This window comes from Streptomyces sp. NPDC055140 (genome assembly GCF_053607285.1).
In genome coordinates, this window is record NZ_JBSGTG010000015.1 from 38,547 (window position 1) to 95,489 (window position 56,943).

The 56,943-nt window shown below is 70.9% G+C and carries 50 protein-coding genes, 1 tRNA gene and 1 pseudogene (1 of these 52 cut by a window edge); 33 read left to right on the plus strand and 19 right to left on the minus strand.

The window, feature by feature from the left end; genetic code table 11:
- Nucleotides 1-2,109 precede the first annotated feature (2,109 nt).
- Both ACWFR4_RS26380 and ACWFR4_RS26385 read left to right on the plus strand, forming a co-directional pair.
- A pseudogene (locus ACWFR4_RS26380) lies at nt 2,110-2,379 on the plus strand (hypothetical protein); the annotation flags it as partial.
- 78 nt (nt 2,380-2,457) lie between these two features.
- Nucleotides 2,458-2,691 carry a hypothetical protein gene (locus ACWFR4_RS26385; RefSeq protein WP_453654858.1) on the plus strand — a complete coding sequence of 78 codons (234 nt, stop codon included), beginning with the start codon at nt 2,458-2,460 and terminating at the stop codon, nt 2,689-2,691.
- Between the two features lie 35 nt (nt 2,692-2,726).
- Here ACWFR4_RS26385 and ACWFR4_RS26390 read toward each other — a convergent pair whose 3' ends face one another.
- The 3 genes from ACWFR4_RS26390 to ACWFR4_RS26400 all read right to left on the minus strand — a co-directional run bounded on the left by ACWFR4_RS26390 (nt 2,727) and on the right by ACWFR4_RS26400 (nt 6,151).
- Nucleotides 2,727-3,497, minus strand: a complete 771-nt coding sequence (locus ACWFR4_RS26390) for a DUF6227 family protein (protein ID WP_453469228.1) — start codon at nt 3,495-3,497, stop codon at nt 2,727-2,729.
- 134 nt (nt 3,498-3,631) lie between these two features.
- Nucleotides 3,632-4,915: a L,D-transpeptidase gene (locus ACWFR4_RS26395; RefSeq protein WP_453463793.1), complete on the minus strand. Its 1,284-nt coding sequence runs from the start codon at nt 4,913-4,915 to the stop codon at nt 3,632-3,634.
- A gap of 147 nt (nt 4,916-5,062) precedes the next feature.
- A complete protein-coding gene (locus tag ACWFR4_RS26400) occupies nt 5,063-6,151 on the minus strand; it encodes a P1 family peptidase (protein WP_453654860.1) in 1,089 nt (362 codons plus the stop codon).
- A gap of 262 nt (nt 6,152-6,413) precedes the next feature.
- Here ACWFR4_RS26400 and ACWFR4_RS26405 point away from each other — a divergent pair, with 262 nt between their 5' ends.
- Nucleotides 6,414-7,055 carry a hypothetical protein gene (locus tag ACWFR4_RS26405; RefSeq protein ID WP_453654862.1) on the plus strand — a complete coding sequence of 214 codons (642 nt, stop codon included), beginning with the start codon at nt 6,414-6,416 and terminating at the stop codon, nt 7,053-7,055.
- A gap of 349 nt (nt 7,056-7,404) precedes the next feature.
- Nucleotides 7,405-7,587, plus strand: a complete 183-nt coding sequence (locus ACWFR4_RS26410; RefSeq protein WP_116512499.1) for a hypothetical protein — start codon at nt 7,405-7,407, stop codon at nt 7,585-7,587.
- Between the two features lie 7 nt (nt 7,588-7,594).
- Here the strand turns inward: ACWFR4_RS26410 and mscL are convergent, their stop codons facing one another.
- The 6 genes from mscL to ACWFR4_RS26440 all read right to left on the minus strand — a co-directional run bounded on the left by mscL (nt 7,595) and on the right by ACWFR4_RS26440 (nt 13,684).
- Nucleotides 7,595-8,053 carry a large conductance mechanosensitive channel protein MscL gene (gene mscL / locus ACWFR4_RS26415; RefSeq protein WP_453655008.1) on the minus strand — a complete coding sequence of 153 codons (459 nt, stop codon included), beginning with the start codon at nt 8,051-8,053 and terminating at the stop codon, nt 7,595-7,597.
- Between the two features lie 150 nt (nt 8,054-8,203).
- Complete coding sequence (locus ACWFR4_RS26420; protein WP_453654864.1) at nt 8,204-8,779, minus strand: RcpC/CpaB family pilus assembly protein; 576 nt, start codon at nt 8,777-8,779, stop codon at nt 8,204-8,206.
- A 209-nt stretch (nt 8,780-8,988) separates the two neighbouring features.
- Nucleotides 8,989-9,864: an S-methyl-5'-thioadenosine phosphorylase gene (locus ACWFR4_RS26425; RefSeq protein WP_453463808.1), complete on the minus strand. Its 876-nt coding sequence runs from the start codon at nt 9,862-9,864 to the stop codon at nt 8,989-8,991.
- 93 nt (nt 9,865-9,957) lie between these two features.
- Nucleotides 9,958-10,302 carry an FmdB family zinc ribbon protein gene (locus ACWFR4_RS26430; RefSeq protein ID WP_453463811.1) on the minus strand — a complete coding sequence of 115 codons (345 nt, stop codon included), beginning with the start codon at nt 10,300-10,302 and terminating at the stop codon, nt 9,958-9,960.
- A 197-nt stretch (nt 10,303-10,499) separates the two neighbouring features.
- Nucleotides 10,500-11,792, minus strand: coding sequence for an MFS transporter (locus ACWFR4_RS26435; protein ID WP_453654866.1), 1,293 nt, complete (start codon nt 11,790-11,792; stop codon nt 10,500-10,502).
- Nucleotides 11,793-12,163: 371 nt separating this feature from the next.
- A complete protein-coding gene (locus ACWFR4_RS26440; RefSeq protein WP_453463847.1) occupies nt 12,164-13,684 on the minus strand; it encodes a potassium/proton antiporter in 1,521 nt (506 codons plus the stop codon).
- Between the two features lie 268 nt (nt 13,685-13,952).
- On the opposite strand from ACWFR4_RS26440, the gene ACWFR4_RS26445 reads away from it, so the two are divergent.
- On the plus strand, nt 13,953-16,775 hold the full coding sequence (locus tag ACWFR4_RS26445) for a penicillin acylase family protein (RefSeq protein WP_453463817.1): 2,823 nt from the start codon (nt 13,953-13,955) through the stop codon (nt 16,773-16,775).
- A gap of 74 nt (nt 16,776-16,849) precedes the next feature.
- Here the strand turns inward: ACWFR4_RS26445 and ACWFR4_RS26450 are convergent, their stop codons facing one another.
- On the minus strand, nt 16,850-17,452 hold the full coding sequence (locus ACWFR4_RS26450) for a 5-formyltetrahydrofolate cyclo-ligase (RefSeq protein WP_453463820.1): 603 nt from the start codon (nt 17,450-17,452) through the stop codon (nt 16,850-16,852).
- Nucleotides 17,453-17,536: 84 nt separating this feature from the next.
- Here ACWFR4_RS26450 and galU point away from each other — a divergent pair, with 84 nt between their 5' ends.
- The 7 genes from galU to ACWFR4_RS26485 all read left to right on the plus strand — a co-directional run bounded on the left by galU (nt 17,537) and on the right by ACWFR4_RS26485 (nt 23,213).
- Nucleotides 17,537-18,439, plus strand: coding sequence for a UTP--glucose-1-phosphate uridylyltransferase GalU (gene galU / locus ACWFR4_RS26455; RefSeq protein WP_453463823.1), 903 nt, complete (start codon nt 17,537-17,539; stop codon nt 18,437-18,439).
- Nucleotides 18,440-18,443: 4 nt separating this feature from the next.
- The gene (glp, locus tag ACWFR4_RS26460; protein ID WP_453463825.1) at nt 18,444-19,793 is read left to right on the plus strand and encodes a molybdotransferase-like divisome protein Glp; all 1,350 of its coding nucleotides are present in this window, start codon (nt 18,444-18,446) and stop codon (nt 19,791-19,793) included.
- Nucleotides 19,794-19,878: 85 nt separating this feature from the next.
- The gene (gene moaC, locus ACWFR4_RS26465) at nt 19,879-20,373 is read left to right on the plus strand and encodes a cyclic pyranopterin monophosphate synthase MoaC (RefSeq protein WP_375995161.1); all 495 of its coding nucleotides are present in this window, start codon (nt 19,879-19,881) and stop codon (nt 20,371-20,373) included.
- Nucleotides 20,370-20,870: a MogA/MoaB family molybdenum cofactor biosynthesis protein gene (locus ACWFR4_RS26470; RefSeq protein ID WP_116512508.1), complete on the plus strand. Its 501-nt coding sequence runs from the start codon at nt 20,370-20,372 to the stop codon at nt 20,868-20,870. The genes moaC and ACWFR4_RS26470 overlap by 4 nt, the downstream gene beginning before the upstream one ends.
- On the plus strand, nt 20,867-21,538 hold the full coding sequence (locus ACWFR4_RS26475; protein WP_453655010.1) for a GNAT family N-acetyltransferase: 672 nt from the start codon (nt 20,867-20,869) through the stop codon (nt 21,536-21,538). Before ACWFR4_RS26470 ends, ACWFR4_RS26475 begins: the two co-directional genes overlap by 4 nt.
- 171 nt (nt 21,539-21,709) lie before the next feature.
- On the plus strand, nt 21,710-23,053 hold the full coding sequence (gene sepX, locus ACWFR4_RS26480; RefSeq protein ID WP_453654868.1) for a divisome protein SepX/GlpR: 1,344 nt from the start codon (nt 21,710-21,712) through the stop codon (nt 23,051-23,053).
- Between the two features lie 86 nt (nt 23,054-23,139).
- Nucleotides 23,140-23,213, plus strand: a tRNA-Ala gene (locus ACWFR4_RS26485).
- Nucleotides 23,214-23,308: 95 nt separating this feature from the next.
- On the opposite strand, the gene ACWFR4_RS26490 is transcribed toward ACWFR4_RS26485, so the two are convergent.
- The gene (locus ACWFR4_RS26490) at nt 23,309-23,806 is read right to left on the minus strand and encodes a GNAT family N-acetyltransferase (protein WP_453463830.1); all 498 of its coding nucleotides are present in this window, start codon (nt 23,804-23,806) and stop codon (nt 23,309-23,311) included.
- 46 nt (nt 23,807-23,852) lie between these two features.
- On the opposite strand from ACWFR4_RS26490, the gene ACWFR4_RS26495 reads away from it, so the two are divergent.
- Nucleotides 23,853-24,674, plus strand: a complete 822-nt coding sequence (locus ACWFR4_RS26495; RefSeq protein ID WP_453463853.1) for an exodeoxyribonuclease III — start codon at nt 23,853-23,855, stop codon at nt 24,672-24,674.
- Between the two features lie 214 nt (nt 24,675-24,888).
- Complete coding sequence (locus ACWFR4_RS26500) at nt 24,889-25,821, plus strand: DUF6528 family protein (protein WP_453463833.1); 933 nt, start codon at nt 24,889-24,891, stop codon at nt 25,819-25,821.
- 13 nt (nt 25,822-25,834) lie between these two features.
- Here ACWFR4_RS26500 and ACWFR4_RS26505 read toward each other — a convergent pair whose 3' ends face one another.
- A complete protein-coding gene (locus ACWFR4_RS26505; protein WP_372565725.1) occupies nt 25,835-26,461 on the minus strand; it encodes a MerR family transcriptional regulator in 627 nt (208 codons plus the stop codon).
- A 210-nt stretch (nt 26,462-26,671) separates the two neighbouring features.
- On the opposite strand from ACWFR4_RS26505, the gene ACWFR4_RS26510 reads away from it, so the two are divergent.
- The 4 genes from ACWFR4_RS26510 (at nt 26,672) to ACWFR4_RS26525 (ending at nt 30,395) form a co-directional block, all read left to right on the plus strand.
- Nucleotides 26,672-28,225 carry a flavin-containing monooxygenase gene (locus tag ACWFR4_RS26510; protein WP_453654870.1) on the plus strand — a complete coding sequence of 518 codons (1,554 nt, stop codon included), beginning with the start codon at nt 26,672-26,674 and terminating at the stop codon, nt 28,223-28,225.
- Nucleotides 28,222-29,175: an alpha/beta fold hydrolase gene (locus ACWFR4_RS26515; protein WP_453463839.1), complete on the plus strand. Its 954-nt coding sequence runs from the start codon at nt 28,222-28,224 to the stop codon at nt 29,173-29,175. The genes ACWFR4_RS26510 and ACWFR4_RS26515 overlap by 4 nt, the downstream gene beginning before the upstream one ends.
- Complete coding sequence (locus ACWFR4_RS26520) at nt 29,172-30,047, plus strand: SDR family oxidoreductase (RefSeq protein WP_266563232.1); 876 nt, start codon at nt 29,172-29,174, stop codon at nt 30,045-30,047. Before ACWFR4_RS26515 ends, ACWFR4_RS26520 begins: the two co-directional genes overlap by 4 nt.
- 135 nt (nt 30,048-30,182) lie before the next feature.
- A complete protein-coding gene (locus tag ACWFR4_RS26525; protein WP_453463841.1) occupies nt 30,183-30,395 on the plus strand; it encodes a hypothetical protein in 213 nt (70 codons plus the stop codon).
- Nucleotides 30,396-30,516: 121 nt separating this feature from the next.
- Here the strand turns inward: ACWFR4_RS26525 and ACWFR4_RS26530 are convergent, their stop codons facing one another.
- The gene (locus tag ACWFR4_RS26530; RefSeq protein ID WP_453654872.1) at nt 30,517-33,792 is read right to left on the minus strand and encodes a S41 family peptidase; all 3,276 of its coding nucleotides are present in this window, start codon (nt 33,790-33,792) and stop codon (nt 30,517-30,519) included.
- A 176-nt stretch (nt 33,793-33,968) separates the two neighbouring features.
- Between ACWFR4_RS26530 and ACWFR4_RS26535 the strand changes: the two genes are divergently transcribed.
- Complete coding sequence (locus ACWFR4_RS26535; protein ID WP_453654874.1) at nt 33,969-34,559, plus strand: TetR/AcrR family transcriptional regulator; 591 nt, start codon at nt 33,969-33,971, stop codon at nt 34,557-34,559.
- Nucleotides 34,560-34,664: 105 nt separating this feature from the next.
- A complete protein-coding gene (locus tag ACWFR4_RS26540) occupies nt 34,665-36,875 on the plus strand; it encodes an MMPL family transporter (protein WP_453654876.1) in 2,211 nt (736 codons plus the stop codon).
- A gap of 36 nt (nt 36,876-36,911) precedes the next feature.
- On the opposite strand, the gene ACWFR4_RS26545 is transcribed toward ACWFR4_RS26540, so the two are convergent.
- A complete protein-coding gene (locus ACWFR4_RS26545; RefSeq protein WP_453459343.1) occupies nt 36,912-37,241 on the minus strand; it encodes an SsgA family sporulation/cell division regulator in 330 nt (109 codons plus the stop codon).
- Between the two features lie 189 nt (nt 37,242-37,430).
- On the opposite strand from ACWFR4_RS26545, the gene ACWFR4_RS26550 reads away from it, so the two are divergent.
- The 5 genes from ACWFR4_RS26550 to ACWFR4_RS26570 are packed head-to-tail and all read left to right on the plus strand — an operon-like array spanning nt 37,431 to nt 42,033.
- Nucleotides 37,431-38,483, plus strand: a complete 1,053-nt coding sequence (locus ACWFR4_RS26550) for an energy-coupling factor ABC transporter permease (protein WP_453654878.1) — start codon at nt 37,431-37,433, stop codon at nt 38,481-38,483.
- 1 nt (nt 38,484) lies between these two features.
- Nucleotides 38,485-39,246 carry a cobalt ECF transporter T component CbiQ gene (gene cbiQ / locus ACWFR4_RS26555; protein WP_405480524.1) on the plus strand — a complete coding sequence of 254 codons (762 nt, stop codon included), beginning with the start codon at nt 38,485-38,487 and terminating at the stop codon, nt 39,244-39,246.
- Complete coding sequence (locus ACWFR4_RS26560) at nt 39,234-40,010, plus strand: energy-coupling factor ABC transporter ATP-binding protein (protein ID WP_227295220.1); 777 nt, start codon at nt 39,234-39,236, stop codon at nt 40,008-40,010. The genes cbiQ and ACWFR4_RS26560 overlap by 13 nt, the downstream gene beginning before the upstream one ends.
- Before the next feature lie 52 nt (nt 40,011-40,062).
- A complete protein-coding gene (locus ACWFR4_RS26565; protein ID WP_453654880.1) occupies nt 40,063-41,220 on the plus strand; it encodes a serine hydrolase domain-containing protein in 1,158 nt (385 codons plus the stop codon).
- A gap of 39 nt (nt 41,221-41,259) precedes the next feature.
- Complete coding sequence (locus ACWFR4_RS26570) at nt 41,260-42,033, plus strand: SDR family NAD(P)-dependent oxidoreductase (RefSeq protein ID WP_453654882.1); 774 nt, start codon at nt 41,260-41,262, stop codon at nt 42,031-42,033.
- Nucleotides 42,034-42,042: 9 nt separating this feature from the next.
- On the opposite strand, the gene ACWFR4_RS26575 is transcribed toward ACWFR4_RS26570, so the two are convergent.
- The 5 genes from ACWFR4_RS26575 to ACWFR4_RS26595 form a co-directional block, all read right to left on the minus strand.
- On the minus strand, nt 42,043-42,897 hold the full coding sequence (locus ACWFR4_RS26575) for a DMT family transporter (protein WP_355685647.1): 855 nt from the start codon (nt 42,895-42,897) through the stop codon (nt 42,043-42,045).
- Nucleotides 42,894-43,409, minus strand: a complete 516-nt coding sequence (locus ACWFR4_RS26580) for a YbaK/EbsC family protein (protein ID WP_453654885.1) — start codon at nt 43,407-43,409, stop codon at nt 42,894-42,896. The genes ACWFR4_RS26575 and ACWFR4_RS26580 overlap by 4 nt, the downstream gene beginning before the upstream one ends.
- 55 nt (nt 43,410-43,464) lie before the next feature.
- Nucleotides 43,465-45,129, minus strand: a complete 1,665-nt coding sequence (locus ACWFR4_RS26585) for a penicillin-binding transpeptidase domain-containing protein (protein ID WP_453654887.1) — start codon at nt 45,127-45,129, stop codon at nt 43,465-43,467.
- Nucleotides 45,130-45,221: 92 nt separating this feature from the next.
- Complete coding sequence (locus tag ACWFR4_RS26590) at nt 45,222-46,859, minus strand: penicillin-binding transpeptidase domain-containing protein (RefSeq protein WP_453654889.1); 1,638 nt, start codon at nt 46,857-46,859, stop codon at nt 45,222-45,224.
- 151 nt (nt 46,860-47,010) lie between these two features.
- Nucleotides 47,011-48,774 carry a dolichyl-phosphate-mannose--protein mannosyltransferase gene (locus ACWFR4_RS26595; RefSeq protein WP_453654891.1) on the minus strand — a complete coding sequence of 588 codons (1,764 nt, stop codon included), beginning with the start codon at nt 48,772-48,774 and terminating at the stop codon, nt 47,011-47,013.
- A gap of 110 nt (nt 48,775-48,884) precedes the next feature.
- Between ACWFR4_RS26595 and rsmI the strand changes: the two genes are divergently transcribed.
- From rsmI to ACWFR4_RS26635, 8 genes are all read left to right on the plus strand, one after another.
- Nucleotides 48,885-49,781: a 16S rRNA (cytidine(1402)-2'-O)-methyltransferase gene (gene rsmI / locus ACWFR4_RS26600; RefSeq protein WP_453654893.1), complete on the plus strand. Its 897-nt coding sequence runs from the start codon at nt 48,885-48,887 to the stop codon at nt 49,779-49,781.
- 194 nt (nt 49,782-49,975) lie between these two features.
- Complete coding sequence (locus tag ACWFR4_RS26605; RefSeq protein WP_453459315.1) at nt 49,976-50,407, plus strand: hypothetical protein; 432 nt, start codon at nt 49,976-49,978, stop codon at nt 50,405-50,407.
- 64 nt (nt 50,408-50,471) lie between these two features.
- Nucleotides 50,472-51,353 carry a TatD family hydrolase gene (locus tag ACWFR4_RS26610; RefSeq protein ID WP_453654895.1) on the plus strand — a complete coding sequence of 294 codons (882 nt, stop codon included), beginning with the start codon at nt 50,472-50,474 and terminating at the stop codon, nt 51,351-51,353.
- Between the two features lie 134 nt (nt 51,354-51,487).
- On the plus strand, nt 51,488-52,837 hold the full coding sequence (locus ACWFR4_RS26615; RefSeq protein WP_453654897.1) for a ubiquitin-like domain-containing protein: 1,350 nt from the start codon (nt 51,488-51,490) through the stop codon (nt 52,835-52,837).
- A 66-nt stretch (nt 52,838-52,903) separates the two neighbouring features.
- Nucleotides 52,904-53,767, plus strand: a complete 864-nt coding sequence (gene rsmA, locus ACWFR4_RS26620; RefSeq protein ID WP_453459306.1) for a 16S rRNA (adenine(1518)-N(6)/adenine(1519)-N(6))-dimethyltransferase RsmA — start codon at nt 52,904-52,906, stop codon at nt 53,765-53,767.
- Complete coding sequence (locus tag ACWFR4_RS26625; protein WP_453654899.1) at nt 53,764-54,663, plus strand: 4-(cytidine 5'-diphospho)-2-C-methyl-D-erythritol kinase; 900 nt, start codon at nt 53,764-53,766, stop codon at nt 54,661-54,663. The genes rsmA and ACWFR4_RS26625 overlap by 4 nt, the downstream gene beginning before the upstream one ends.
- 78 nt (nt 54,664-54,741) lie before the next feature.
- Nucleotides 54,742-55,005, plus strand: coding sequence for a hypothetical protein (locus tag ACWFR4_RS26630; RefSeq protein ID WP_375993740.1), 264 nt, complete (start codon nt 54,742-54,744; stop codon nt 55,003-55,005).
- A 782-nt stretch (nt 55,006-55,787) separates the two neighbouring features.
- Nucleotides 55,788-56,943: the 5' portion of an ABC-F family ATP-binding cassette domain-containing protein gene (locus ACWFR4_RS26635; protein ID WP_453654901.1), read on the plus strand. 665 nt of this gene lie beyond the right edge of the window; only the first 1,156 of its 1,821 coding nucleotides appear in the window; its start codon is at nt 55,788-55,790; the stop codon falls past the right edge of the window.

Sequence of the window (56,943 nt, forward strand, 5' to 3'; positions counted from 1 at the left end):
GGTGTTCGGGGTGTTGGCTCCGCCTCCGCCACCCGGTGTGTTGGGTGTGTTGGGGGTGTTCGGGGTGTTGGCTCCGCCTCCGCCACCCGGTGTGTTCGGGGTGTTGGGGGTGTTGGGAGTGTTGGCTCCGCCTCCGCCACCCGGTGTGTTCGGGGTGTTGGGGGTGTTGGGAGTGTTGACTCCGCCCCTGCCACCCGGGGTGTTCGGTGTGTTGGGCGTGTTCGGGGTGTTGACTCGGCCCCTGCCCGGTGTGTTGGGGGTGTTGGGGGTGTTGGGGGTGAACCTGTTCCTGCCACCCGGAGTGTTGGGGGTGTTCGGGGTGTTGGGGGTGAACCTGTTCCTGCCACCCGGGGTGTTGGGGGTATTCGGAGTGTTGGGGGTGAACCTGTTCCTGCCACCCGGGGTGTTCGGTGTGTTGGGCGTGTTCGGGGTGTTGACTCGGCCCCTGCCCGGTGTGTTGGGGGTGTTCGGGGTGTTGGGTGTGTTCACTGTGCCCCTGCCACCCGGTGTGTTGGGTGTGTTCGGGGTGTTGGGGGTGTTGGCTCCGCCTCCGCCACCCGGTGTGTTCGGGGTGTTGGGGGTGTTCGGGGTGTTGGCTCCGCCTCCGCCACCCGGTGTGTTCGGGGTGTTGGGGGTGTTCGGAGTGTTGGCTCCGCCTCCGCCACCCGGTGTGTTCGGGGTGTTGGGGGTGTTCGGAGTGTTGGCTCCGCCTCCGCCACCCGGTGTGTTCGGAGTGTTGGGGGTGTTGGGTGTGGGCACAACTGCAGTGCTCTGGGTCGTGGATACAGCCTCTGCGCTGGCTACGCCAACTGTTGCAGAGAGCAGCGCTGCGGCGCAGGAGGCTCCTGCGATGCGCGCGATCCTATTTCGAGCAGTGAACATGGGAGACCTCGCCCTCGGTTTCCAACCAGGTGAACCGTCCCACTGGGCGGCTGGCATTTCGCCTAAAAATGGAGTGCCCGAATATTCGCTTGGTGAATATTCGACGCTGAGAGGGTCACTGGGTTACCACTTCCCGGAGGAGTTGGCGAGGGTGTCGGATATTGATCTGGAGTGGGTGGCCGCGCCTTGCCAACGGCATGCACAACCACACTCTGCGGCAGCGGATTGTCCGCGCCAGCCGACGCTGCTGTTGTGGCGAGCAGCGCGATGACATACAAACCACCGACTGCATGCAGTACGTGCTCGCGAGCGCTGACCACGGCTTGAGGATCCTTCTGAGAACCGGTCCTCAAGTGGAGTGCCGCAGGGAAAGTGATTCTTCAATACGTGGAATCACACCCTCAGGGGCATTTCGCGCCAGGCGTTCGCTTGACTGCCACTCACATATGCAGCTTAGTCCAGAGGTTGCGGCTCGACCACTCGAGTGACTTTGCAGTGTGAATCCCGTACGACATCCGCTGCCTACTCGGTTGGATTTGTCGTGATAGAGGAATGCAGATGGCTTCATCCGCGGCCACCGCCACAGCGCTTTGGCCTTGCGAGAACAGGGATTTTCCCAGACGGGGGGAGCCGTGGCGATCCGTTGCCCGGCGCCTTCCCTGCTCATATCGGCCATGGCGCTGGCCATACATTCACACTAGCCCCGGCGCGACGTCTACGCAGCTTGCGGCATGCTCTGCCCTGTGTATGAGGGCAGTTCTGGCCGACGGGCACCGCAATGACAGCAGCAAGCGGCTACCCCTCCTCGATGCGATTCCGCGGGGCGGCGGCTTGTCTCATCCCGTGAAGTAGCCGATACGGAGGTCTGACTCCGCAGGTCGCGGCGACGGCCGGCCCGGTGCGTTGCCGAAGATGAGGCTCTGGCCTGCGAGAGAAGCTTGGGGAGCGCGTCCTGCGCCTGGCTTCCTCGCCCCATGTGTGGCACACAGACCGAGGTCCGGTTCTCTACGCCACTTCGAAGGGTGCGCCCCTCAAAACGTCTGGATGGCCGCTGGATATAAGCGCGCACAGGCTACCTATATTTCTTTGACCTCGCATTTTCGCGCCGTCCCGCACCCCTTTCGAGAGGTTTATTTGAATGGGCGTTGTCGTGTGGATCCAGGAACCTCAGAGGCGTAAAGGCTCTTGCTGGAGTTTTTCTGGGACCTCGTTCGGCCTCGTTCGACCTCGTTCATCACCGAGGGCGCGATCCCGTTCGCCGCGGCGGACCCGCTGCGCGTCATCCCCGCCTCGATGACGGGTGGCGCGGTCATCGGCGCCCTGTCGATGGCCTTCGGCTGCACCCTGCCCGCCCCGCACGGCGGCATCTTCGTGGTCCCGCTGATCGGCGACCCGTTCCTCTACCTCATCGCGAGTGCCAAGAAGGCTCATCGCGAGTGCCGAGAAGGCGCGATTGCCGAGAAGGAAGGGGAGCCGAAGATACCGGTCGCCGCCTGACAGTTCGGAACTGTCCGCGAATGCGAGATACGTCACGGTCCGGGGCCAAAGTCCCGGACCGTGGTGTTGACTGGGCCCATGCCTGAGCACCTGTCGTACTTCCAGCAGATAGGCGTGGCGTTCCTCGCGGCCGCCACCGTGGTGTGGGTGGTGGGTCTCGTCCGGCTGGTGCGCCATGTGGGCTGGGGTGCCGAGCAGCCCCTCGCCTCGCTGCCGGTCCAGGGCGGTCCGCCCGCCCAGGAGTCCGTGCCGCTGACGCCGGACGAGCACGACGCGTTCGCGGGCCTGGTACGACAGTTCGGCCGCCGTTAGTCGCCGGCCGCGGTTGGCGGCCGACGCTTGTGCAGCTAGCCGCAGCTGGGGCGGGAGCGGTCGGTGGCGCGGCACTGCATCGCCGCGCGGGCCTCGTCCTGTGTGGCGTACACCTCGCACATGTGACGGCCGTCCGGCGTCGCCGTGTGCTCGATCTCCCAGAGACTGATCTCGCTGCCGTCGTGCAGCAGGAACGCGTGCTCGTACAGCGTGAAGCCGAGGCGCGGGCGGCCGAACGCCTGCGTGATCTGGTGCGCGTACGCGGTGTGCAGGAGCCGGGCCGTGTCGGGTCCCGGGCGGTCCTCGTTCTCCGCGCGGCGCAGCAGGCGGCGGGCGTGGTCCGCCGAGTCGTCGGCCGCGTAACTGCGGCGCGGCTCGGGGATCGACGGGAGCTGGAGCGGGAGCGGGAGTTCGAAGTCGGGGGCGGCCTCGCGGGGCAGCGGGAGGCGGTCCGTCGCCAGGTGGAGGTCCTCCTCCGACGTGTACACCTCGTGCTGGGTCCCCCGCTCGGGCATCGTGTTGTGGACGAGCTCCCACAGGGTGAGCGCGCTGCCGTCCGCGAGCAGCCACGTGTGCCGGTACGTCTCGCGGTGCAGGCCCGCGCTGTGGTGTGCGGAGTGCAGCGAACTGTCGTACGCGAGCGCGCAGTCGAGGCGGGCGAGGGCCTCGTCGGGCAGCTCGAAGGAGTTCAGGGCCCGGCCCAGCAGGCGCCCGAGGTGCTCATCCGGCTTGTGCGTGCCGTCCGGCTGATGCGACTCGTGCGACTCGGGTGGCTCGTACGCTGTGGTGTCGTACGGAACGCTCAAGGCATCTCCCGGCGTTGCTACATGTCACCTTGTGGGTGCATACCGTAGCCCCTAGGTCGGACATCATGTCCTCGAAATCAGAAACGAACGGGCCGCGCGGGGAAGTTCCCGCGCGGCCCGTCCTTATGGGCGCGTCAGGCGCCGCTGCCCGCCGTCCACTGGCTCCACGACATGTTCCAGCCGTTGAGGCCGTTGTCGGGCGCGATGGTGGTGTCGGGGGAGTGCTTGACGGTCACCACGTCGCCGACGAGCGAGTTGTCGTAGAACCACTTGGCGATCGTCGCGCCGCCCGCGCCCTGGACGTCCGCGAGGCCGATGCAGCCGTGACTGGTGCCGGAGCGGCCGAAGGGCGGGTTGCCCTTCGGGTACCAGTAATTGCCGTGGATGAACGTGCCCGACGAGGACAGACGCATCGCGTGCGGGACATCGGGGATGTCGTACTCGCCGCCGAAGCCGACCGTCGACCCGTTCATCCGGGTCTGCACGAACTTCTCGGAGATCACCATCTGCCCGTTGTACGTGGTGTGCTGCGCGCTGCCGGCCGAGATCGGGATCGTCTTGATCGTCTTGCCGTCCCGCACGACCGTCATCGTCTGGGTGTTGACGTCGACCGTGGAGACCTGGGATCGGCCCACGGTGAAGCTGACCGTCTTGTTCTGGACGCCCGTCACGCCGTTCGCGCCCTGCACGCCGTCCAGGTCGATCTTCATCGTGACCTTGGAGCCGGCCTTCCAGTACTCCTCGGGGCGGAAGTCGAGCCGCTGCGCGCCGAACCAGTGGCCCACGATCTTCTGGCCGCTGCTGGAGGACACCGTGATGTGCGACTGCACGGCCTTCTTGTTCGTGATCGCCTTGTCGAACGTGAACGAGACCGGCATGCCGACGCCGACGGTGGTGCCGCCGTCCGGCGTGTACGTGCCGATGAAGCTGCCCGACGTGGTGACCGTCGTGAAGATCGAGTTGGCGGCGGCGGTACGACCGTCGGAATCCTTGGCGGTGGCCGAGATGCGGTACTTCGTCCCGCGCTCGAGCTGCTCCTTGGGCTTCCACACCGAGCCGTTGGCGGTGAGTGAGCCCGGCACGGTCTTCCCGCTGTCGGGCTCCGTCATCTTCACGTCGGTGAGCTTGCCGGACTTGACCTTCACGCCCGTCGCGTTGATGGACGCCCCCGTCGAACCGTCCTTGGCCGAGATCGTGATCTGCGCGGCGGACGAGCCCTTGCCCTTGGTGTCGCCGTTCTTGCCGTCGGCGTTCTCCGCGTTGGCGCTGCCGCCGCAGGCGGTGAGGGCGAGCGCGGTGACGGTGACCGCGGCCGTCGCCACCAGGACCCGCCGCGCGGTACGCCTGCGACCCTGCTCGGGCTGCCGGGGATGCTGCTGGTGCGCGGCTGTGTCCGGGGTTGTCACGAGATGCTCCATGATTAGTCAGTTACTCCAGTGTGTGTAGAGAGGGCGAACTGACCGGAAAGGTTCCTTCGGGAAGATGTGAACGGAGACACAGGCCACGCCAGGAACCGGGCCGGTCGGGCGCGTGGCGCGCCCCCCGAGTGGTGGGCGCCCCGTGCCTCAACTCCCGTACAGATCCCCGTACGAGAGGAACGTCCCACCCGGCCCCCGCACCGACTCCGCCGCGAGTACCGCCCGCACGATCGCCCGCGTCACCATGTCCGCGCCCGCCGCGAGGATGTCGTTCAGCGCGAGGGGGTTGGCCTCGTCGAGCGGGTGCGTGCCGGTCGCGACGGCGAACACGGTGTCCCCGTCGTTGAGGAGGTGCACGGGACGGACGGCGCGCGCGATGCCGTCGTGCGAGGTGCCCGCGAGCTTGTGCGCCTGGGAACGGGTGAGTACCGCGTCCGTGGCGACGACGGCGAGCGTGGTGTTCATCGGCGGCGCCTGTCCGGCGGCCTCCTCCTTGGCCCGCGCGATCCGCTCCTGCGCCGCCGCGTGCGCCTCCGGTGAGGGGTACGGATACGGGTGCGAGGGCGGGTGAGGTCCGCCGTCCCGCGCGTCGGTGGAGTCCGGGGCGAAGAACCGCCCGTAGAGCGCGCCCGTCGCCGGATCGACCGCGGAGCCCACCGCGTTGGCCACGACCAGCGCCGCGACCGTCACCCCCGAGTCGAGCACCGTGCTCGCCGTGCCCACGCCGCCCTTCAGCCCGCCGATCACCGCGCCCGTACCCGCGCCCACCGAGCCCTCCGCGACAGACGAGCCCGGCGCGGAAGCGGCCGCCGCCTCCACCGCCGCGCGGCCCGTCGCCGCGTCGGGCCTGGCCCGGAACTCCCCGCCGCGCCCCAGATCGAAGACGCACGCGGCGGGGACGACCGGCACCACCTCGCGCGGCCCGGCCCCCACCCGTACGCCCCGGCCCTGCTCCTCCAGCCACGCCATGACACCCGACGCGGCGTCCAGGCCGTAGGCGCTGCCACCCGTCAGGGTCACGGCGTCGATGCGCCGGACCACATTGCGCGGGTCGAGCGCGTCCGTCTCCTTCGTGCCCGGGCCGCCGCCGCGTACGTCCACAGCGGCGGTCATCCCGCCCTCGGGCGCGAGCACCACCGTCGTCCCGGTCAGCCAGCCGCCCTCGCCGGCGCGGGTGGCATGACCGACCCGCAGGCCGGCGACATCGGTCAGGGCATTGCGCGTGGGGGTCGTCATACGGCATGCGTATCACGTGAGTTGGGACCCGAGGCCGCCTCCGCGCACGCCCTGAGGGAGTGAATGTCACGCCCTCAGCGACGGTGAGCGCGGCCACGATGCCCGCCGCCGGCTCGCGCCGAACGGCAGGTGACGCACGGGGCTTTGGTCCGCCCAGATGGCGACCAACGCCTCTTGTCCCCTATATCCGGGACGCACCTATATCCGGGACGCACTGTGGAGGAGTAAGGAACTCCCACCTCCCTCCCACCAGGAAGTCGCCATGAGTCCTGCCCTCAAGGACGCCCCGCCCGTCGAACGGACGGCCGGCTCGTACGATCCCCAGCAGTACCGACCCGGCCGCACGATCATGGGCTGGGGGCCGGAGAACGATCTCTTCTGGAAGTCCGTGGGCCAGCGCGTCGCCGCCCGCAACCTGTGGATCGCCGTCCCGGCGCTGCTCGTCGCCTTCGTGGTGTGGCAGGTCTGGAGCGTCACCGCCACCAACCTCACGGACGTCGGCTTCGCCTACAGCACCCCGCAGCTGTTCTGGCTGACGGCCGTCCCCGGCCTCACCGGCGGCACGGCCCGGATCTGCTACACGTTCCTCGGCCCGTTCCTCGGCCCGTTCCTCGGCCCGCTGCTCGGCCCGCGCATCGGCCAGCGCCGCTTCACCGCGCTGTCGACCGTCGTCCTGATCGTCCCGCTGATCTGGCTCGGCTTCGCCGTGCAGGACACCGGCGCCCCGTATGCCGTCATGGTGGGCATCGTCGCGCTCTGCAGCATCGGCGGCGCCAACTTCGCCTCCTCCCTCGCCAACATCGGCTTCTTCTTCCCCAAGCGGGAGAAGGGCAACACCACCGGCATCAACGGCGGCCTCGGCAACCTCGGCGTCTCCGTCGTCCAGCTGGTCACCCCCGCGTGATCACCAGCTCGGTCCTCACGATCGGCTCCGCCCAGCACAAGGCCGACGGCACCCCCGCCCACGCCAACGCGCTCAAGCAGGGCGAGATGGAGTCCGCCTCGGTCACCGGCTTCACGTCCGCCATCGCGGCGTACGGCTTCTTCTTCTCCCGGCGATGTTCGCGAACTTCGCCGGGACCAGCTCCCTGTGGTGCTTCGTGGGCTTCTACGTCACGTGCATCGGCATCTGCTGGTGGTTCTACGCCCGCAAGGGCGCCGAATCCCCCAGCTGACCCCACGACCCGAGCGGCCCGCACCCCTGCACCCCGCACCCCGCTCCCGACGCCCCCGGACGGACGTACGCTGGGGGCATGAGCACCGCCCCTGACCCCGAACCGCGCGATCCGAAGAGCGCGCTGGTCTTCGATGATCCGCTGAGCACGCAGTCCTCGGACGACACGGACCGAGGGTGGGGCGAGCGGCCCACCGCCGGCGGCGACAGCGCCGCCGACCTGGCACGCTTCCTCGACGAGAAGCCACCCCACCACCTCTGAGCCGCGGCTACTGCTCGCTGTGCCCAGAGCCGCGCTGCGCCACCAGGGCGTCGCGGATTTCCTTCAGGACCTCCAGCTCGGACAGCTCCACGACCTCCGCGGCGCCTTCCTTCGCGGCATCCCGGGCCGCCTTCCTGGCGAGGTACTTGGCCATCGGCAGCACCATCAGGAAGTACACGACCGCGGCCGTGATCACGAACGTGAGAGTGGCGCTGAGCACCGAGCCCCACAGGATCTCGATGCCGTCGTCGCCCGGGCAGGTGCCCTTCAGGCACGACGTGTAGCCGTTCAGGTCCTTCGTGCCGAACGCGCCGACCAGCGGGTTGATGACGCCCTTCACGACGGAGTTCACGATGTTGGTGAACGCGGCTCCGATGACGACGGCGACCGCAAGGTCGATCACATTGCCGCGCATCAAGAAGGCCTTGAAGCCCTCCCACAGACTCGGCTTCTTCTTCTCGCTCACCAGAAGGCCTCTCTTCACTTGTGCAGGATGTGGAGCAAACAGCTCCGCAACCTACGACAGCGCCTGGCGGGCCTGTCCAATTCGCCAACTCGAACGAGGGACTTGACTTCGAAACCGTGCGGACCGGCCCGTCCGGGCACCCGAAATTGATCACCACAGGGCCACCGCCAGCCGCGAGGTGGCACCGGCCCCGGCGAGCCGCGCCGCCGTCTCTCGAGGCACGGACAGGACGACCAGAGCGCCGCCCTCCGCGGCAACTTCGCCGGCTGACTCCGCCGACTCCGCTGAATCCGGCACGGAACTGACCCGCGCCCCCGCCGCGACGACCCTGCCGCCCTGGCCCCCGGATCCCGGCCCATCACCGGCGCCGGCTCCCGCGCCCGCCGCCACGACGTCGACCCGGTCACCGGGCCGCAGCAGCCGCACCGCCGCCGCGTCCGCGATCCGCACCGGCGCGGACACCGTCACGACCGACCGCCGCACCCGCTCCCGCCCGGAGCCCGAGGACTCGGAGCCTGAGGAGCCCGCGCCGGAGGATCCGGAACCGGTGGACCCCGCCCCCGACGGCCCCGCGGCCACCAGCACCGCCGCCGTCAGAGCGAGCCCCGCAGCGACCGCCCGCCGCCGGTGCCGGCCCGCACGCCGTGACCGCCACCGCCCGCCGCGCACCCGCAGCGGCGCGAAATGAGGGACCTCGCACGTCGGGGGAGTGCTGAACGGGGACATGGGCGACCACCACCTGGATCGAGAGGCATCGGACAACATCGAAAAGCCTCGGAACGCGCAAGCTCGAAAGCTCGCCTCGCGCTCCACGATCCAGGCCCGCGCCGATTCCCGCTGAGCCCCGTGCACTACTCGCCGGTTGTGGACAACTCCCTCACCCGAAGGCAAAGTTCAGCACCGGTCAACACCGTTCAGCACCTTTCAGCGCGCGGCTACGGCAGCGCGATCCCCGGATCCATCCCCCCGAGCGCCCTCACACACAGGCAGTCCCGCTCGCCCTCCGCCGGCAGTCCCGCCACCGCGTCGAAGAGCACCGTCCGCAGCCGGTCCACATTGGCGGCGAAGACCTGGAGAACCTCGTCGTGCGACACGCCCTCGCCCGACGCGGCGCCCGCGTCGAGGTCGGTGACCAGGGTCAACGACGTGTAGCAGAGCTCGAGTTCACGCGCGAGCATCGCCTCGGGGTGACCGGTCATGCCGACCACCGACCAGCCCTGGGCGGCATGCCAGCGGGACTCGGCGCGGGTCGAGAACCGCGGCCCCTCGACCACGACGAGAGTCCCGCCGTCCACCGGCTCCCAGTCACGGCCGCGTGCCGCCTTCACGGCGACCCGGCGCCCGGCCGGGCAGTACGGGTCGGCGGGCGACACGTGCACCACGTTCGGCACGGCCCCGTCCGCCAGCGGCTCCCCGTCGAAGTACGACTGCGCACGGGCCTTCGTCCGGTCCACGAACTGGTCCGGCACCAGGAGTGTCCCCGGCCCGAACTCGGGCCGAAGGCCGCCCACGGCGCACGGGCCGAGGACCTGCCGGACGCCCACCGAGCGCAGGGCCCAGAGGTTGGCACGGTAGTTGATGCGGTGCGGCGGCAGATGGTGGCCGCGGCCGTGGCGGGGCAGAAAGGCGACCTTGCGGCCCGCGATCTCGCCGAGGAAGAGCGAGTCGCTCGGCGCTCCGTACGGGGTGTCGACCTGGACCTCGGTCACGTCGTCCAGGAACGAGTAGAAGCCGGAGCCGCCGATGACGCCGATCTCGGCCGTGACCCGTGTGTTCGCCGTGTTAGCCGTGCCCGGAACTGTATTCGCCATGCCCGGCACAGTATCTGTCCGGGAACGCCGAAAACCCTGTCGTCGGTGGACGACAGGGTTCCGTAAGAACTTGGCCGAAGCGGCCGAGCGGCCTTACGCGGCGGAAGAGCTCGAGGACGAGCTCGAAGAGGAAGACGAAGCGGAGGTCGAGGACGTCGACGTGGAGGACGACGACCCGGACGACTTGGAGTCCGAGGACGAAGACTTCGTGTCCGAGGCCGACTTCGCGGACGACGGCGCCGGCGAGCTGCTCGACGAGGAGCCGCGGCTGTCGTTGCGGTAGAAGCCCGATCCCTTGAAGACGATGCCGACCGCCGAGAACACCTTCTTGAGGCGTCCGTCGCAGCTGGGGCACACGGTCAGGGCGTCATCGGTGAACTTCTGCACCGCCTCGAGGCCCTCGCCGCATTCGGTGCACTGGTACTGGTACGTCGGCACTTGCTTCCTCCTGGCACTCTCACTCGATGAGTGCTAACGATCGTCCATGTTAACCCGTGCCGCCAGCAATTGGAGTAACGTGCGTCACTTGCCATCGGGCAAGCGGTCAGGGCTTGACCGTCACGAGGGCCTGTCAGCCCAAGTGAGAAGCCGCCTCGGCGGCGGAGTCACAGTGACGTATTCCGCGAAAACGTGCGTCACATCTCACCGATCGCGACAGGTTCGCGATGGGCCGCTCCGCGCGTGACCACCTTGGTCACGCGTGGCGGCACGAGGCGGGATCGCAGGGTCGCCAGGAGCAGCAGGGCGAGCACCGTGCCGCCCATCGGGACGAGGAATCCGGCGCCGTCCCAGAGGCGGTCCTCCAGCTGGCCGGCGACCGTGACGGCCGCTGCCTGGCCGAGCGCGACCGCGCCCGTGAGCCAGGTGAAGGCCTCGGTGCGGGCGGTCGGGGGGACCAGCTTCTCGACGAGCGTGTAGCCGGTGATCAGGGCCGGAGCGATGCACGTGCCCACCAGCAGGCCGACCCCGGCGAGCAGGAGCACGGACTGCGCGGCCCAGAGGCCGGAGGCGGTCACGGCGAGGGCGGTGTAGGCGAGCAGGAGGCGGCGCTGGGGCGCGATCTTCCAGGCGACGGCTCCGCAGACGATGCCGGAGAGCATGTTGCCCGCGGCGAACGTCCCGTACAGGACACCGTTCAGGCCGGGCTCGCCGATCGACTCGGTGAAGGCGGCCAGGGCGACCTGCATGCCGCCGAAGACGGAGCCGATGCCGAGGAACGCCACGATCAGGACGCGCACTCCGGGGACGCGCAGCGCGGAAACGTGCTCCACGCGTGCGTGGACGTCGCCGACGGATCGCGAGGGCCGAGGCTGCGTGCCGCGCTGCGCGGCGAACAGGAGGCCGCCCACGAGCGTCAGGGACGCCTCCATGACGAGACCGGCGGCGGGGTGCACGCCGGTGCACAGGGCGGTCGCGAACAGCGGGCCGAGGACGAACGTGAACTCGTCCGTGACCGACTCGAAGGCGGCGGCCGTGGTCATCAGAGGCGAGCCCTGGAGCTTGACGCCCCAGCGGGCCCGCACCATGGGTCCGATCTGCGGGGTGGAGGCGCCGGTCGGGACCGCCGCGACGAACAGGGCCCACAGGGGGGCGTCGCTGAGCGCGAGCAGCGTCAGCAGGAGCACGGACGCCGTGTGCAGCAGGACGCCGGGCATTAGGACGGCGCGCTGCCCGAAGCGGTCGGCGAGCTTGCCCGTGAAGGGGGCGAACAGCGCCATGGAGACGCCGGTGGTGGCGGAGACGGCGCCGGCGGTGCCGTACGAGCCGGTGGTGTGCTGCACGAGCAGGACCGTCGAGATGGTGAGCATCGCGAACGGCTGCCGGGCGGCGAAGCCGGGGAGCAGGAACGTCCAGGCGCCGCGGGTGCGCAGCAGCTGTCCGTATCCGGGGCGCTTGCCGGTGACCGTGGCCGTGTAATTCTCTGGCACGGCCCTTGCCTTTCTGCCGCCTGGTAGCGCTGACCCGGTGGGGTGCGCCGAGAGCCGTCCTCATGCGCCGGGAACCGAGTGATACCGGGGTCCGCGCCAGGAGGGCCTGGGCCATGCAGGGTATGCAAGGGAACCGCGGCCGCTTTGCGGTCGCGCCGGCTCTACATCAGGCAGAGTCGGTGGAACTTCAGGTGTGTACCGACCATGCTAACGGCCGGAGCGGCCGCTTTCTTCCGCGTAGCGGAACTTCATCCACCGGCAATCGACCCGCCATCCACTCGCCGGCTCCCGCAAGGAGCCCCAGCTTGCGCCGCGGCACCCCAGCTTCCGCCCCGGCGCCCCAGTTCCCGCCCGGCGTCCCCGCTCCCCGCCTACTGAGCCCGTCGTCCGCGCCCCGCGGACCCGTTCCCCGAGAGCCATCCGGCGAGCTTGCCGCCCTGTGCCACGGCCCGCAGCCGGGCCTCGGCCTCGTCCCGCACCTGGTCCGTCGCCACCACGAGCAGTTCGTCGCCGTGCCGCAGGACGGTCGTCGGCAGCGGCACGAAGGACTGCTTCTCGCGCACCACGAGCGTGACGGCGGCACCCGAGGGCATCCGCAGCTCGCTGACCTCGACGCCGTGCATCCGGGACTCCTCGGGGATCGACACGGACAGCAGATGTCCGCGCAGCCGCTCCAGGGGCGCCGATTCGATGCCGAGGTCGGCGGCGGACGCGGAGTCGCTTCCGAGCCGCAGCTTCCGGGCGAGCCAGGGCAGCGTCGGTCCCTGGATGAGCGTGTAGACGACGACGAGGACGAAGACGATGTTGAAGATCCGGGTGCTGTCCTCGACGCCGTTCACCATCGGGATGGTCGCCAGGATGATCGGCACCGCGCCGCGCAGTCCGGCCCAGGACATGAGGGCCTTCTCCTGCCAGGGCATCCGGAACGGCAGAAGACTCAGGACGACACTGAGGGGGCGCGCCACCATCGTCAGGACGAGACCGATGACGATCGCGGGCCAGAAGTCGTCCACGAGGTCGTGCGGGGTGACGAGCAGGCCGAGCAGGACGAACATGCCGATCTGCGCGATCCAGCCGAGCCCTTCGGCGAAACCGCGGGTGGCGGGCCAGTGCGGCAGTTTCGCGTTGCCGAGGACCATCGAGGCGAGGTAGACGGCGAGGAATCCGCTGCCGTGGGCCATGGCTCCGGCGGCGTACGCGGTGACGGCGATGGCCATGACGGCGATCGGGTAGAGGCCGGAGGCGGGCAGTGCGACGTGCCGCAGGCCGAAGGAGCCGAGCCAGCCCACCGCGATCCCGATCGCGGCGCCGATCGCGAGTTCGAGGGTGATCTCGCCGATGAGGCTGTACCAGTGCTCGATGGGTCCCGCCGTGGAGAAGGCCACCACCAGGATCACCACAGGGGCGTCGTTGAAGCCGGACTCGGCTTCCAGGACGCCCGTCACGCGGGACGGCAGCGGCACCTTGCGCAGCACGGAGAAGACTGCCGCGGCGTCCGTCGAGGACACCACCGCGCCGATGATGAGCGCATGCCGCCACTCGAGCCCCACGACGTAGTGCGCCCCGGCGGCCGTCACACCCACGCTGATGGCGACGCCGACCGTGGACAGCAGGACGGCGGCCGGCAGCGCCGGTTCGATCTCTTTCCACTTCGTGCCGAGGCCACCCTCGGCCAGGATCACGACGAGGGCCGCGTAGCCGATGACCTGTGTCAGCTCGGCGTTGCTGAACGACACGTTTCCGATGCCGTCCTGACCCATGGCCACCCCGATACCGAGGTAGAGGAGCAGGCTCGGCAGACCGCTGCGCGAGGAGATGCGCACGGCGGCCACGGCGATCAGCAGGACCAGCGAACAGACGAGCAGGAGCTGGTTGAGGTGGTGGACAGTCAGGGGCTGTTTCCTTCCTCCGAAGGTCGTACGGGAGGGCCCGTACGGGTGTACGGGACGCCGCGGAACGACCAGGTACTTCGTTACCTTACCTAATCGTTAACGCTTTCTTGACGCCGTCCGGGGTGACCTCGGGCGGTTTGGGGCCCCGGGTTCTTGACACCGCGTCCGAGGCCGCCGTGCCCTGCGCCTATGGTTGCTCCAGCGCTCCGTGACCCCACAGCCCGCCTGCAGCCTGCTCTGCCGCTCGCGAAGGACAGCAAGGACAGCGATGCCCTCGAACACCAACGCCTCTTCCGGCCATTCGTCCGGCAAGAAGAAGGGCCGCAGAGCCCGACTGATCGTGATCGTGCTGGTTCTGGCCATTGTCGCGGGCATCGGCTACGGCACGTACTGGAGCGTCAGTACCGTGCGTGCCTCCCTCCCGCAGACGAAGGGCTCGATCAAGCTCGACGGGCTCTCCGGTCCAGTGGACGTGAAGCGGGATTCCTACGGGATCCCTCAGGTCTACGCCTCGTCCGACGAGGACCTGTTCATGGCCCAGGGCTATGTGCAGGCGCAGGACCGCTTCTGGGAGATGGACGTCCGCCGCCATATGACCTCCGGCCGGCTCTCCGAGATGTTCGGCAAGAGCCAGGTCAAGACCGATGAGTTCCTGCGGACGCTCGGCTGGCACCGGGTGGCGCAGAAGGAGTACGACTCCAAGCTCTCGCCCGAGACGAAGAAGTACCTCCAGGCGTACGCCAAGGGAGTCAACGCCTACCTCGCCGGCAAGGACGGCGGGGACATCTCCGTCGAGTACGCGGCGCTCGGGTTCACCAACGACTACGCGCCGCAGAAGTGGACGCCGGCCGACTCCGTGGCCTGGCTCAAGGCGATGGCGTGGGACCTGCGCGGCAACATGCAGGAAGAGATCGACCGCTCCCTGATGACGAGCCGTCTTGGCCCGCAGCAGATCGCGGACCTGTACCCGGACTACCCGTACGACCGGAACAAGGCGATCGTCCAGTCGGGCTCCTACGACAGCGCGACCGGCTCCTACGGGGAGGGCTCCGGCGGGTCCGGAAGTCAAACCGGTACGGGTACGGGCACCGGAACGGGTACCTCCACCGGAACCGGAACCGGAACCGGAACCGGCACCGGCACGCAAGGCGCCGCCGGCACCGGTCTCGCCGGCAACACCGAGGCCCCCAACGGCCTCCAGAGTCAGCTGACCGGGCTCTCCGACGCCCTGGACCAGGTCCCCGCGGCCGTCGGCCCGAACGGCAACGGCATCGGCTCCAACTCGTGGGTGGTCTCCGGAGCGCACACCATCACCGGGAAGCCGCTGCTCGCCAACGACCCGCACCTGTCGCCGCAGCTCCCGTCGGTCTGGTACCAGATGGGCCTGCACTGCCGGAGCCTGTCGGCCTCGTGCCAGTACGACGTCACGGGCTACACGTTCTCCGGGATGCCCGGCGTGATCATCGGCCACAACCAGGACATCTCCTGGGGCATGACGAATCTCGGCGCCGACGTCACCGACCTGTACCTGGAGAAGCTGAACGGCGGCGGCGGGTACCAGTACGACGGCAAGACGGTCCCGTTCAAGACCCGCAAGGAGACCATCAAGGTCGCCGGCGGAGACGACAAGACCATCACCGTCCGCGAGACCAACAACGGTCCGCTGATCTCCGACAGGGACGACGAGCTGGTCAAGGTCGGCAGGAAGGCGAAGGTCGACGCGGCCGCCCCCGACCGGGGCGACGGCTACGGGGTCTCGCTGCGCTGGACCGCGCTGACCCCCGGCAAGTCCATGGACGCCGTGTTCGAGCTGAACAAGGCGAAGGACTGGACGCAGTTCCGCAAGGCCGCCGCCGACTTCGAGGTGCCCTCGCAGAACCTGATCTACGCCGACACCAAGGGCAACATCGGCTACCAGGCGCCCGGCAAGATCCCGGTCCGCGGCAAGGGCGACGGCTCGCTGCCCGCCCCCGGCTGGGACGCCGCGTACCGCTGGAAGAGCTACATCCCGCAGTCCGCGCTGCCGTACGAGTACAACCCCAAGCGCGGCTACATCGTGACCGCCAACCAGGCCGTCATCGACAAGGACAAGTACCCGTACCACCTCACCTCCGACTGGGGTTACGGCACGCGCAGCCAGCGCATCACCGATCTGATCGAGTCGAAGATCGCCGGCGGCGGCAAGATCTCCACCGACGACATGCGCACCATGCAGATGGACAACAGCAGCGAGATCGCCAAGCTGCTCGTGCCCAAGCTGCTCAAGATCGACGTCTCGGACAAGTACGTCCGTGAGGCGCAGAAGCTCCTGGAGAACTGGGACTACACCCAGAACCCGGACTCGGCGGCCGCCGCGTACTTCAACTCGGTCTGGCGCAACATCCTCAAGCTGTCCTTCGGCAACAAGCTCCCCAAGGAGCTGCGGGTCAAGGGCCAGTGCCTGAGCGTCGAGCCGGCCGGTGACACCGGCCCGGCGGACGAGGACCGCCGGGTGCGCGAGTGCGGCGAGCGCGACGCGGACTCGGCGCAGCCGGACGGCGGCGACCGCTATTTCGAGGTCGTCCGCAAGATCATCAACGATGAGAACAACGACTGGTGGAAGGCCCCGGCCACCCGTACCGACGCCGAGACCAAGACCCGCGACCAGCTGTTCGCGCGGGCCATGGAGGACGCGCGCTGGGACGTCACGGCCAAGCTCGGCAAGGACATCGACACCTGGAGCTGGGGCCGGCTGCACCAGCTGAGCCTGAAGAACCAGACCCTCGGCACCGACGGACCCGGCTGGCTCCAGTACGTGCTCAACCGCGGCCCGTGGAAGCTCGGCGGCGGCGAGGCGGCCGTGGACGCGACCGGCTGGAACGCGGCCGGCGGCTACGGCGTCATCTGGGTCCCGTCGATGCGCATGGTGGTCAACCTCGCGGACCTCGACAAGTCCAAGTGGGTCAACCTCACCGGAGCCTCGGGGCACGCGTTCAGCGCGCACTACACCGACCAGACCGAGAAGTGGTCCAAGGGTGAACTCCTCCCGTGGGTCTCCTCGGAGAAGGCGGTCGGCGCGAACACGAAGGACACCCTGGTGCTGCGGCCCTGACGACGGGCGACACCACATGAGAGGGCCCTCCACGCACGCGTGGAGGGCCCTTTCGTGCCACCGGGGCAGGCGGTTCACCGGAAGCGGCGCACTCCCGAAGGCGTCACCACGGCGTGCACGGGTCGGTCGTGCGGCTCCTCGGGGACACGCTCGACGACCTCGCCGTCGTACAGGAGCACCACGAGCGCCGGATCCGCGTCCGCGCGCTCAAGGCGCGCGAGGACCCGGTCGTACGAGCCGCCGCCACGGCCGAGCCGCATGCCGCGCCCGTCGACCGCGAGGCCCGGCAGCAGCACCACGTCGGCCTCCACGACGGCCTCGGTGCCGAGCGGCTCCCCGGAGGGCTCCAACAGGGCCATCTTTCCCACATGTTGCACGCGCGCGAGGGACTCCTGTCCGTTGTAGGCGCCCCAGTCCAAGTCGTTGTCCTCGAGGAGTACGGGAAGCAGGACGCGTACTCCGCGCGCGTGGAGCGCGTCGAGCAGCGCGCGGGTGCCCGGCTCCCGGCCGACGGAGACGTATGCGGCGACGGTCCGCGCCCCGGCCAGCTCGGGAAGTTCAAGCGCCTGACGGGCGAGCACACCGGCCGCCGTCTCGACGTCATCGGCGGGCAACCCCGATCTCACCTGGAGGAGTTCTGCCCGCAACGCGTTCTTGTCAGCCTTTGACAAACACATAGCCAGCTCACAAACCCCTCATATAGGCATCAACTTAACTGGAAGCAAATCTTCCGCCCAGACGCTACGGATATGGTTCACCGCATGACTGAGTCGCACCCCAGGATCAGCAAGGCTGTCATCCCCGCCGCAGGCCTCGGCACCCGGTTCCTGCCGGCCACCAAGGCAACGCCCAAGGAGATGCTGCCGGTCGTCGACAAGCCGGCGATCCAGTACGTCGTCGAGGAAGCCGTGTCCGCCGGCCTCGACGACGTACTCATGATCACAGGCCGCAACAAGCGGCCCCTGGAGGACCACTTCGACCGCAACTACGAGCTCGAGTCGGCTCTCCAGAAGAAGGGCGACGCCGGCCGCCTCGCCAAGGTCCAGGAGTCCAGCGACCTCGCGACCATGCACTACGTCCGCCAGGGCGACCCCAAGGGCCTCGGTCACGCCGTCCTGTGCGCTGCTCCCCACGTCGGCCAGGAGCCCTTCGCGGTCCTCCTCGGCGACGACCTGATCGACCCGCGCGACCCCCTGCTCGCCCGCATGGTCGACGTCCAGGAGCAGCGTGGCGGCAGCGTCATCGCCCTCATGGAGGTCGAGCCCTCGCAGATCCACCTCTACGGCTGCGCCGCCGTCGAGGCGACCGAGGACGGCGACGTCGTCAAGATCACCGGCCTCGTCGAGAAGCCCGACCCCGCGGACGCCCCGTCGAACTACGCGATCATCGGCCGCTACGTCCTCGACCCCGCGATCTTCGAGATACTCCGCCGGACCGAGCCGGGCCGCGGCGGCGAGATCCAGCTCACCGACGCCCTCCAGCAGCTCGCCGACGACGAGAAGGTCGGCGGCCCCGTCCACGGCGTCGTCTTCAAGGGCCGCCGGTATGACACCGGAGACCGTGGCGACTATCTGCGTGCCATTGTCAGACTCGCGTGCGAACGTGAGGACCTGGGCCCGGACTTCCGCGCCTGGCTTCGCAGTTACGTCACCGAGGAGATGTAGCACCTTGAGCAGCACGACCACGCACGTCACAGGCCAGCAGCACATCTGGTCGGTGGCGGAGCACCTGGAGGACATCCTCGCCACGGTCCGCCCGCTGGAGCCCATCGAGCTCCAGCTCCTCGACGCACAGGGCTGCGTCCTCGTCGAGGACATCTCGGTGCCCCTCTCGCTGCCCCCCTTCGACAACAGCTCGATGGACGGGTACGCGGTCAGGGCCGCCGACGTGGCGGGCGCGAGCGAGGACTTCCCCGCGGTGCTCACGGTCGTGGGGGACGTCGCCGCGGGCCGGGTCGGGCGGCTCCGCGTCGGGGCCGGCCAGGCCGCCCGCATCATGACCGGCGCCCCGCTCCCGCCCGGCGCCGAGGCCGTCGTCCCCGTCGAGTGGACCGACGGCGGCCTGGGTGAGGGCCCGGTCTCCGGGATGCGCGCCCACAGCGCCGCCCCCGAGGGCGCCTCCGGCGAGGTCCGTGTGCACCGCCCCGCCGAGGCGCGTGCGCACGTGCGCGCCAAGGGCAGTGACGTGAAGGCGGGCGACCGAGCCCTGGAGGCCGGCACGGTCCTCGGCCCGCCCCAGATCGCCCTCCTCGCCGCGATCGGCCGCGGCACCGTACGCGTGCGCCCGCGCCCGCGCGTGGTCGTCATGTCCACCGGCAGCGAACTCGTCCAGCCGGGCGAGGAGTTGGCCGAGGGCCAGATCTACGACTCCAACAGCTTCGCCCTCACCGCCGCCGCCCGCGACGCCGGAGCGATCGCCTACCGCGTCGGCGCGGTGGCCGACGACGCGGAGACACTGCGCTCCACCATCGAGGACCAGCTGATCCGCGCCGACCTCATCGTCACCACGGGCGGCGTCAGCGTCGGCGCGTACGACGTCGTGAAGGAGGCGCTGACCTCCGTCGGCGACTCCGAGGACGAGACCGGCATCGGGGCCGGCAGCGGAGTCGAGTTCCGCAAGCTCGCCATGCAGCCGGGCAAGCCCCAGGGCTTCGGCACCATCGGCCCCGAGCACACCCCGCTGCTCGCCCTGCCGGGCAACCCCGTCTCCTCGTACGTCTCCTTCGAGCTGTTCGTACGCCCCGCGGTGCGCACCCTCATGGGCCTGCCCGCCGCGGACGTCCACCGGCCGTCGGCCCGCGCGGTCCTGAAGTCGGCCAAGGCACTGAGCTCGCCCGCAGGACGACGCCAGTTCCTGCGCGGGACGTACGACGCCGAGGCCGGGACCGTCACCCCTGTGGGGGGCTCCGGATCCCACCTCGTCGCCGCGCTCGCCCACGCGGACGCGCTGATCGTCCTGCCCGAGAAGACCACGTCGGCCGAGCCCGGCGTGGAAGTGGACGTGGTCCTCCTCGGCTGAGCGCCCCGTCCGCGCGATACCGTGTCGCGCACAACAGGCCGCGCGCCGTACCGCGCGGCCCACGGACCGGGAGCGCCAGAGCACCATGAGCAGTTCGCAGGACCGACTGACGCACATCGACGAGGCGGGCGCGGCCCGCATGGTCGACGTGTCCGCCAAGGACGTGACCGCGCGCACCGCCCGTGCCAGCGGCCGCGTCCTCGTATCGCCCCGCGTGGTGGAGCTGCTGCGGGGCGAGGGAGTGCCCAAGGGCGACGCCCTCGCCACGGCGCGCATCGCCGGAATCATGGGTGCCAAGCGCACCCCCGACCTCATCCCGCTCTGCCACCCGCTGTCGGTGTCCGGAGTGAGACTGGACCTGTCCGTCGCCGACGACGCGGTCGAGATCCTCGCCACGGTGAAGACCACCGACCGCACGGGCGTCGAGATGGAGGCCCTGACGGCCGTCTCGGTGGCCGCGCTCACGGTGATCGACATGGTGAAGGCCGTCGACAAGGGCGCCGTCATCACGGACGTACGCGTCGAGGAGAAGACGGGCGGCAAGTCGGGCCACTGGACCCGCCCGGAGGCCGGGGAATGAGCCCCTACCGCGCCCTGGTCGTCACCGCCTCCAACCGCGCCGCCGCCGGGGTCTACGCCGACACGGGCGGTCCCCGGATCGCGAAGGGCCTCGAAGCCATGGGCTTCCAGGTCGACGGGCCGCAGGTCGTGCCCGACGGGGATCCGGTGGCCGAGGCGCTGCGGGCCGGTGTCGACGCCGGGTACGACGTCATCCTCACCACCGGCGGCACCGGCATCTCGCCCACCGACCGGACCCCCGAGGCCACGCGCAGCGTGCTCGACCACGAGGTGCCCGGCATCCCCGAGGCCATCCGCGCGTTCGGACGCGAGAAGGTGCCCACGGCCGCGCTCTCCCGGGGCCTCGCCGGCGTCGCGGGACGCACCCTGATCGTGAACCTGCCCGGGTCGTCCGGCGGCGTCAAGGACGGCCTCGCGGTACTCGGCACCCTGCTGACCCACGCCGTCGACCAACTGCGCGGCGGCGACCACCCCAGACCTGACGGGGGTGCGAGCTGAACAGCCCATCCTGGCCGGTCGAGCTGACGGACGGTGACGTCTGTCTGCGCCCGATAAAGCTGCGCGACCAACGGGCCTGGCGCGAGGTCAACCGCCGCAACCGCGACTGGCTGCGCCCTTGGGAAGCGACCATTCCGCCGCCCACGCCCAGCGGCCCCATCGCCCACCGTCCGACCTACCGTCAGATGGTCCGCCATCTGCGCGCCGAGGCGAGCGCGGGGCGCATGCTGCCCTTCGTCATCGAGTACCAGGGGCGCCTGGTCGGGCAGTTGACGGTGGCGGGGATCACCTGGGGCTCGATGTGTTCGGGCCATGTCGGCTACTGGGTCGACGAGTCGGTGGCCGGTCGCGGCGTGATGCCGACGGCGGTGGCGCTCGCGGTCGACCACTGCTTCCGCACGGTGGGCCTGCACCGCATCGAGGTCTGCATTCGCCCGGAGAACGGGCCGAGCCGCCGGGTCGTCGAAAAACTCGGATTCCGCGAGGAAGGGCTGCGGCCCCGCTATCTCCACATCGACGGCGGGTGGCGCGACCATCTCGTCTTCGCGCTCACCGCGGAGGAGGTCCCGGAAGGCCTCCTGAGCCGCTGGCGTCACAAGCGTGGCGGCAACGCCGCTGGTCCGGGTGGTCCGAACGCCGCGGGGCGGCCCGGCACATCGCCGAAATGAAATAAGTGTTCGAAATTGATCGGAGATCGTCCGCCGCAGGCATTAAATTCGCTCGACGGGTGGCGCGTTCATGCCTCAGTCGGAAAAAAAGCTCGAAATATCAGCCAGATCGTGCGACACACCGGCTCAATTGGCGGATGCCCTCACGCAAACCCCTCTACCGTGTGAGGCGTGAGCAGCAGCGGCCTCATCTACGCAGTCATCGTCGGGGCCTGGGCCGCCTACTTGGTGCCGATGTGGCTCCGTAGGCAGGACGAGCTGAACGAGGCCCGTCCGACGGAACGCTTCAGCACCGCCATCCGGCTGCTGTCCGGACGGGCGGGCATGGAGCGCCGATACGCCAAGGACCTGCAGACGCGCTCGCCCGAAGGGGAGGAGCAGCGCAGCGACCCGTCCATGCCGGACGCGGCCACCGACTCGGTGGACGTCCGGGCCTTCGCCGCGCCTCCGGTCCGCGGGGAGCGCAGGAACGAGAACCGGGACGCCCGTCACGAGCGGCACCCCGGATCCGAACCCCGCCCCGAGTCCCGGCCCCGGCCCAGGACCTCGCCCGTCCGGCAGGCACCCGATCGCCAGGTCTCCGCCCGGATCCCCCACGACCAGCAGGCGCACGACCGGCCGAACCACGACCGGCCCGCCAATGACCCGCACACGAACGGCAGGTCGGCAACCGGACGCCCGGGCCCCGACCGCCAGCCGTCCGACCGGTCCGCGGCCGAGCGACAGGCCGCCTCGGCGGACGCCGCCGCCCGTGCCCGCCGCTCCAAGGTGCTCGCGCGCAGGCGCCGTACGACCGTCATGCTCTTCCTCGCCTTCACGGCCGGCGCGGTCGTCGCCGCCGTCGGCGGGCTCGCGTTCCTGTGGGCGCCCGCGGCGCCCGCCGTGCTGCTCAGCTCGTACATCTTCTATCTGCGGGCCCAGGAGCGGCGCCGCTTCGCGTACACGATGGACCGGCGCCAGGCCGAGGTCGCGGCGCAGCGGCTGCGCGAGCGGCAGCCCCGCAGGCGCCAGCCCGCCGCGGGCCGGGCCGCCGCGGAGGAGGCCGAAGAGGGGCCTGCGCCAGAGGTGGAGACCGACCCCGGTCTTGAGGCGCTCGCGGCCGACCGGCGCGCGCTCGTCGAGCAGACCGACCACGCCGAGTGGGTCGACCAGCAGCGCGAGCGGCAGCGCGGCCCCGGCCACGGCGACAGTTGGGACCCGGTCCCGGTGCCTCTGCCGACGTATGTGACCGCCCCGGTCGCCCCGCGCGCCACGGGCAGCGTCGACCTCGGCGCCCCCGACGCGTGGAGTTCGGCCCGCTCCAGCACGGCGGGCGCGGCGCAGCAGGAGCCGGACGGGCACACCGGCGAGGAGCCGGCGGCGGCGTCCGAGGAGTGCGACGGCGCGGACGAGATCGGGGACGAGCGCAGTGACGCCCGCCGGGCCGCCTCCGCGCGCCGCTCGCGCGAGCGCGGCCGCACCCCGCTCTTCGATCAGTACGACGACGGCGGCCGCCCCCGCGCGGCCAACGAGTGAGACCCGTCCGGGGCCACCCTGGCTGACCAGCCAGGAACGGATTTCCGAGCACCCCGATCGGGATGCTAGAGTTTCACTCGTTGCAAGGGCCTGTGGCGCAGTCTGGTAGCGCACCTCGTTCGCATCGAGGGGGTCTGGGGTTCAAATCCCCACAGGTCCACCGCAATTAAGAGCCCCACCGGATTCGTCCGGTGGGGCTCTTGCCTTGCCTGCTTGCTCCCTCCCCGTGGCGCCCTTTCCGCGATGTCGCGCGCGTCACAGCGCCTTGGCGAAGCAGCGGCTCAGTTCCTCGAAGCGGTAGTGGCCGAACTTGGTGCAGGGCGTGTAGCCGCTCGACGCGTAGAGAGCGATGGCCTCCGGCTGCTTGAGGCCCGTCTCCAGGACCATGCGGGAACGGCCGGCGGCGCGGGCGTCGTCCTCCAGGGCCGCGAGTATGCGCCGGGCCAGACCCAGCCCCCGGGCCTCGGGCGTGACGTACATCCTCTTCAGCTCGGCGTCGCCGTCCGAATATCCCTCGTCGTTCTGCTCCTGGGTGCGCCAGCCGCCGGTGGCGAGCGGGGTGCCCCCGTCGTCGTACGCGATCAGGTAGAGGCCGCGCGGGGCGTCGAACATCGTCGGTTCGAGCGGGGTGACGTCGCCGTCGTCGCCGTAGCGCTCGGCGTATTCGAGCTGGACGCGGTCGTTCAGCTTGATCGCGTCGGGGTGTCCGAAGGAGACGCGCTGGAGGGTGGGCGCCATGGGCTGAATAGTCATGCTGAGTATCGTATCTCTATGCTGGCGGATGCGGCTGTCCGTTCAAGTGTGCCGGTATGGTGCCCCGGTGCTGACTGTGACGAGTGTCAACGTGAACGGGCTGCGGGCCGCCGCCAAGAAGGGCTTCGTGGAGTGGCTGGCCGGGACCTCCGCGGACGTCCTGTGCCTCCAGGAGGTGCGGGCGGAGCCGCAGCAGCTGCCCGACGAGGTGCGCGAGCCCGAGGGGTGGCACGTCGTGCACGCCCCCGCCGGCGCGAAGGGGCGGGCCGGTGTGTCGCTCTACACACGTCGTGAGCCGGAGCGCGTACAGATCGGCTTCGGGTCCGAGGAGTTCGACGGGAGTGGGCGGTACGTGGAGGTGGACCTCCCCGGTGTCGTCGTCGCCAGCCTCTATCTGCCCTCCGGCGAGGTCGGGACCGAGCGTCAGGACGAGAAGATCCGCTTCATGGGTGAGTTCCTGGCCTATCTGAAGGGCCTGCGCGAGCGGGCCGCCGCCGAGGGCCGCGAGGTGCTCGTGTGCGGCGACTGGAACATCGCCCACCGCGAGGCCGACCTCAAGAACTGGAAGTCCAACAAGAAGAACTCCGGCTTCCTCCCCGAGGAGCGCGACTGGCTCGGACAGGTCCTCGACGAGGCCGACGGCGGCTACGTCGACGTGGTGCGCTCCCTGCACCCCGACGAGGAGGGTCCGTACTCGTGGTGGTCGTACCGGGGGCGGGCTTTCGATAATGATTCAGGGTGGAGGATCGACTACCACCTTTCGACGCCGGGGCTCGCCGCGCGTGCGGTCAAGGGGTTCGTCGAGCGGGCCGCCACGCATGACGAGCGATGGTCGGACCACGCGCCGGTGACCGTCGTCTACGAGTAGGTGGTCGGGGCGCGAGTGGGCCCGCGTCACAAAGTCCGGTAGAAGGCTGTCCCCGTCTCCGAGTGCCGTGGCAGATTTCGGCGTGTGTGTGGCGAGTGGTGCGAGTGGTCAACTGGCAATCATGCGGGGGGACTTCATGTCCGTGCTTCCTTCCAGGCGTCGTGTGCTGCTCGGGGCTGCCGGGGCCGGGGTTGCGGCTGTGGTGGCACCGGGGGTGGCTCGCGCGGTGACCTCGGGGGTGCCCGCGGTCATGGTCACCGAGCAGGCGAGCAAGCGGATCCTTGTGCTCGATCCGGGGCGGACAGTCTGGGATCCGGCGGTCGATCCGTCCTGTGTGCGGTGGCAGTTCTCGCCCGTCGGGGACCCGCGCTATCGGGATCTCGTGCCGGACGAGAGCTGGGTGTACCCCGCCGAGGCGAAGGTCCGGGTGCATCGCGGGCGGACGTATCTGCTGACCACGGCGTCCTTCGGGTTCGCGGCCGTCGTCTCGTATCCGTCGGGGCGGCGGTACTGGGGTGCGACGCTCGGGCCCGGCGACGATCTCTTCAACCCGCACAGCATCGAGATCCTGCCGGACGGGAACGTGGCCGTCGCGTGCAGTACGGGGGCGCTCGTCAGGCTCTACGCCGCGTCGTTCGGCCCGCACTCGCGGCGGTTCGCCGAGGTGACGCTGAAGGGCGCGCACGGGCTGCACTGGGACGCCCGGCGTGAGGTGCTGTGGGCGCTGGGCGATGACGAGTTGGTCGCGTACCGGGTGGGTGACAGTCGGGTGCGGCCCGCGCTGACGCGGCTGTCGTCGGTGGGGCTGCCGGTCGCCAAGCCGGGGAAGTCGCCCGGCGGGCACGACCTGTTCCCGGTGGCGGGGCGCCCGGGGCGGCTGTGGGTGACCACGAGCGCTTCCGTGTTCCAGTACGACATCGCGGGCGGGGTCTTCGTTCAGGACTTCGCCGGTGCGGCCGAGATCGTGCGGCCCGGGGTGAAGACGATCGGGGAGGATCCGCGGACCGGGCAGGTGCTCAGCACGGTGCCGGAGAGCGGCCTGGGTGAGACGTGGTGGACGACGAAGGTGGGCGTGCACCGGCCGCCGGGCTCGTACACCCTCGTCAACGGCGGGATCTACAAGGCGCGTTGGTGGTTGCCGAGGTAGGCGGAGAGGCTGCTCACTCTCCCGGTTTTTTGGCCAGGGCGCGGTCCAGGGCCAGGGACAGTTCCGCCTCGACCACGCTCTTGGCGAGCGGGCGCAGGCGCTGGAGGTCGTGTTCCGTGGCGTGCGAGAGGACCAGGTCGGTGAAGAGTTCGGCCAGGTCCTCCGCGTGGGCGCGGACGCGCTTGGCGGCCGAGAGGACGTCGGCGAGCGGGACGCCCTCGCGGACCAGGGCGGCCGACACGTCGAGCAGGCGCCGGCTGACATGGACGATCTCCTCGCCGTCGACGCCGACGTAGCCGAGGTCCATCGCGGCTTCGAGGTTTTCCGGGGTGACCTGGCCCGCGAAGTAGTCGGCCAGTTCCTCGGGGGTGAGGCGGACAGGGGTCTCCTCGGAGGGTTCGCCGAGGCCGAGGAGTTCGCCGACGTCGCGGCCGCGGTCGAAGGCCTCGGAGAGTTCGGCGATGCCGCTGAGGGTGTGGCCGCGTTCCAGGAGGGCGGCGATGGTGCGCAGCCGGGCCAGGTGGCTCTCGTCGTACCAGGCGATGCGGCCCTCGCGGCGCGGGGGCGGGATCAGCTTGCGTTCGCGGTAGAAGCGCAGGGTGCGCACGGTGATGCCAGCCTCCCGCGCGAGCTCCTCCATGCGGAACTCCCGGGTGCCGGTGTTCTTCGCCGCCTCTTTCGCCGCTTCTTCCGCGGATGCTTTCGCCGCTTCCTTCGCCACGTGAGAACCCTATGTTGTACCGCCGGTAACTTTCGTGGCCCCGACCCCTACCCATCAGTACGCACCTGCTCTACTCTCCCCATTGCGCCAGTGTTCACTGGCAGGGTCGTGCGGCAGGGAGGCGCCGGGATGACTGAGCACGAGCATGAGCACGTACGGGTGGCGGTGATCGGGTCCGGGTTCGGCGGGCTCGGGGCCGCGGTCCGGCTGCGGCGCGAAGGCGTCACCGACTTCGTGATCCTGGAGCGGGCGGGCGCCGTCGGCGGCACGTGGCGCGACAACAGCTACCCGGGGTGCGCGTGCGACGTGCCCTCCCACCTGTACTCCTTCTCCTTCGCGCCCAACCCCGACTGGCCGCGCACCTTCTCCGGCCAGGAGCACATCTGGGACTACCTGGAGGGCGTCGCCGACACCTTCCGGCTGCGCCCGCACATCCGCTTCGACCACGAGGTGAAGCAGGCGCGCTGGGACACCGAGAAGCTGTGGTGGGAGGTCGAGACCTCGCAGGGGACGCTCACCGCCGACGTCGTCATCTCCGCGACCGGCCCGCTGTCCGACCCGAAGATGCCGGACATCAAGGGCCTCGATGCCTTCCCCGGCAAGGTCTTCCACTCGGCGCGCTGGGATCACGACTACGACCTGCGTGGCAAGCGCGTCGCCGTGATCGGCACCGGCGCCTCAGCCATCCAGATCGTGCCGGCCATCCAGCGGGACGTGGCGCAGCTGACGCTGTTCCAGCGCACCCCGCCATGGGTCATGCCGCGCGCCGACCGCGCGATCACCGGCGCCGAGCGCTGGCTGCACCGCCGGCTGCCGTTCACCACGCAGGCCCGCCGCGGCCTGCTGTGGGGCATCCGCGAGCTCCAGGTGCAGGCGTTCACGAAGCGGCCCAACGAACTGGGCCTGGTCGAGCAGCTCGCCAAGCGCAACATCCACCGGTCGATCAAGGACCCGGCCCTGCGCGCCAAGCTCACCCCGAACTACCGCATCGGCTGCAAGCGCATCCTGCTGTCCAACGCCTACTACCCGGCGCTCGCGCAGCCGAATGTCGACGTCGTGGCCTCCGGGCTCAGCGAGATCCGCGGCTCCACGCTGGTCGCCGCCGACGGGAGCGAGGTCGAGGTCGACGCGATCGTCTTCAGCACCGGCTTCCACGTCACGGACATGCCGATCGCCGAGCGGGTCGTGGGCGCCGAGGGGCACACGCTCATGGAGTCCTGGAAGGACGGCATGAAGGCGCTGCGCGGCGCGACGGCGGCCGGGTTCCCGAACTTCATGACCGTCATCGGGCCGAACACCGGCCTCGGCAACTCCTCGATGATCCTGATGATCGAGTCCCAGCTGAACTATCTGGCCGACTACGTACGCCAGTTGGACGTGCTCGGCGGCCGTGTCGCCCTCGACCCGCGCGCCTCCGCGGTGAATGCGTGGAACCGCCGCGTGCAGGACCGGATGGAGCGCACCGTGTGGAGCTCCGGCGGCTGCAGCAGCTGGTACCTCGACGGGAGCGGCGTGAACACCACGCTGTGGCCGGGCACGACGACCGAGTTCCGGTCCGCCACGCGCCGGGTCGACCTCGGCGAGTACGAGGTGGTCAGGGCGCCGGCGGCCAAGCCGGCCGCGGCATCCGCAGCACGTACGAAGAAGGGCCGGGGCGGCAAGGTGGAGGCGGGAGCGGCATGAGCCGGTTGATGCATGTGGTGAGCGGACCCTACGCGCCGCCCGCGGCCGCGCGTGAGCTGACGGCGGTCTCCGCCGACGGCGCCCGGCTGCACGTCGAGGTGCACGGAACCGTCGACAATGCCGCGGCGCCCACCGTGGTGCTCGCCCACGGGTGGACGTGCTCGACCGCGTTCTGGGCCGCGCAGATACGTTCCCTTGCCGCTGACCACCGGGTCGTCGCGTACGACCAGCGCGGCCACGGTCGCAGCCCCGCGGCGCAGGCCCCGTACTCGACCCAGATGCTCGCCGACGACCTGGAGGCCGTGCTCGGCGCGACGCTCGCCCCGGGTGAGAAGGCCGTGCTCGTCGGGCACTCCATGGGCGGCATGACGATGATGGCCGCGTCGCGGCGGCCGAAGTTCCGTGAGCACGCGGCCGCGGTACTGCTGTGCAGCACGGGCAGTTCGCACCTGGTGGCCGAGTCGACGGTGCTGCCGCTGCGGCCCGGGCGGCTGCGGACCCGGATCACGACGGCAGTGCTCGGCGCGCGGGCCCCGCTCGGGCCGGTCACGCCGCTCGGCAAGAAGGTCCTGCGCTACGCGACCATGGGCGCGGGGTCGTCGCCGGACAAGGTCGAGGCCTGCGCGCGGATCGTGCACGCCTGCCCGACCAAGGTGCGCCACCACTGGTCGCACGTCCTCGCCGAGCTCGAACTCGACGAAGGTGTGGCCGAGTTGCGGGTGCCCACGGCGATCATCGCGGGTACGGCCGACCGGCTCACGCCCGTCGTGCACGCGCGGCGCCTGGCTGCGACGCTGCCGGAGTGCGTGGGGCTCACCGAGCTCGCCGGGCTCGGGCACATGACGCCCGTCGAAGCGCCCGACCTGGTCACCGAGCGCATCCGCGAACTGGCCGGGTACGTCACGAACGACGAGACGAACGACGAGTTGAAGGGAGCGGCATCCGCATGAGCAGGGTCAGTCTCGAAGGGCAGGTAGCGGTCGTCACGGGTGCCGCGCGCGGCGTGGGGGAGCTGCTCGCGCGCAAGCTGGCGGCGCGCGGCGCCAGGATCGCGCTGGTCGGTCTGGAGCCGGACGAGCTGAAGGCGGTGTCGGAACGTCTCGACACCGACAGCGACTTCTGGCACGCCGACGTCACCGACCATGTGGCGATGGCGCAGGTCGCCGCGGAGGTCAAGCAGCGCTTCGGCAAGGTCGACATCGTCGTCGCGAACGCGGGTGTCGCCAACGGCGGCCCGTTCCTCGACTCCGACCCGGTCGCCTGGCGCCGCGTCATCGAGGTCAACCTGATCGGATCCGCGGTCACGGCGCGGGCGTTCCTGCCGGTGCTGATGGAGAGCCGCGGGTATCTGCTCCAGATCGCGTCGCTCGCCGCGATCACGCCGGCGCCCATGATGACCGCGTACTGCGCGTCGAAGTCGGGCGTCGAGGCGTACGCGCACAGCCTGCGCGCCGAGGTCGGCTACAAGGGCGTACGCGTCGGCGTCGGGTACCTGTCGTGGACCGACACCGACATGGTGCGCGGCGCCGACCAGGACGACGTGATGCGCGAGCTGCGGCAGCGGCTGCCGTGGCCGTCGAACAAGACGTATCCGCTGGGCCCGGCCGTGGACCGGATCGTCGCGGGCATCGAGCGGCGCTCCAGCCATGTGTACGCGCAGTGGTGGCTGCGGGGCATGCAGGGCATCCGCGGTTATCTGCCCGGGGTCATCGGGGCGGTCGGGCAGCGTGAGATGCGGCGGTTCGAGCCGCGCCTGGGCAGTGTCTCGACGGGGCTGGTCGGGGCGGGCGGCGCCGCCGACGAATCGGTAAGGGGCGGCTGACGGTTCCTCAGCTGCCCTGACCTGCGGTTTTGAGGGTCGAGCACGGTCCGTTACTGATCGAAATGCGTGCTCTGTCCTGGCGTGTAACTCTGGTCGAGGCCCGACCCCCTCACCCAAAAACGGGAGTGAAATCGCATGGGCATGAAGGACCAGTTCCAGGACAAGGCTGAGCAGCTCGCCGACCAGGCCAAGAAGCGTTCCGGTCAAGGCCGGGACCGCCGGGACGAGGCGAGCGAGCGCTCTTCGCAGACTCAGGACACCATCCGTGAGCGTGGCTCGCAGTCCGAGGACTCCGAGAGGCGGCGGCAGGAAGCGCAGGACAGGTTCGACCAGGACTACGACGCCTGACGCTTCGCTTCGCTGAGCCAGTCGTACGAGGGCCACCCGGGACGCCGGGTGGCCCTCGTTCCTGTGCGGGTCGGTCGTGCGAGCCACCTGGGGCGCCGGGTGGCCTTCGTTCTTGTGCGGGTCAGCGTGGCGGGAGCTCGGGGCGGGCGTGGTTCGGGGTGTTCGTGTAGTCCGGGGGAGTCTTGGCCGGGGAGGCCACCAGGAGGTCCAGGGCCAGATAGACCGCGTCGTCGAGTTGGGCGTGGCGGCCCTCCGCCCAGTCCAGGGGGGTGCGCAGGGCCTCGATGTCCGGTTCGACGCCCTTGTTCTCGACCGACCAGCCGTACTCGGGGAACCAGGCCGCGTTCATCGGGACCGTGATGACCGTGCCGTCGCCGAGTTTGTGGCGGCCCGTCATGCCGACGACGCCGCCCCAGGTGCGCTGGCCCACGACGGGACCGAGCCCGAGGAGCTTGAACGCCGCAGTGATCATGTCGCCGTCGGACGAGGTCGCCTCGTCGGCCAGGGCGACGACCGGACCGCGCGGGGCGTTCGACGCGTACGAGACGGGCTGGGCGTTGCGCGTCAGGTCCCAGCCGAGGATCTTGCGGGTGAGCTTCTCGATGACCAGCTCGCTGATGTGGCCGCCCGCGTTGCCGCGTACGTCGACGATCAGGGCGGGCCGGGAGACCTCCATGCGCACGTCGCGGTTGAACTGCGCCCAGCCGGAGCCGCCCATGTCGGGGATGTGCAGGTAGCCGCACTTGCCGCCGCTCAGCTCCCGTACGACCGCGCGGCGCTTGGCGACCCAGTCCTGGTAGCGCAGCGGGCGCTCGTCGATGAGGGGGACGACCGCGACGCGGCGGGGGCTGCCCTCGCCCTCCGCGGGCCGGAACGTCAGCTCGACCGTCGTGCCGCCCGAGCCCGCGAGCAGCGGGTAGGGGCCGGCGACCGGGTCGACCGGGCGCCCGTCGACATGCGTGAGGACGGCGCCCTCGCGGATGCCGCTGCCGGCCAGCGGGGAGCGCGCCTTGGAGTCGGACGAGTCGCCGGGCAGGACGCGGACGAGCTGCCAGCCCTCGTCGCGGTGCACGAAGTTGGCGCCGAGGAGGCCCTGGGCGCGCTGGTAGTGGGGCGGGCCCTCGTTGCGGCGGGCGGCGGAGACATAGGCGTGCGACGTGCAGAGTTCGCCGAGCACCTCGCGCAGCAGGTCGGCGAACTCGTCGGGGGACGCGACCCGTTCGACGAGTGGCCGGTACTGGGCGAGGATCGCGTCCCAGTCGATGTGGCACATCTTCGGGTCCCAGTAGTAGGCGCGGATGATGCGCCCGGCCTCCTCGTACGCGCCGCGCCACTCGGCGGCCGGGTCCACCTCGTGCAGGATGCGGCGCAGGTCGATCCAGACCGTGGAGTCGCTGTCGCCGGCCTCCGTGGAGGGGACGGCCTGCAGCTCGCCCTCGTCGACGACGACCAGGCGCGTCCCGTCGCCGCTGACCGCGAACCAGTCGAGGTGGGTGACCAGTTCGGTCTTCTTGCCCTTGGTGAGGTTGAAGTGCTCCAGGGTGGGGCGGCCCGAGGTGTCGGCCGGGTTGACGAAGGTCTCGCCGAGCGCGCCGGAGATCGGCCAGCGCAGCCACACGAGGCCGCCGCCCGAGACGGGATGGAGCGCCGAGTACTTGGACGCCGAGACGGGGAACGGCACGACACGGTCCGCCAGGCCCTCGATCTCCACGCTCGGAGTCCCGTCGGCCCCCGAGTCCTCGGTCGGGTCGAGCCCACCGGCGGCCGTGCGCCCGTGGGGCGACAGGGCGAACGGGGAGGGCGTCGCGGACGACAGCGGCACCAGGTACGGGCGGCAGCCGAGCGGGAAGGACAGGTCGCCGGTGTGCACGTCGTACACCGGGTCGAAGCCGCGCCAGGAGAGGAAGGCGAGATAGCGGCCGTCGCGCGTGAAGACCGGATTCTCGTCCTCGAAGCGGCCGTTGGTGACGTCGATGATCGTCCGGTCCTTGATCCGGGCCATCTTGATCTGCCGCAGGGAGCGCCCGATGCCCGGGTGGGACCAGGTGAGCCAGGCGCCGTCCGGCGAGAACGCCAGGTCGCCCACGGGTCCGTTGATCGACCGGATCAGCTCGGTGACCTCGCCGCCGGTCTGTTCTGCTCCTGCTTCTTCCTCTGCTTCCTCCTCGGTCGTGTCGATGAGGAGGAGGCGGCCGTCGTCCGACGCGATGGCGAGGCGCTCGCCGTCCGGGTCGCTGACCATTTCGAGGACCCGCCCGAGCTCCCCGGACGCGAGACGGCGCGGCTCGCGCTCACCGCTCGCGCGCGGGAGGTACGAGATCTCGACCGTGTCCTCGCCCTCCGCGTCGGTGACGTACGCGACCTGCCCGCCGGAGCCGAGCATCTCGGGCTGCCTGACCCGCACGCCCGGGTTGTCGGCGATGGTCCGGGCGGGGCCGTCGCGGTGGGTGAGCCAGTACAGGCTGCCGCGTACGACGACGGCGCTGGCCCGGCCCGTCTCGTCGACGGAGAGCCCGTCGACGTGGAGGGCGGCCGGCACCTGGTAGGGGCGGCGCCCGACGCGCGGGCCGCCGAGGCGCACGTCCAGCTTGCGCGGCACGGAGCCGGCGGAGAGATCGTCGATGATCCAGAGGTCGCTGGCGCACTGGTAGACGATCCGGGTTCCGTCGCTGGAGGCGTTACGGGCGTAGAACGCGTCGTGGTCGGAGTGGCGGCGCAGGTCGGAGCCGTCGGGCAGGCAGGAGTACACATTGCCGATGCCCTGGTGGTCGGAGAGGAACGCGATGCGTCCCGCCACGAACATCGGTGCCTCCAGATGCCCGTCCAGGTCGGCGACGAGCTGCTCGCCGTGCAGCCACAGGCGGCCCTGGGCGCCGCCCCGGTACCGCTTCCAGGCGGCCGGATCGTGCGGGGCGGTGCCGGTCAGGAGCAGGGTCCTGCGCTCGCCGTCGAACTCGGCGACCGCGATGTCGGAGACCGGGCCCCAGGGCAGCCTGCCGCCGGGGGAGCCGTCGGTGGGGACGTCGTAGGCCCAGGTGAAGTACGAGAAGGGCTGGCCGTGCGAGGCCACCGCGAGGATGTCGGTCCGCCCGTCCTTGTCGGGCGGTGTCCAGCCGCGGACCCGGGTGTCCGTACTGCCCCAGTAGGTGAGCCGCCGGGCGGGGCCGCCGTCCACCGGCGCGAGATGGATCTCAGGGTCCAGGCTGCGCCAGGTCGTGTACGCGATGTGGCGGCCGTCGGGCGAGAACCTTGGGCTGCTCACCTTGGTCCGGTCGACCGTGACCCGCCAGGCCCGGCCCGGCCGGTCGAGCGGGGCGACCCAGAGGTCGTCCTCGGTCTCGAAGCAGAGCCGGTCCTCGTGCAGATGGGGAAACCGCAGGTACGCGTTGTCGCTCACCTACCCATGCTTTTCCGCTCCACGGGCCCCGGCAACTCGTGGGTTGCCCCGTTCTTGCCCGTGGCTTGTGGCGCAGGACACGTACGAAACGGTTTCGTTTCGTTAAGGGCGGTCGTACAGTACTTGTGTACGAAACGGTTTCGTACACACCGTCCGGACCGGAACAGGAGTGCCCCATGGCTGAAGCCGCGACGACGCGCCGCAGCCGGATCACGCCCGAGCGCGAGGCCGAGCTGTACGGCGCCGTGCTCGAACTGCTCCGCGAGGTCGGTTACGACGCGCTGACCATGGACGCCGTGGCCGCCCGCACCCGATCAAGCAAGGCCACGCTCTACCGCCAGTGGGGTAGCAAGGCCGAGCTGGTCGTGAAAGCGCTGCGGCACCAGAAGCCGTCGCGCCTGAGCGAGATCGACACCGGGTCGCTGCGGGGCGACTTCCACGAACTGGTCCTCCGTGAGGACGACTGCGAGATGGCCCAGGGGTCCGCGCTGATGCGGGGCCTGGCCATGGCGGTCCACGAGAACCCGGATCTCCTGCGTGCCTTCCGCGAGCTGCTGATCGAGCCCGAGATGGAGGAGCTCCGGCATGTGCTGGGGCGCGCCGTCGACCGGGGCGAGATCCGTGCGGACAACCCGGCACTCGACTACGTCCTCCACATGATCGTCGGCGCCTTCACGGCCCGGACCCTCATCGACGAACAGCCGCCCACCCAGGCCTTCGTCGCCTCGTACATCGACGCCGTGGTCCTCCCCGCTCTCGGCGCCTGATCCCTCTCCACCCAAGACCCGTCCCACCCGAGCACCTGACGCGACCGCTCACGTCGTCGGGCTGATCACCCCTGCCCCCATACGACTGACCGGGAGTACGCCCTCGTGGCCACGTTCCTCTACAAACTCGGCAAGCTCGCCTTCCGCCGACGGCACTTCGTCGCCCTGATCTGGGTGGCGCTGCTCACCCTCGCGGGGGTGGGCGCCGCCTCCGCGCCCACGGCGGCCTCCAGTTCCTTCTCCATCCCGGGGACGGAGGCCCAGAAGGCCTTCGACCTGCTCGACCAGCGCTTCCCGGGCTCCAGTGCCGACGGCGCCACCGCGCGCGTCGTCTTCCAGGCGCCCGACGGCGAGAAGATCACGTCCGCGGCCAACAAGGCCGAGGTCACCAAGACCGTCGCGGAGCTCGGGTCCGGTTCGAAGGAGGTCGCCGCGGCGGCCGACCCGTTCGTCGCGAAGACCGTCAGCAAGGACGGCACGATCGCGTACTCCTCGGTCTCCTACAAGGTCTCCTCGATGGAGCTGACGGACGCCGACCGGGACGCGCTCCAGAAGACCGTCGACGAGGCGCGCGACTCCGGGCTGACCGTCGAGGTCGGCGGTGACGCGCTCCAGGCCATGCCGGAGACCGGGGCCACCGAGATCATCGGTGTGGCGATCGCCGCCGTCGTCCTCGTGATCACGTTCGGCTCGCTCGTCGCGGCCGGGCTTCCGCTGCTGACCGCGCTCATCGGCGTAGGCATCGGCGTCTCGTCGATCACCGCGCTGGCCAACGCGCTCGACCTGGGCACCACCACCTCGACGCTGGCCATGATGATCGGCCTCGCGGTCGGCATCGACTACGCGCTGTTCATCGTCTCCCGCTTCCGCGCCGAGCTGGCCGAAGGCCGCGACCGCGAGGAGGCGGCCGGACGGGCCGTCGGCACCGCGGGGTCAGCCGTGGTCTTCGCCGGTCTGACCGTCGTCATCGCACTCGTCGGGCTCGCCGTCGTCAACATCCCGATGCTGACGAAGATGGGCATCGCGGCCGCGGGCACGGTCGCCATCGCCGTCCTCATCGCGCTCACCCTCATCCCGGCGCTGCTCGGCTACGCCGGCAAGAGGGTCCACGGCCGCAAGGCCCGTAAGGTCCTGGCCGCGGAGAAGAAGCCCGAGCCGAAGACGAACATGGGCACGCGCTGGGCGCGCTTCGTGATGCGCCGGCCGGTGGCCGTGCTGCTCACCGCGGTGGTCGGTCTCGGCGTGATGGCCGTGCCGGTGTCCTCGCTGGAGCTGGGTCTGCCCGACGACGGGGTCCAGCCCACGGACACCACGCAGCGCAAGGCGTACGACCTGCTCTCAGAGGGCTTCGGGCCCGGCTTCAACGGTCCGCTGGTGGCGGTCGTCGACGTGAAGCACTCGCAGGACCCGAAGGACGCGGTCGCCCGCGTCTCCAAGGACATCGCGGCGACCGACGGCGTCAAGACGGTCACCCCGCCCGCGTTCAACCAGGCCGGTGACACGGCGACGATCACCGTCGTGCCGTCGTCCAAGCCCAGCTCCACGCAGACCGAGGACGTCGTCCACACGATCCGCGACAAGGGTGCGGACATCAAGGCGGACACCCGTGCCGAGGTCCTCGTCACCGGCGCCACCGCCATGAACATCGACGTGTCGCAGAAGCTGAACGACGCGCTCGTGCCGTACCTGGCGCTCGTCGTCGGCCTGGCGTTCCTGCTCCTGATGGTGGTCTTCCGGTCGGTCCTGGTCCCGCTGAAGGCGGCGCTCGGCTTCCTGCTCTCGGTGGTCGCCGCGCTCGGCGCCGTCGTCGCGGTCTACCAGTGGGGCTGGCTCGGCTCGCTGTTCGGCGTGGAGCAGACCGGGCCGATCATGTCGATGATGCCGATCTTCATGGTGGGTGTGGTCTTCGGCCTCGCGATGGACTACGAGGTCTTCCTCGTGACCCGCATGCGGGAGGCGTACATCCACGGGGAGCGGCCCGCGCAGGCCATCGTCACGGGCTTCCGGCACGGGGCCCGGGTGGTCACGGCCGCGGCCGTCATCATGATCGCCGTCTTCGCGGGCTTCATCGGCTCCAGCGAGCAGATGGTCAAGATGATCGGCTTCGGACTCGCGATCGCGGTCTTCTTCGACGCGTTCCTGGTGCGCATGACGATCGTGCCGGCCGTGCTCGCGCTGCTCGGCAAGCGGGCGTGGTGGCTGCCGAAGTGGCTCGACCGGATCCTGCCGAACGTGGACGTCGAGGGCGAGGGCCTGAAGACGGCCTCCGGCGGCGGCGACCCCGCGGAGGAGGACAGGGAACTGGCCCGCGTGTGACCGGGGCCCATCCCTGACCGGGAGTTCGAACGGCTCTCAGTGAGCCACCGGGGTGGCGGTCGTGTACGTCCGGCGAAGGAAGCGCACCAGCGCCTTCTTCTCGAACTGCACGACCGCCACCCCTTTCGGCGAGTGGAACTCCATGACGGCCTGGACGCGGCCGCAGGGCCAGATGTGGATGTCGCCCACGGTCGTCGGGGCGCGCAGCCCCTGTTCCAGGAGCTCGCGGGGGAAGTCCCAGTCGCCCTCTTCGGGGACGGTGAGGTGGACGCGTCCGTCGTAGCGGAGGACCGCTGGGACGGCCGGCGCCTCGTCGGGAGAGTCCGTGACGAGGCGGGCGCGTGCGTACTGCTCGACGTCAGACATCGGGGACTCCTCGTCTATCTCGTGCGTTCTGTCATCTAATGTCCCATATAAGTCATATAGGGGCTATGTACCCGGGAGTTGCTTCGGGATTAATTGTGCCTACGGCGCTCTTGCAAGTGGTTCGCAACAAGGCACTATCATCGGACGGTCACCAAGCCTGTCGCGTGCCCCGAAGCGGAGCCCTCACTCATGCATGTCCCCGACGGATTCATCAACGCCCCTGTCTCGGCGGCCGCGGGTGTCGTCGCCGCGGGCGCCGTGGCCGTCAGCCTCCGGGGCGCACGGCGTGAACTCGACGAGCGCACGGCCCCCCTCGCGGGCCTCGTCGCCGCGTTCATCTTCGCCGTGCAGATGCTGAACTTCCCCGTCGCGGCAGGCACCAGCGGCCACCTCCTCGGCGGCGCGCTGGCCGCGATACTCGTCGGCCCCTATACCGGCGTCCTGTGTGTGTCCGTGGTGCTCCTGATGCAGGGGGTGCTCTTCGCCGACGGCGGCCTGACCGCGCTCGGCGTGAACGTCACCGACATGGCGATCACCACGACCGTCGTCGCCTACCTCGTCTTCCGCGGCCTGGTGAAGGTGCTGCCCCGGGGGCGCCGCTCCATCACCGTCGCCTCCTTCATCGCGGCGCTCCTGTCCGTACCGGCCGCGGCCGTCGTCTTCACCCTGATCTACGCGATCGGCGGCACCACCGACGTCTCGATCGGCAAGGTCGCCACCGCCATGGTCGGCGTGCACGTCCTCATCGGCATGGGCGAGGCCGTCATCACCGCGCTGACCGTCGGCGCCGTCGTCGCCGTCCGTCCCGACCTCGTGTACGGCGCCCGGGGACTGCACCGGCCGCTCAAGCTCCGCGTGGCCGGCGAACTCGTCGACGCCCCGGACACCGCGCCCGCGCCGGTCGCCGCCCGCGGCTCCCACCGCAAGGTCTGGATCACCGGCCTCGTCACCTCCCTCGTCCTCGCCGGCTTCGTCTCCTTCTACGCCTCCGCCAACCCGGACGGCCTGGAGAAGGTGGCCCACGACAAGGGCATCGACAAGAAGACCGAGAAGCACGCCTCCGACGGCTCCCCGCTCGCCGGGTACGGCGTCAAGGACGTCGGCGACGCCCGGCTCTCCGGCGGCCTGGCCGGGGTGATCGGCGTCGGCGTCACCGTCGTCGCGGGCAGCGGCATCTTCTGGGTGCTGCGCAGGCGCCGCACCGCGGACACCTCCCCGAGCCAGATCACGGAGACCGTCTGACATGGGTGCGGGGCACGCGCACAAGCTCTACCGGCACGGGCACTCGCCCGTGCACGGCCTGCCGCCGCACACCAAGCTCGCCGCCGTCTTCTGCTTCGTGATCGTGGTCGTCTCCACGCCCCGCGAGGCGATGTGGGCGTTCGCCCTGTACGCGGTCCTGCTCGCGGCCGTCGCGTACGCGGCCAGGGTCCCGGCCGGCTTCCTCCTGAAGCGGCTCCTCATCGAGATCCCCTTCGTCGCCTTCGCCGTCCTCATGCCGTTCGTGGCGCAGGGCGAGCGCGTCGACGTCCTCGGGATGTCCCTCAGCGTCAACGGTCTGTGGGGCGCCTGGAACGTCCTCGCCAAGGGCACCCTCGGCGTCGCCGCGTCCGTCCTGCTCGCCTCCACGACCGAGCTGCGCGAGCTGCTCCTCGGCCTGCAGCGGCTCAAGCTGCCGCCGCTCCTCGTCCAGATCGCGTCGTTCATGATCCGCTACGGCGATGTGATCACCGACGAGATGCGCCGTATGAAGATCGCCCGGGAGTCGCGCGGCTTCGAGGCGAGCGGCGTGAAGCACTGGGGCGTCCTCGCCAAGTCCGCGGGCGCCCTCTTCATCCGCTCCTACGAGCGCGGTGAGCGCGTGCATCTGGCCATGGTCAGCCGCGGGTACGCCGGATCGATGCCCGTCATCGACGACGTGAGCGCGTCCCGCGCGCAGTGGTCGTACGCCCTCACCCTCCCCTGTGCCGCTCTTGTCGTCTGTCTGCTGGGATGGATGCTGTGACTGTTTCCCCCGCCCCGCTCTCCCCCGCCTCGCTCGAGGTCGGTGGCCTCGCCTACGCCTACCCCGACGGGCACCAGGCCCTCTTCGGCGTCGACCTGACCATCGGCCGCGGTGAGCGCGTCGCCCTGCTCGGGCCCAACGGCGCGGGCAAGACGACCCTCGTGCTGCATCTCAACGGCATCCTCACCGGCGGCGCCGGCACCGTGACCGTCGCCGGTCTGCCCGTCGGGAAGCGGCACATGGCCGAGATCCGGCGCAAGGTCGGCATCGTCTTCCAGGACCCCGACGACCAGCTCTTCATGCCGACCGTCCGCGAGGACGTGGCCTTCGGTCCCGCCGCGGCCGGGGTGAAGGGGCCCGAACTCGAGGCCCGCGTGCACAAGGCCCTGGCCCAGGTCGGCATGGCCGACTTCGCCGACCGGCCGCCGCACCACCTCTCCTTCGGGCAGCGCCGCCGCGTCGCGGTCGCCACCGTCCTCGTCATGGAGCCCGAGATCCTCGTCCTGGACGAGCCGTCGTCGAACCTCGACCCGGCCTCGCGCCGCGAACTCGCCGACATCCTGCGGTCGCTGGACGTCACCGTCCTGATGGTCACGCACGACCTGCCGTACGCGCTCGAACTCTGCCCGCGCTCGGTGATCCTCAGCGAGGGCGTGATCGCGGCCGACGGGACGACCGGCGACCTCCTCGCCGACGAGGACCTCATGCGCGCACACCGCCTGGAACTCCCCTTCGGCTTCGACCCGAAGTCCGTGAAGGTCTGAGCGGCCGAGGAATCCTCAGCGATCCATGGCTGTTGCACCCAACGTGAGTGACATGAACGGCACAGTGGCCACCGGGTTCGAAGCGGTCAGGGAAGCTTTCGCCCACAACTTCGACGCGCTCGGCGAGCGCGGCGCGGGCGTGGTCGTCCACCGCGACGGGCACAAGGTCGTCGACCTGTGGGCCGGCACCCGCGACGTGAGCGGCGGCGCCCCCTGGGGGCGCGGCACCGCCCAGATCATGCGCTCCGCCACGAAGGGCGTGGCCGCCGCCGCGCTCCTCCTCCTGCACCAGCGAGGAGAGCTCGACCTGGACGCGCCGGTCAGCGCCTACTGGCCCGAGTTCAAGGAGCACGGCAAGGAGAACGTCCTCGTCCGTGACGTCCTCGCGCACCGCGCCGGCGTGCCCGCGCTCGACCGCCCGCTGAGCCCGGCCGAGGCCGCCGACCCCGACACCGGCGCCGCGGCCGTCGCCGCCCAGGCCCCCGCCTGGGAACCCGGCACCGACCACGGCTACCACGCACAGACCTACAGCTGGCTCACGGGCGAGCTGGTGCGCCGCGTCACCGGCCGCACCGTCGGCGCCTGGATCGCCGAGCACATAGCCGCCCCCGTCGGCGCCGACCTCTGGGTCGGGCTGCCCGATGCCGAGGCGCACCGGGCCGGTCTCGTCGGCCCCGTCGAACCGCCGGCCGCGCCCGGCGGCCTGCGCACCCGCCCCAAGAGGAACGTCGCCGACGCGTACACCGACCCCGACTCCCTGACCCGCCGCGCCTTCGGCGCCATCCACCCCGCGCCCGACGAGAACAACCCGGCCTACCGCGCGGCAGAACTGCCCGCCTCGAACGGCGTCGCCACGGCGGAGGGACTCTCCCGCTTCTACGCGTCCCTGATCGGCGAAGTCGACGGCGGCGCCCGCCTGTTCACGCCCGACACCGTGGAGGCCGCTCGCGCCGAGGCGTCCTCGGGCGCCGACCGGGTCCTCGTCGTCCCGACCCGCTTCGGACTCGGCTACATGCTCCACGGCGTCGCCTCCCCTCTCCTCGGCCCGGGCTCCTTCGGCCACCCCGGGCGGGGCGGCGTGCTCGGCTTCGCGGACCCCGAGTCCGGGATCGCGTTCGGGTACGTCACGAACGGCATGCAGAAGGGCGTCACCGCCGACCCGCGCGCCCAGGCGCTGGTGCGGGCCGTGCGCTCTTCTCTCGCCCGCTAGCTCTGTGCCGCCCGGGCACGCGCCGGGTAGCGTCGGCGCATGAGGCGCTTCGAGGGGTACGGGGTCATGGTCACGGGCGCGGCACGCGGCATCGGCGCCGCCACCGCGCGCAGGTTCGCAGCCGAGGGGGCGCGGGTCGCCGTCACCGATGTGGATCCGCAGGCGGCGGAGAAAACGGTCACCGGGATCCGCGAACAGGGAGGCTCGGCAAGGGCGTTCACCTGTGACGTAGGGTCGCGCGAGTCGGTGGAGGCGGCGGTCGCGGCCGCCGTGGAGGAGTTCGGCCGCCTCGACGTGCTCGTCAACAACGCCTACGCGTGCGCCCCGGACGCCGCCCTCTTCGAGGACGAGCCCGACGAGGTGTGGGCCCGCGACCTCGACATCACGCTCACCGGCGCGTACCGCTGCTGCCGTGCCGCGCTGCCGCACCTGGTCGCGTCGGGGCGCGGAGCGATCGTGAGCGTCGGATCCGTCAACGGCCTTCAGGACTACGGCAATCACGCGTACAGCGCGGCGAAGGCGGGACTCGGTTCGCTGACCCGCACCCTCGCCGGGCACGCGGGCCCGCGCGGCGTCCGCGTCAACCTCGTCGCGCCGGGCACGGTGCGCACCCCCGCCTGGTCGGGCCGGGGCGCCGCCCTGGACGCCGTCAGCGGCCTCTACCCGCTGGGGCGGGTCGGTGAGCCGGAGGACATCGCGGCGGCCGTGACGTTCCTCGCCTCGTCGGACGCGGCGTGGATCACCGGGGTCACACTCCCGGTCGACGGCGGCCTGACCTCGGCGAACCTGGGATTCCGCACGCAGCTCCAGTAGCGGCCCCGCTCAGCCGGCGGTGTGCAGCATCAGCCCGATCCCCGCCACCATCAGCCCCGCCGCCACCATCCGCGGCGTACCGAACCGTTCCTTGAAGAACACCGTCCCGATCGCCGCGCCCACGATGATCGACGATTCGCGCAGCGCCGAGATCGGGGCGAGGTCCGCGCGGGTCTGCGCCCACAGGACGAGCCCGTACGCGGACACGGACAGCGCCGCGCCGAGCAGCCCGACCGCCGCGAACGGCCTCAGGCGGGCGGTCAGTTCGCCGCGCCACGTCCAGGCCGCGTACACCGGGACGCCGAGGCAGCCGAGCATCATCAGCCACGCGATGTAGCCGAGCGAGTTCCCGGAGGCCCGCACACCGAGGCCGTCGACCACGGTGTACGCGGCGATGGACACGCCCGTCGCGACGGCCGCCCCCACGGCCGCCCAGTCGGGCCTGCGCCCCGAGCCCCGGATGCCCCACAGGGCGAGCCCGGTCAGGCCCGCGCACGAGACCGCGACGCCCGCCGCCTGCCAACCGTCGGGGATCTCGCCCGCGAACACCGCCGCGAGCACCGTCACCACCAGCGGCGCCGTGCCGCGCGCGATCGGGTACGCCTGGCCGAAGTCGCCGAGCTTGAACGACCGCATGAGCAAGGCGTAGTAGGCGACGTGGAGGAGCGCGGAGAGGATCAGATACGGCCAGGCCGCGGCGTGCGGGAACGGTACGAAGGGCGCGCACACGAGCCCGATCAGCGCGCCGCCGCCCGAGATCAGCGTGAAGCCGACCAGCTTGTCGGTGATGTGGTGGGCGATCGCGTTCCAGCTGGCGTGCGTGACGGCCGCGAGGAGCACGGCCGCCGCGACCACGGGGGTCACCGATCACTCTCGCGCACGTCCACGAGGGCCGCTCCGGCGTGTGCGATCAGCGACTTGGGGTCCATGGGGAACACGGCGTACGGGGTGCCGGCGGCGGCCCACACGGTGTCGTGGTCGAGGAGCGAACGGTCGGCGAGTACCCGTGTCCTGGTGGCGTGCCCGAAGGGCGGGATGCCGCCGATCGCGTACCCGGTCGTCGCGCGCACGACGTCCGCCTTGGCGCGGGTGACCTTCTCGGCGCCCAGCTCGCGCCTGACCAGCTCCACGTCCACCCGCGACGCACCGTCCATCAGCACAAGCACCGGCACGCCGTCCGCGGCGAAGATCAGCGACTTGCAGATCTGGCTGAGTTCGCAGTCGATCGCGGCCGCCGCCTCCTGCGCGGTCCTGGTCGCTTCCGGGAAGCGGCGGACGAGCGGGAGTACGTCGGCCAGGCCCAGCTCGGCGAGGGCTTCGGCGAAACGGGGGTGCGCGGCGGTGGCGGCGGATGCGGCGGGTTTCGGGGTGCTCATGGCCGCACCGTAGCGCTCGGTGTACCCGCCACGCGACCAGGTATCGATCCCGCCGTCAGTCCCCCGCGAGCAGCATCTGCCGCACCACGGGACCCGCCGAGTCACCGCCGTGGCCGCCCTGCTGGACGACTGCCGCCGAGGCCAGGTCGCCGCGCCAGGCCGTGAACCAGCCGTTCGGCTTCTTCTGCCCGTCGACCTCCGCCGAGCCGGTCTTCGCGCCCATGTCGGTGCCGAGCCCCGACATCGGCTCGACGGCAGTACCGGCGACCGCCGTGTAGTGCAGCAGGTCGCGCAGGGCGCTCACGGTCGACGGGGACAGCTTGCGGGAGGCCGTGGCGAGCGTGCGGTGGTCGACGTCGGGCGAGACGAGGTAGGGCTGCTTGAACTCGCCGGTCTCGGCGGTGGCGACGACCGACGCCATGTTGAGCGGATTCATCCGCACCCCGCCCTGCCCGATCAGCGAGGCCGCCATCTGCGCCTGCGACTGCACCGGGACCGCGCCGTCGAAGCTGGGCACGCCGATCGACCAGTTGTCGCGGCCGAGCCCGAAGACCTCCTGGGCCTGCTTCGTCAGATCGCCGTCGTCCAGCTTCTTGGCCTGGCTGATGAAGGCCGTGTTGCAGGAGCGCGCGAAGCTGGCCCGGAAGGTGCCGTCCTTGATCTCGAACTTGTCGTCGTTCTGGAACTTCCAGCCGCCGTACGTCACGTACTTGGGGCACGGGTGCTTCTTGTCGACGCCCGCGAGGTTCTTCTCCAGGAGCATGGACGACGTCACGATCTTCATCGTGGAACCGGGCGCGAGGGAGCCCTGGAAGGCCGTGTTGAAGCCCTCGGGGCGGGAGTTGGCGACCGCGAGGATCTCCCCGGTGGACGGCTTGATGGTGACGACCGCGGCCTTCTCGCGCTTGGCGACCTCGCGTTCGGCGACGGCCTGCGACGTCGGGCTGATCGTCGTACGCAGGGTGCCGGGCGTGCCCTTGGAGAGGGTGACGAGCGTCTTGTCGGGCGTGTGCTCGCTCTCCTTGCCGCTGTCCTTGTGGACGACGCGCAGTTCGATGCCCGCCGTGCCGCCGGCCTTCTTGCCGTACTTCTCGCGCAGCCCGTCGATGACGGTGCCGAGCGAGGGGTACTTGGCCGCGGTCAGTTCGTTCCCTGAGCGGTCCGTAGCCTTGATCGGCGGGTCGCCGGCCGCGCCCGTGACGAGCCGGTCACCGTCCTTGAGGTCCGGGTGCACGACGGACGCCTGCCACCCGACGAGGGGCTTGCCGTCCTTCACCCGCCGCACGACGGTCAGTTCGGAGCCGTAGGCGAACGGCTTCGACTTTCCCCCGTACGAGACCGTCGCCGACACCGCGAACGGCATCTTGGCCCCGGCACGCTTCCCGGGCGTCAGCTTCACCCCGGACAGATGGGCGTCTTTGCGGTACGAGGTGAGGGCGGCCGTCGCCGTGGTGGCGTCGTCCGTGGCGGCGGCCGCCTTCGCGGTGTCGCCCGCGGCCCACGCGGTCAGGAACCGGTCGGCCGCGGTGCGGACCTCGGCCGGGGTGACGGGGCCCGTCTTGACGTGGGGCTTGTCGTCAGTGGCGGCCGATGAGTCCGAGTCGCCACTGTAGAGGGCGTAGGCGCTGACCCCGGCGCCGAGCACCACGACGGCGACCACGCCGCCGATCACGGCCGTGTTCGCCTTCTTGCGCTCGGGTTGCCTGCCTCTGCTGCCCACCGGTCCTCCGTCGTTGCCTGTCTGCCCGGTCCACTGGGTTCCTCGCGGACGGCTCAGACTAAGGCGTCCCGATAGGTGCCCCCGACGGCGGCTCAGCTACCCGCCCGTAGCACCGCCGCCACGATCGGGCCCGCGGCGTCGCCGCCGTGGCCGCCCTCCTCGGTGACCGCGGCCGCCGCGACGTCCCCGCGGTAGGCGGTGAACCAGCTGTTCGACTTGGTCTGGCCGGTGACCTCGGCCGAGCCGGTCTTGGCGCCGATGTAGGGGCCGAGACCCGCCATGACCTGCGCGGCGGTGCCGACCGTCGCGGTGCGGTTCATCATCTGTCGCAGCTGGGCGGCGGTGTTCGGGGGCAGGCCGCGGGCGGTGGCGAGCTGCCGGTCGTCGAGGGAGCGCGGCACGATCACCGGCTGCCGGAAGACGCCCGTCTTCGCGGTCGCCGTGACGGACGCCATATTCAGCGGGTTCATCTGGATCTGGCCCTGCCCGATGGCGTTGGCCGCGCGGTCGGGGCCGCCGGACGGCGGGATCTTGCCGTCCGCCGACGCGATGCCGGTCTTCCAGTTGTCCTGGCCGAGACCGAAGCGGTCCTGCGCCTCGCGCGTCAACGACTCGTCCGTCAGCGGCTTCTCGTCGATGAGCTTCACGAACGCGGTGTTGCAGGACCGGGCGAAGCTGTCCGCGAGGTTGGCGCCCTCGTTGGCCTTCATGCCCGGAAGGTTGTGGAAGGTCTGGCTCTGCCAGGTCGCGGTGTCCGGGCAGGGCGCGGGGCTGTTGACCGAGGCGACACCGTTGTCGATGAGCATCGCCGTGGTGATGACCTTCATCGTGGAGCCGGGGGCCTGCTCGCCCTGGAAGGCGGCGTTGAAGCCGTCCTGGCGGTGGTTGGCGACCGCGAGGACCTGGCCCGTGCTCGGCTGCACGGCCACCACGGACGACTCGTCGAAGCTCTTCACGGCTCGCTCGGCCGCCGCCTGCGCGGTGGCGCTGAGCGTCGTGTGCAGCTCGCCGGCCTTGCCCTTCACCAGCGTGAGCAGCGTCTTGGTGCCGGCGTCCTCGCTCTCGCGCTGGATGTACGTCTCCACGCCCGCGCGGCCGCCGGCCGTGTCGCCGTACTTCTCGCGCAGCTGGTCCAGGATCGGCCCGAGCGAGGGGTACTTCTCCTTCGTCAGGACGTTGCCCGAGCGGTCCACGGCATCGATGGGCGGCGTCGAGGCCTCGCCCGTGACGAGGGTGTCGCCCCTGCGCATGTCCGGATGCACGACGGCCGCCTGCCAGTCGACCAGCGCCCGGCCGGTGTTGAGGCCCCGCACGACGGTGAGCGAGGAGTCGTAGGCGAGGGTCTTCTTCTTCCCCTCGTACGACACCGTGGCCTTCACCTTGAACGGCACCTCGGCCCCCGAAGGAGCCCCCGCCGTCAGCGTGGTGTGCGTGATGTGCGCGTCGTCGTGCCAGCCGTTCAGCGCCGAGAGCGCCGCCTCCGCGTTGTTCGTGGACGTCGACGCGGAGTCCGGGTCGGACTTCGCCCACGCCGTGAGGAACTTCTGCGACACGTCCTTGATCTCGTCCGCCGTCGGCGGCCCGGTCCTGCGCGGCGAGGGTGCCCCCGCCGTACTCGATCCGCCCGAACCGGTCACGGCCGTCACCACGTTGTACGCGCCGTATCCCGCGCCCCCGACCATGATGGCGAACACTCCGCCGATCACAGCCGCCTTGGCCCCCTTGCACATGCTGCGTCCCCTCCCCAGGTTCCGGTGGGGAACTTTAGGCGGCGGCCGGGCCCGGTGTGACGAGAGTGCGCAGATGTTGTCCGAACTTGTCTGAACGGAGACCGCTTCCGAGGGGTCGGGACGTCCGCGGTCGGCCCCTGGGGCCGGCCGGTCAGACCCAGGTGTCCAGCCACATCCGGGACTGCCAGGAGCTGAACGGGATCGCCTGCCCGGTGTAGATCGGCCAGAAGTAGACAAAGTTCCACACGATCAGCAGGACGAGCACGCCCGCGCCCGTCGCGCCCACGATTCTGCGCCGCTCCCCGGACCCCGGTGGCCCGAGGATCGCGCCGACCAGCATCGCGACGCCGAGACACAGGAAGGGCACAAAAACGACCGCGTAGAAGAAGAAGATCGTGCGTTCCTGGTAGTTGAACCAGGGCAGATAGCCCGCGGCGACGGCGCACGCGATGGCGCCCGCCCGCCAGTCGCGGCGGAAGAACCAGCGCCACAGCAGGTAGAGCACGGCGAACGCCGCCGCCCACCACAGCAGCGGGGTGCCGAGCGCCAGGACCTCGCGGGCGCACTTGTCGCCCGCCCCGGCCGGGCAGCCGTCCTTGCCGGGCAGCGGGGACTCGTAGAAGTACGAGACCGGCCTGCCGTCGACGAGCCAGCTCCACGGGTTCGACTGGTAGATGTGCGGCGAGCTGAGCCCCACGTTGAACTTGTAGACCTCGTGCTCGTAGTGCCACAGGCTGCGCACCCAGTCGGGGAACAGCCAGGTCCAGGAACCGCCCCGGCCGTCGGTCGCCGCCCAGTTGCGGAAGTAGCCGCCGGTCCCGTCGGCAGGAGAAAGGATCCAGCCGAGCCAGGACAGGACGTACGTGGCGACCGCGACCGGCACCGTCGACAGGAACGCCCAGCCGAGGTCCCGCTTGAGCACGGAGACGTACGGCCGGCCTGCCCCGGCGACGCGGCGCGCGCCGACGTCCCACAGGACCGTGAGCACGCCGAACGCGGCCAGATAGATGAAGCCGTTCCACTTCGTGCCCGCGGCGAGCCCCAGGCACAGACCGGCGAGCAGCCGCCACGGGCGCCAGCCCAGACGCAGCGTCTCGGCGATGTGCGCGTCGGGGCGCGGCACGCCGTCCTCGCCCCTCGGGAGCGCGTCGGCCAGCTTCCCCCGCGCCTTGTCGCGGTCCACGACCAGGCAGCCGAACGCGGCGACGACGAAGAACACGAGGACCGAGTCGAGCAGCGCCGTGCGGCTCATCACGAACGCGAGGCCGTCCACGGCGAGCAGCAGACCGGCCAGGCAGCCGAGGAACGTCGAGCGGAACAGCCGCCGCCCGATGCGGCACACAAGGAACACGCACAGCGTGCCGAGCACCGCGGTCATGAACCGCCAGCCGAACGGATCGAAACCGAACAGCCACTCACCGATCCCGATGACGTACTTGCCGACCGGCGGATGCACGACGTACGCGGCGTCGTGCGGGATCGGCACATGGCCGTCGGTCTTCAGGATCAGGTCGTTGGCGTTCTTGTCCCAGTTGACCTCGAAGCCGCGGTGGATCAGCGCCCACGCGTCCTTCGCGTAGTACGTCTCGTCGAATATCACTGCCTTGGGGCTGCCGAGATGCCAGAACCGCATCAGGCCCGCGACCAGCGTCACGAGCAGCGGACCGAGCCAGCCCGACCAGCGCGTCACGCCCCGGGCGAGGCCGTCGGAGAGACCGAGCGTCGCCCACAGCCGCGACGACGGCGGCGCGTACGGCGGCACGAGCCGCGAGCCCACGTCGCCTCTGGGCCGCGCCACGTGACCGAACCGCCGCAGCCGGCGCTCCCACGTCGACGGCTGCCGCCCCTCGCCGGGGGTCCGGCCCGGCGGGGCGCTGGTCGAGGGCGAGTGCGGCGAGGACGCTGTACTGGTCACCGCGCCATCGTAGGGAACGTCACTGTGCGAGTCCCGTGTGCGGCCCCACCGAGTCGGCCGGACCCGGGGCGGGACGTGTCGGCCCGCCCCGCCCCTGCGAGGATGGATCCGTGACATCAAGCCCAGATTCCCCCGGAACGCTCGTGCTCGCGGGCACGCCCATCGGAGACGTGTCGGACGCGCCGCCCCGGCTCAGCAAGGAGCTGGCCGACGCCGACGTCATCGCCGCCGAGGACACCCGCAGGCTGCGGCGCCTGACGCAGGCGCTCGGGGTGACCCCGGGCGGGCGCGTCGTGTCGTACTTCGAGGGGAACGAGTCCGCCCGCACGCCCGAGCTGGTCGAGGCGCTCGCGGGCGGGGCCCGGGTGCTGCTCGTGACCGACGCGGGGATGCCGTCCGTGTCCGACCCCGGGTACCGGCTCGTCGCGGCCGCCGTCGAGCGGGACATCAAGGTCACCGCCGTGCCGGGGCCGTCCGCCGTGCTGACCGCGCTCGCGCTGTCCGGGCTGCCCGTCGACCGGTTCTGCTTCGAGGGCTTCCTGCCCCGCAAGGCCGGCGAGCGCATGGGCCGGCTGCGGGAAGTGGCGGAGGAACGCCGCACCCTCGTCTATTTCGAGGCCCCGCACCGCCTCGACGACACCCTCGCCGCGATGGCGGAGGCATTCGGCGCCGATCGCAGGGCGGCCGTGTGCCGCGAGCTCACCAAGACGTACGAGGAAGTGAAGCGGGGCCCGCTCGGGGAACTCGCGAAATGGGCCGCGGAAGGCGTGCGCGGGGAAATCACCGTCGTCGTCGAGGGCGCCCCGGAAAAGGGCGCGGAGTCACTCGACGCCTCCGAGCTGGTACGCAGGGTGCAGGTGCGCGAGGAGGTGGGGGAGCGGCGCAAGGAAGCCATTGCTGCCGTGGCCGCCGAGGCCGGGCTACCCAAGCGTGAGGTCTTCGATGCCGTGGTGGCAGCAAAGAATGCCGCTCGGGGCGCCCCATCGGAGGGCAAAGGACTATCGTGAAAGGCAAAGCGCAGGCCGCGCATCGGGCCCCTTCCGATAAGGAAAGGCCAAATCGGATCCAATAGTCGGCAGGCCTGATGCGATCGCGCCGGGAGAAGCGTCCACTGGTTGAAGGGACGCACCCGTCCCACGCTTCAGGGCGGATGTAATGCCCCGCCCCGAAGTGCCTTGTCCAGAGGGCAAGAGGAGCAGGCATGAGTGAGATCGCAGGCGCCGTACCGACCCCGGCCGGTGCTGCCGCACCCCAGATACCGAACCGGAGCGCGGCCACAGCCATCGCCCACGAGTCGTACGCCTTCGCCTGCATGCGGTGCGGTCACGGCTGGGAGCAGAGTTTCGAGATCGAGCACCACATCGACGGCGACGGCGCGGAATTCGTGATGTACGTGGCGGGCGGCGAGCGTGTCCCGTCGCCGCTGACCCGGCCCACGTGCCTCAACTGCGGCGGCCATGTCGTACGGATCATGAGGGCGGGGCGCGTCTCGTCGATCCGCGGTGTGATGCAACGCGAGGGGATCATGCCGGCGGAGCAGCGCGAGGGCGAGGGCGACGAGCACCCCGCGAAGGAACACCACTGGCACTTCTCCGACCTGCTGCATCCCTTCCAGAACCGCAAGACCGACTGATCACCGGCTGAGCACCGACCGCACCCCGACGACCCCACCGACCCCGGCTTCGTAGGATCGGGGCATGAGCTCTGACCGTTCGAAGGACGTCACCCCGCCGCCGCTGCCCGCGCCCCTCGCGGTGCCGGTCGCCGACTCGCACACCCACCTCGACATGCAGTCGGGCACGGTGGAGGAGGGCCTCGCCAAGGCCGCGTCGGTGGGTGTGACGACCGTCGTCCAGGTCGGCTGCGACGTGAACGGGTCCCGCTGGGCCGCAGACACCGCGGCCGCGCATCCGGGGGTGCACGCCACCGTCGCCCTGCACCCGAACGAAGCGCCCCGTATCGTCCTCGGCGACCCCGACGGCTGGTCGCGCCAGGGCGAGCGCCGGGCCGGCGGTGACGCGGCCCTCGACGAGGCGCTCGCCGAGATCGACCGGCTCGCGGCCCTCCCGCACGTGAAGGGCGTCGGCGAGACCGGACTCGACCACTTCCGTACAGGACCTGAAGGCATCGCCGCGCAGGAGCGCTCCTTCCGCGCCCACATCGAGATCGCCAAGCGGCACGGCAAGGCGCTCGTGATTCACGACCGTGACGCCCATGACGACGTGCTGCGCATCCTCAAGGAGGAGGGCGCCCCCGAGCGCACCGTCTTCCACTGCTACTCCGGAGATGCCGATATGGCCCGGATCTGCGCCGAGAACGGCTACTTCATGTCGTTCGCCGGGAACGTGACCTTCAAGAACGCGCAGCCCCTGCGCGATGCGCTCGTGGTCGCCCCGCGCGAGCTCGTCCTGGTCGAGACCGACGCGCCGTTCCTGACCCCCGCGCCCTACCGCGGACGGCCCAACGCCCCGTATCTCATTCCGGTCACGCTGCGCGCGATGGCCGCGGTGAAGGGCCTCGACGAGGACACCCTGGCGGCGGCCGTCTCCGCCAACACGGCCCGCGCCTTCGACTACTGACCGACAGCGCCCCGGGGCGCTGTCGGGAGGGAAAGGCCGGGAACGAGCCGCGACACAGCGTAGTCGCGCCGCTTTGGAGAGTGACGATCGCTCCGCTAGGTTCTCCTCGCCGATCCGGACCCAGGAGCGTCGTCGTGAGCAATTCGCCGTACGGGACGTATGAGCCGCAGGAAACGCTCGACGCGCTCGAGACATACGAACCACCGCCCGGCCCGCACCCGCACGCGGACACCTACCGCCCCGGCTACGAGTCGATGGAGACCCAGCCCGCCTGGCCCGTGCCCGAAGTGCTGCTGCCGCGCCCGTCCGCCCCGGCCGCAGACCCCGCCCCGCAGAGCGCGGGGCGCGCCGAGGCCCGCAGGGCGGCCCGGCGCAGGAAACGGCCCGAGCGGCCCGAGACCTTCAGACGTCTGCTGCCGCAGGCCCTCGTCGTCGCCTTCCTGGCCGGCGGCACCACCGCCTTCGTCGCCGCCGACAAGGCGATCCAGCTCAGCGTCGACGGCAGGCCGCGCACTCTGCACACCTTCGCGGACGACGTCGGCGAGCTGCTCGCCGACGAGGGGGTGGACGTCGGCCCGCACGACGTCGTCGCCCCCGCCCCAGGGGCCGCCCTGTCCAGCGGCGACGAGGTCGCCGTGCGCCACGGCAGGCCCGTCCATCTCACCCTCGACGGGGAGCGCCGCAAGGTGTGGACCACCGCGGGCACCGTCGACGGCGCCCTGCACCAGCTCGGTGTCCGCGCCGAGGGGGCCTACCTCTCCACGTCCCGCTCGCGCCGCATCGCCCGTGACGGCCTCGCGCTCGACGTCCGCACCGAACGCAGCGTCACGGTCATGGCCGACGGCCGCGAGTGCACCATCCGCACCAACGCCGCCACCGTCCGGGCCGCCGTCGACGAGGCGGGCGTCTCGCTGCACGGCCAGGACACCACGTCCGTGCCGCAGGACAGCTTCCCGCGCGACGGGCAGACGATCACTGTCATGCGCATCAAGGGCACTAGGGAAGTGCGCGAGGAACCCATCGCGTACGAGGTGGTGCGCACCCAGGATCCGACCCTGTTCCGGGGCACCGAGGTCGTCGAACGGGCGGGCCGCCAGGGCGCCCGGCGCGTCGCCTACGCCCTGCGCACGGTCAACGGCGTCAGGCAGAAGCCGCGCCGGGTGAGCGCCGAGGTCGTGCGCGAGCCCCGCAGCCGGCTCGTGAAGGTCGGCACCAAGCCCCTGCCGCCCTCCGTCGCCGGCGCCGACAGCCTGCACTGGAGCGAGCTCGCCCGGTGCGAGTCCGGCGGTCGCCCCGCCGCGACCGACGCCACCGGCACCTACGGCGGCCTCTACCAGTTCGACGTACAGACCTGGCACAGCCTGGGCGGCGGCGGCCGGCCCCAGGACGCGTCCGCCTCCGAGCAGACGTACCGGGCGAAGAAGCTGTACGTGCAGCGCGGCGCGAGCCCGTGGCCGCACTGCGGTGGCCGCCTGCACGGGTAGCCGCCGCCGGTGCGGGGCCCCGCGGTCCGGTCGGGACCCGGCCGCGGCGCCCCGTACCCTGAGACCGTGAGCACCACTGACCCCCAGGGCCCCCTGCTTGGCCCCGCCGACATCCGCGAACTGGCGGCAGCCCTGGGCGTGCGGCCCACGAAACAGCGCGGCCAGAACTTCGTCATCGACGCCAACACGGTCCGCCGCATCGTCCGCACCGCGCAGGTCACCCCCGAGGACAACGTCGTCGAGGTCGGCCCCGGCCTCGGCTCGCTGACCCTGGCGCTCCTGGAGGCGGCGGCCCATGTCACCGCCGTCGAGATCGACGACGTGCTGGCCGCCGCGCTGCCCGCGACGATCGAGGCCCGCCTCCCGCAGAAGAAGGACGCCTTCGCGCTCGTCCACTCCGACGCGATGCAGGTACGCGAACTGCCGGGCCCCGCGCCCACGGCGCTCGTCGCGAACCTGCCCTACAACGTCGCCGTGCCGGTCCTGCTCCACATGCTCGACACGTTCCCCACCATCGAGCGCACGCTCGTCATGGTGCAGGCCGAGGTCGCCGACCGCCTCGCGGCCGCCCCCGGCTCGAAGGTCTACGGCGTCCCCTCGGTCAAGGCCAACTGGTACGCGGACGTGAAGCGCGCCGGCTCCATCGGCCGGAACGTCTTCTGGCCCGCGCCGAACGTCGACAGCGGTCTTGTGGCCCTGGTCCGGCGCGCCGAACCGGTGGCGACGACCGCCTCCAAGCGCGAGGTCTTCGCCGTGATCGACGCGGCCTTCGCCCAGCGCCGCAAGACCCTGCGCGCCGCCTTGTCCGGCTGGGCCGGATCGGCCGCCGCCGCCGAGGCCGCCCTGGTCGCGGCCGGTGTCTCCCCGCAGGCGCGCGGCGAGGCCATCACGGTCGAGGAGTTCGCACGGATCGCGGAGAACAAGCAGTGAGCGTGACGGTACGGGTCCCCGCGAAGGTCAACGTCCAGCTCGCGGTGGGCGCCGCCCGCCCCGACGGCTTCCACGACCTCGCCAACGTCTTCCTCGCCGTCGGCCTTTACGACGACGTCACGGCGACCGCCGCCGACGAGCTGACCCTCACCTGCGAGGGCCCCGGCGCGGACCAGGTCCCGCTGGACCGCACCAACCTCGCGGCCCGCGCCGCGATCGCGCTGGGCGAGCGGTACGGGATCGAGCCCCGCGTCCACCTCCACATCGACAAGGACATCCCCGTCGCCGGCGGCATGGCGGGCGGCTCCGCGGACGCGGCCGGCGCGCTCGTGGCCTGCGACGCGCTGTGGGGCACCGGCGCCACCCGGGACGAACTCCTCGACATCTGCGCCGAGTTGGGCAGCGATGTGCCGTTCAGTCTGGTCGGTGGGGCGGCGCTCGGCACCGGACGCGGCGAGAAGCTTCAACTCCTGGACGTGGGCGGCGAGTTCTGGTGGGTGTTCGCGGCCGCCGACGGAGGACTCTCGACGCCCGCCGTGTACGGCGAGTTCGACCGCCTCGCGCAGGGGCGCGCGATCCCCGAGCCGGAGGCCTCGCCCGCCCTGCTCGACGCGCTGCGCTCCGGCGACGCGACCGCGCTGGCCGCGACGCTCACGAACGACCTCCAGCCTGCCGCGCTCTCCCTGTTCCCCGCGCTGAAGGACACCCTCGACGCGGGCACGGCGGCGGGCGCCCTCGCGGGCCTGGTCTCCGGCTCGGGCCCGACGACGGCGTTCCTCTGCGCGGACGAGAAGTCGGCGCGGGCGGTCGCCGCCGCCCTCACGATGTCCGGCACCTGCCGCTCCGTACGGGTCACGACGTCTCCGGCGCCGGGCGCGACGGTCGTCCAGCGCTGACGCAGTCGGACGTACTCACGGGTAACTGAGTACGTCCGCGCTGTCGGCCGCCACGGGCGCTGCGGCACCGTGGTCGCCATGACCACCGACACCACGAGCGCCCGGCCCCGGCGCCGCAGACGCCGTATCGGCCGCGGGCAGGTCCTCGTACCGCTCGGCGCGATCGCCCTCGTCGGGCTGCACTCCGCGCTCGCCACCCGCGGCCACCTCCTGCCCCCGCCCGCCGGTGGCGGCTGGCAGGGCAGGGTGGCGCGGCCGCGTGAGGTCGCCGCGGTGCTCAGTCGGGCAGGCGCAGGTCCCCGCAGCCGTGCCGCTCGACGGCGCGCCGCACGAAGGCCTTGAACGCGGCCGTCGCGAACTTCTTGTCGTGGGGCGTGAAGTCGTACGGCGCGACCGAGAAGCGGGCGCGCTCGGTGTTCCCGGGACACCGAGCGCCGGCCCTGAAGGGGCTTTTCCGGTGCCGGGGTTCGTAGTCGAGGCGGTCCTGTGAGCGCAGGCGCTCTTCGAGCGCGCTCGGGCCGTAGCTCGCGGAGAAGCTGTACAGCCGGCCCTCCTGATCGCCCTGGCAGGAGGCCTGCGAGGTGCCGAGGACGCAGCGCTCCTCGAGCGGGTTCCGGTCGGGCTGGCGTCGCCGACAGCAGGGCGTGGGCGCCCTCGCGCGGGAAGTAGAACTGCAGGTCGTTCTCGAAGAGGCCCCCGTCGCGCACCCCGCCCGGTATCCGGCTGACCGTCACGTACAGGTCGGCGGCCCAGCAGAACTCGTCATACGTGCGCGAGCCCCCGCGCCGGAGGTCGTTCTTGAAGGAGTCCGTGCTGAGCCCGGTCAGGGCCGATGTCTCCTCCACGGGGAGCACCCCGTCGCAGTACGACGACAGGCGGTCCTCGTAGCGCCGGCGCTTGCCGGTGTCGCTCACCCGGTACCAGGTCCATCCCGCGACCAGGACCACCACCAGCGGCAGCCCCACCCACGGCGCAAGCCGTCGCAGCACCCGCACCTCCGCACCCCCGTACGTCCCGCCCCTGCCCGAGCTGTCACCCCGAGCTGTCACAACGAAGGCGCAGGCTGTCCAATCCCTCGCGGCGACTACGCTGGAAGACTGATCCATCCCCTTGTCAGGAGCGAAATGGCAGTCAACCTGGTCAATGTCGAGGCAGTCAGCAAGGTGTACGGCACCCGTGCCCTGCTCGACGGCGTATCGCTCGGCGTGTCCGAGGGGGACAGGATCGGTGTCGTCGGACGTAACGGCGACGGCAAGACCACCCTCATCCGGATGCTCGCCAAGCTGGAGGACGCCGACACCGGCCGCGTCACCCACAGCGGCGGCCTGCGCCTCGGCGTCCTCACGCAGCACGACTCCCTCGACCCCGAGGCGACCGTCCGGCACGAGGTCATCGGCGACCTCGCCGACCACGAGTGGGCGGGCAACGCCAAGATCCGCGACGTCCTCACCGGCCTCTTCGGCGGACTCGACCTGCCCGGCTTCCCGCAGGGCCTCGACACGGTCATCGCGCCGCTGTCCGGCGGCGAGCGCCGCCGCATCGCGCTCGCGAAGCTCCTCATCGGCGAGCCCGACCTGATCGTCCTCGACGAGCCCACCAACCACCTCGACGTCGAGGGCATCTCCTGGCTGGCGAGCCACCTCCAGGCCCGCCGCTCCGCCCTCGTCTGCGTGACCCACGACCGCTGGTTCCTCGACCAGGTCTGCACCCGCATGTGGGACGTGCAGAAGGGCGACGTCTTCGAGTACGAGGGCGGCTACAGCGACTACGTCTTCGCGCGCGCCGAGCGCGAGCGCATCGCGGCGACCGAGGAGACCAAGCGGCAGAACCTGATGCGCAAGGAGCTGGCCTGGCTGCGCCGCGGCGCCCCGGCCCGCACCTCCAAGCCCCGCTACCGCATCGAGGCCGCCAACGAGCTCATCGCCGACGTGCCGGAGCCGCGTGACAAGAGCGAGCTGATGAAGTTCGCCAGCTCCCGGCTCGGCAAGACGGTCTTCGACCTCGAGGACGTCACCGTGCAGGCCGGGTCCAAGGTGCTCCTCAAGCACCTGACCTGGCAGCTCGGCCCCGGCGACCGCATCGGCCTCGTCGGCGTGAACGGCGCGGGCAAGACCTCCCTCCTGCGCGCCATGGCGCAGGCCGCCCGCACCGACGGCGAGGAGCAGCCCGCGGCGGGCCGCGTCGCCGTCGGCAAGACCGTGAAGCTCGCCTACCTCTCCCAAGAGGTCGCCGAGCTCAACCCCGAACTGCGCGTCATCCAGGCCGTGCAGCAGGTCCGCG

Coding starts and splice junctions, on each gene's coding strand:
- ACWFR4_RS26385 (WP_453654858.1), top strand. CDS start 2,458: ATGCCTGAGCACCTGTCGTACTTCCAGCAGATAGGCGTGGCGTTCCTC.
- ACWFR4_RS26395 (WP_453463793.1), bottom strand. CDS start 4,915: ATGGAGCATCTCGTGACAACCCCGGACACAGCCGCGCACCAGCAGCAT.
- ACWFR4_RS26400 (WP_453654860.1), bottom strand. CDS start 6,151: ATGACGACCCCCACGCGCAATGCCCTGACCGATGTCGCCGGCCTGCGG.
- ACWFR4_RS26405 (WP_453654862.1), top strand. CDS start 6,414: ATGAGTCCTGCCCTCAAGGACGCCCCGCCCGTCGAACGGACGGCCGGC.
- ACWFR4_RS26410 (WP_116512499.1), top strand. CDS start 7,405: ATGAGCACCGCCCCTGACCCCGAACCGCGCGATCCGAAGAGCGCGCTG.
- ACWFR4_RS26420 (WP_453654864.1), bottom strand. CDS start 8,779: ATGTCCCCGTTCAGCACTCCCCCGACGTGCGAGGTCCCTCATTTCGCG.
- ACWFR4_RS26425 (WP_453463808.1), bottom strand. CDS start 9,864: ATGGCGAATACAGTTCCGGGCACGGCTAACACGGCGAACACACGGGTC.
- ACWFR4_RS26445 (WP_453463817.1), top strand. CDS start 13,953: ATGCCCTCGAACACCAACGCCTCTTCCGGCCATTCGTCCGGCAAGAAG.
- ACWFR4_RS26450 (WP_453463820.1), bottom strand. CDS start 17,452: ATGTGTTTGTCAAAGGCTGACAAGAACGCGTTGCGGGCAGAACTCCTC.
- galU (WP_453463823.1), top strand. CDS start 17,537: ATGACTGAGTCGCACCCCAGGATCAGCAAGGCTGTCATCCCCGCCGCA.
- moaC (WP_375995161.1), top strand. CDS start 19,879: ATGAGCAGTTCGCAGGACCGACTGACGCACATCGACGAGGCGGGCGCG.
- ACWFR4_RS26470 (WP_116512508.1), top strand. CDS start 20,370: ATGAGCCCCTACCGCGCCCTGGTCGTCACCGCCTCCAACCGCGCCGCC.
- ACWFR4_RS26490 (WP_453463830.1), bottom strand. CDS start 23,806: ATGACTATTCAGCCCATGGCGCCCACCCTCCAGCGCGTCTCCTTCGGA.
- ACWFR4_RS26505 (WP_372565725.1), bottom strand. CDS start 26,461: ATGGAGGAGCTCGCGCGGGAGGCTGGCATCACCGTGCGCACCCTGCGC.
- ACWFR4_RS26510 (WP_453654870.1), top strand. CDS start 26,672: ATGACTGAGCACGAGCATGAGCACGTACGGGTGGCGGTGATCGGGTCC.
- ACWFR4_RS26515 (WP_453463839.1), top strand. CDS start 28,222: ATGAGCCGGTTGATGCATGTGGTGAGCGGACCCTACGCGCCGCCCGCG.
- ACWFR4_RS26520 (WP_266563232.1), top strand. CDS start 29,172: ATGAGCAGGGTCAGTCTCGAAGGGCAGGTAGCGGTCGTCACGGGTGCC.
- ACWFR4_RS26525 (WP_453463841.1), top strand. CDS start 30,183: ATGGGCATGAAGGACCAGTTCCAGGACAAGGCTGAGCAGCTCGCCGAC.
- ACWFR4_RS26535 (WP_453654874.1), top strand. CDS start 33,969: ATGGCTGAAGCCGCGACGACGCGCCGCAGCCGGATCACGCCCGAGCGC.
- ACWFR4_RS26545 (WP_453459343.1), bottom strand. CDS start 37,241: ATGTCTGACGTCGAGCAGTACGCACGCGCCCGCCTCGTCACGGACTCT.
- ACWFR4_RS26550 (WP_453654878.1), top strand. CDS start 37,431: ATGCATGTCCCCGACGGATTCATCAACGCCCCTGTCTCGGCGGCCGCG.
- cbiQ (WP_405480524.1), top strand. CDS start 38,485: ATGGGTGCGGGGCACGCGCACAAGCTCTACCGGCACGGGCACTCGCCC.
- ACWFR4_RS26560 (WP_227295220.1), top strand. CDS start 39,234: ATGGATGCTGTGACTGTTTCCCCCGCCCCGCTCTCCCCCGCCTCGCTC.
- ACWFR4_RS26565 (WP_453654880.1), top strand. CDS start 40,063: ATGAACGGCACAGTGGCCACCGGGTTCGAAGCGGTCAGGGAAGCTTTC.
- ACWFR4_RS26570 (WP_453654882.1), top strand. CDS start 41,260: ATGAGGCGCTTCGAGGGGTACGGGGTCATGGTCACGGGCGCGGCACGC.
- ACWFR4_RS26580 (WP_453654885.1), bottom strand. CDS start 43,409: ATGAGCACCCCGAAACCCGCCGCATCCGCCGCCACCGCCGCGCACCCC.
- ACWFR4_RS26590 (WP_453654889.1), bottom strand. CDS start 46,859: ATGTGCAAGGGGGCCAAGGCGGCTGTGATCGGCGGAGTGTTCGCCATC.
- ACWFR4_RS26605 (WP_453459315.1), top strand. CDS start 49,976: ATGAGTGAGATCGCAGGCGCCGTACCGACCCCGGCCGGTGCTGCCGCA.
- ACWFR4_RS26610 (WP_453654895.1), top strand. CDS start 50,472: ATGAGCTCTGACCGTTCGAAGGACGTCACCCCGCCGCCGCTGCCCGCG.
- ACWFR4_RS26630 (WP_375993740.1), top strand. CDS start 54,742: ATGACCACCGACACCACGAGCGCCCGGCCCCGGCGCCGCAGACGCCGT.